General features: G+C 62.7%; 54 protein-coding genes (2 of these 54 cut by a window edge). 23 read left to right on the forward strand and 31 right to left on the reverse strand.

Features of this window, described 5'->3' with window-relative positions; translation table 11 throughout:
* The 4 genes from LB536_RS06925 to LB536_RS06940 form a co-directional block, all read right to left on the reverse strand.
* A protein-coding gene (locus tag LB536_RS06925; RefSeq protein ID WP_224590574.1) for a bifunctional [glutamine synthetase] adenylyltransferase/[glutamine synthetase]-adenylyl-L-tyrosine phosphorylase crosses the window boundary here: on the reverse strand, positions 1-557 show its start. Its footprint begins 2,404 nt before the window's first position; the window shows 557 of its 2,961 coding nt (coding positions 1-557); its start codon is at positions 555-557; its stop codon lies off the left edge, out of view.
* Positions 557-2,032 (reverse strand): ATP-binding protein, encoded by a 1,476-nt coding sequence (locus LB536_RS06930; protein ID WP_140810172.1) that lies wholly within the window; start codon positions 2,030-2,032, stop codon positions 557-559. Before LB536_RS06930 ends, LB536_RS06925 begins: the two co-directional genes overlap by 1 nt.
* An 8-nt stretch (positions 2,033-2,040) precedes the next feature.
* The gene (locus tag LB536_RS06935) at positions 2,041-2,715 is read right to left on the reverse strand and encodes a response regulator transcription factor (protein WP_023771592.1); all 675 of its coding nucleotides are present in this window, start codon (positions 2,713-2,715) and stop codon (positions 2,041-2,043) included.
* A gap of 355 nt (positions 2,716-3,070) precedes the next feature.
* Positions 3,071-4,624, reverse strand: coding sequence for a Do family serine endopeptidase (locus tag LB536_RS06940; RefSeq protein ID WP_140759185.1), 1,554 nt, complete (start codon positions 4,622-4,624; stop codon positions 3,071-3,073).
* 113 nt (positions 4,625-4,737) lie between these two features.
* Between LB536_RS06940 and LB536_RS06945 the strand changes: the two genes are divergently transcribed.
* Positions 4,738-5,022: a type II toxin-antitoxin system RelE/ParE family toxin gene (locus LB536_RS06945; protein WP_411966534.1), complete on the forward strand. Its 285-nt coding sequence runs from the start codon at positions 4,738-4,740 to the stop codon at positions 5,020-5,022.
* Here LB536_RS06945 and LB536_RS06950 read toward each other — a convergent pair.
* From LB536_RS06950 to LB536_RS06990, 9 genes are all read right to left on the reverse strand, one after another.
* On the reverse strand, positions 5,019-5,483 hold the full coding sequence (locus tag LB536_RS06950; protein ID WP_224590575.1) for a cytochrome c-type biogenesis protein CcmH: 465 nt from the start codon (positions 5,481-5,483) through the stop codon (positions 5,019-5,021). The genes LB536_RS06945 and LB536_RS06950 overlap by 4 nt on opposite strands.
* Positions 5,480-7,465, reverse strand: a complete 1,986-nt coding sequence (locus LB536_RS06955; protein ID WP_140810167.1) for a heme lyase CcmF/NrfE family subunit — start codon at positions 7,463-7,465, stop codon at positions 5,480-5,482. The genes LB536_RS06950 and LB536_RS06955 overlap by 4 nt, the downstream gene beginning before the upstream one ends.
* A 32-nt stretch (positions 7,466-7,497) precedes the next feature.
* Positions 7,498-7,941 carry a cytochrome c maturation protein CcmE gene (gene ccmE / locus LB536_RS06960; RefSeq protein ID WP_224590576.1) on the reverse strand — a complete coding sequence of 148 codons (444 nt, stop codon included), beginning with the start codon at positions 7,939-7,941 and terminating at the stop codon, positions 7,498-7,500.
* Between the two features lie 8 nt (positions 7,942-7,949).
* Positions 7,950-9,089, reverse strand: coding sequence for a c-type cytochrome biogenesis protein CcmI (gene ccmI / locus LB536_RS06965; RefSeq protein WP_224590577.1), 1,140 nt, complete (start codon positions 9,087-9,089; stop codon positions 7,950-7,952).
* A gap of 124 nt (positions 9,090-9,213) precedes the next feature.
* Entirely contained in the window at positions 9,214-9,654 is a 441-nt protein-coding gene (locus LB536_RS06970) for a hypothetical protein (protein WP_224590578.1), read from the reverse strand.
* Between the two features lie 179 nt (positions 9,655-9,833).
* Positions 9,834-11,222, reverse strand: a complete 1,389-nt coding sequence (locus LB536_RS06975) for an ATP-binding protein (protein ID WP_224590579.1) — start codon at positions 11,220-11,222, stop codon at positions 9,834-9,836.
* Between the two features lie 28 nt (positions 11,223-11,250).
* On the reverse strand, positions 11,251-11,916 hold the full coding sequence (locus LB536_RS06980; RefSeq protein ID WP_140810161.1) for a response regulator transcription factor: 666 nt from the start codon (positions 11,914-11,916) through the stop codon (positions 11,251-11,253).
* A 91-nt stretch (positions 11,917-12,007) separates the two neighbouring features.
* Entirely contained in the window at positions 12,008-12,307 is a 300-nt protein-coding gene (locus tag LB536_RS06985; protein ID WP_027143934.1) for a hypothetical protein, read from the reverse strand.
* Positions 12,308-12,477: 170 nt separating this feature from the next.
* Positions 12,478-12,885 (reverse strand): DUF3168 domain-containing protein, encoded by a 408-nt coding sequence (locus LB536_RS06990; RefSeq protein ID WP_140810159.1) that lies wholly within the window; start codon positions 12,883-12,885, stop codon positions 12,478-12,480.
* 234 nt (positions 12,886-13,119) lie between these two features.
* On the opposite strand from LB536_RS06990, the gene LB536_RS06995 reads away from it, so the two are divergent.
* Positions 13,120-14,178 (forward strand): flavin reductase family protein, encoded by a 1,059-nt coding sequence (locus LB536_RS06995; protein WP_224590580.1) that lies wholly within the window; start codon positions 13,120-13,122, stop codon positions 14,176-14,178.
* 19 nt (positions 14,179-14,197) lie between these two features.
* Here the strand turns inward: LB536_RS06995 and LB536_RS07000 are convergent, their stop codons facing one another.
* Entirely contained in the window at positions 14,198-15,043 is an 846-nt protein-coding gene (locus LB536_RS07000; RefSeq protein ID WP_140759165.1) for a LysR family transcriptional regulator, read from the reverse strand.
* A gap of 169 nt (positions 15,044-15,212) precedes the next feature.
* On the opposite strand from LB536_RS07000, the gene LB536_RS07005 reads away from it, so the two are divergent.
* From LB536_RS07005 to LB536_RS07020, 4 genes are all read left to right on the forward strand, one after another.
* Positions 15,213-16,298: an amidohydrolase family protein gene (locus LB536_RS07005; protein WP_224590581.1), complete on the forward strand. Its 1,086-nt coding sequence runs from the start codon at positions 15,213-15,215 to the stop codon at positions 16,296-16,298.
* Entirely contained in the window at positions 16,295-16,672 is a 378-nt protein-coding gene (locus LB536_RS07010; RefSeq protein WP_224590582.1) for a Rieske (2Fe-2S) protein, read from the forward strand. The genes LB536_RS07005 and LB536_RS07010 overlap by 4 nt, the downstream gene beginning before the upstream one ends.
* 64 nt (positions 16,673-16,736) lie before the next feature.
* Complete coding sequence (locus LB536_RS07015) at positions 16,737-17,360, forward strand: HD domain-containing protein (protein WP_224590583.1); 624 nt, start codon at positions 16,737-16,739, stop codon at positions 17,358-17,360.
* A gap of 154 nt (positions 17,361-17,514) precedes the next feature.
* Complete coding sequence (locus tag LB536_RS07020; protein ID WP_224590584.1) at positions 17,515-18,303, forward strand: 2-keto-4-pentenoate hydratase; 789 nt, start codon at positions 17,515-17,517, stop codon at positions 18,301-18,303.
* On the opposite strand, the gene LB536_RS07025 is transcribed toward LB536_RS07020, so the two are convergent.
* From LB536_RS07025 to LB536_RS07045, 5 genes are all read right to left on the reverse strand, one after another.
* Positions 18,300-19,115: an ABC transporter permease gene (locus LB536_RS07025; protein ID WP_224590585.1), complete on the reverse strand. Its 816-nt coding sequence runs from the start codon at positions 19,113-19,115 to the stop codon at positions 18,300-18,302. The genes LB536_RS07020 and LB536_RS07025 overlap by 4 nt on opposite strands.
* Positions 19,115-19,948: an ABC transporter permease gene (locus tag LB536_RS07030; RefSeq protein ID WP_140762949.1), complete on the reverse strand. Its 834-nt coding sequence runs from the start codon at positions 19,946-19,948 to the stop codon at positions 19,115-19,117. Before LB536_RS07030 ends, LB536_RS07025 begins: the two co-directional genes overlap by 1 nt.
* A 22-nt stretch (positions 19,949-19,970) precedes the next feature.
* Positions 19,971-21,083 (reverse strand): ABC transporter substrate-binding protein, encoded by a 1,113-nt coding sequence (locus tag LB536_RS07035; RefSeq protein ID WP_140810151.1) that lies wholly within the window; start codon positions 21,081-21,083, stop codon positions 19,971-19,973.
* A gap of 69 nt (positions 21,084-21,152) precedes the next feature.
* Positions 21,153-22,247, reverse strand: coding sequence for an ABC transporter ATP-binding protein (locus tag LB536_RS07040; RefSeq protein ID WP_224590586.1), 1,095 nt, complete (start codon positions 22,245-22,247; stop codon positions 21,153-21,155).
* Positions 22,248-22,410: 163 nt separating this feature from the next.
* Positions 22,411-23,307 (reverse strand): LysR substrate-binding domain-containing protein, encoded by an 897-nt coding sequence (locus LB536_RS07045; protein WP_140762940.1) that lies wholly within the window; start codon positions 23,305-23,307, stop codon positions 22,411-22,413.
* Between the two features lie 75 nt (positions 23,308-23,382).
* On the opposite strand from LB536_RS07045, the gene LB536_RS07050 reads away from it, so the two are divergent.
* From LB536_RS07050 to LB536_RS07075, 6 genes are all read left to right on the forward strand, one after another.
* Complete coding sequence (locus tag LB536_RS07050; protein ID WP_224590587.1) at positions 23,383-24,969, forward strand: amidohydrolase; 1,587 nt, start codon at positions 23,383-23,385, stop codon at positions 24,967-24,969.
* Between the two features lie 38 nt (positions 24,970-25,007).
* Positions 25,008-25,940 carry a dimethylarginine dimethylaminohydrolase family protein gene (locus LB536_RS07055; RefSeq protein WP_140762935.1) on the forward strand — a complete coding sequence of 311 codons (933 nt, stop codon included), beginning with the start codon at positions 25,008-25,010 and terminating at the stop codon, positions 25,938-25,940.
* Between the two features lie 222 nt (positions 25,941-26,162).
* Positions 26,163-28,316 carry a transglycosylase domain-containing protein gene (locus LB536_RS07060; protein ID WP_140762932.1) on the forward strand — a complete coding sequence of 718 codons (2,154 nt, stop codon included), beginning with the start codon at positions 26,163-26,165 and terminating at the stop codon, positions 28,314-28,316.
* A gap of 109 nt (positions 28,317-28,425) precedes the next feature.
* The gene (locus tag LB536_RS07065; RefSeq protein WP_140762929.1) at positions 28,426-29,010 is read left to right on the forward strand and encodes a DUF1214 domain-containing protein; all 585 of its coding nucleotides are present in this window, start codon (positions 28,426-28,428) and stop codon (positions 29,008-29,010) included.
* A complete protein-coding gene (locus tag LB536_RS07070; RefSeq protein WP_140762926.1) occupies positions 29,003-29,572 on the forward strand; it encodes a DUF1254 domain-containing protein in 570 nt (189 codons plus the stop codon). The genes LB536_RS07065 and LB536_RS07070 overlap by 8 nt, the downstream gene beginning before the upstream one ends.
* A gap of 446 nt (positions 29,573-30,018) precedes the next feature.
* On the forward strand, positions 30,019-31,041 hold the full coding sequence (locus LB536_RS07075; RefSeq protein WP_224590588.1) for a hypothetical protein: 1,023 nt from the start codon (positions 30,019-30,021) through the stop codon (positions 31,039-31,041).
* Here the strand turns inward: LB536_RS07075 and LB536_RS07080 are convergent.
* The 3 genes from LB536_RS07080 to LB536_RS07090 form a co-directional block, all read right to left on the reverse strand.
* The gene (locus LB536_RS07080; protein ID WP_224590589.1) at positions 31,019-31,366 is read right to left on the reverse strand and encodes a DUF1491 family protein; all 348 of its coding nucleotides are present in this window, start codon (positions 31,364-31,366) and stop codon (positions 31,019-31,021) included. The two genes, LB536_RS07075 and LB536_RS07080, sit on opposite strands and share 23 nt — an antisense overlap.
* A 70-nt stretch (positions 31,367-31,436) precedes the next feature.
* Complete coding sequence (locus LB536_RS07085; protein ID WP_224590590.1) at positions 31,437-32,219, reverse strand: peptidoglycan-binding protein; 783 nt, start codon at positions 32,217-32,219, stop codon at positions 31,437-31,439.
* Positions 32,194-33,945, reverse strand: coding sequence for a sensor histidine kinase (locus tag LB536_RS07090; protein WP_224590591.1), 1,752 nt, complete (start codon positions 33,943-33,945; stop codon positions 32,194-32,196). The genes LB536_RS07085 and LB536_RS07090 overlap by 26 nt, the downstream gene beginning before the upstream one ends.
* A gap of 534 nt (positions 33,946-34,479) precedes the next feature.
* On the opposite strand from LB536_RS07090, the gene LB536_RS07095 reads away from it, so the two are divergent.
* Together LB536_RS07095 and LB536_RS07100 are read left to right on the forward strand one after the other, a co-directional pair.
* Positions 34,480-34,830 (forward strand): DUF5330 domain-containing protein, encoded by a 351-nt coding sequence (locus LB536_RS07095; protein ID WP_224590592.1) that lies wholly within the window; start codon positions 34,480-34,482, stop codon positions 34,828-34,830.
* A gap of 100 nt (positions 34,831-34,930) precedes the next feature.
* Entirely contained in the window at positions 34,931-35,359 is a 429-nt protein-coding gene (locus tag LB536_RS07100; protein WP_224590593.1) for a SufE family protein, read from the forward strand.
* A gap of 273 nt (positions 35,360-35,632) precedes the next feature.
* Here LB536_RS07100 and LB536_RS07105 read toward each other — a convergent pair whose 3' ends face one another.
* Entirely contained in the window at positions 35,633-36,058 is a 426-nt protein-coding gene (locus tag LB536_RS07105) for a MucR family transcriptional regulator (protein WP_027143963.1), read from the reverse strand.
* Between the two features lie 609 nt (positions 36,059-36,667).
* Here LB536_RS07105 and LB536_RS07110 point away from each other — a divergent pair.
* The 3 genes from LB536_RS07110 to LB536_RS07120 all read left to right on the forward strand — a co-directional run bounded on the left by LB536_RS07110 (position 36,668) and on the right by LB536_RS07120 (position 39,966).
* A complete protein-coding gene (locus LB536_RS07110) occupies positions 36,668-38,767 on the forward strand; it encodes a S9 family peptidase (RefSeq protein WP_224590594.1) in 2,100 nt (699 codons plus the stop codon).
* A 19-nt stretch (positions 38,768-38,786) separates the two neighbouring features.
* Entirely contained in the window at positions 38,787-39,413 is a 627-nt protein-coding gene (locus LB536_RS07115) for a LysE family translocator (RefSeq protein ID WP_140810139.1), read from the forward strand.
* Positions 39,414-39,564: 151 nt separating this feature from the next.
* Positions 39,565-39,966, forward strand: a complete 402-nt coding sequence (locus LB536_RS07120) for an SET domain-containing protein (protein WP_224590595.1) — start codon at positions 39,565-39,567, stop codon at positions 39,964-39,966.
* Here the strand turns inward: LB536_RS07120 and LB536_RS07125 are convergent.
* From LB536_RS07125 to LB536_RS07140, 4 genes are all read right to left on the reverse strand, one after another.
* Positions 39,963-40,913 carry a cytochrome c gene (locus LB536_RS07125; protein WP_224590637.1) on the reverse strand — a complete coding sequence of 317 codons (951 nt, stop codon included), beginning with the start codon at positions 40,911-40,913 and terminating at the stop codon, positions 39,963-39,965. The two genes, LB536_RS07120 and LB536_RS07125, sit on opposite strands and share 4 nt — an antisense overlap.
* 33 nt (positions 40,914-40,946) lie before the next feature.
* A complete protein-coding gene (locus tag LB536_RS07130; protein WP_224590596.1) occupies positions 40,947-41,384 on the reverse strand; it encodes a c-type cytochrome in 438 nt (145 codons plus the stop codon).
* Positions 41,385-41,544: 160 nt separating this feature from the next.
* Positions 41,545-42,147, reverse strand: coding sequence for a superoxide dismutase (locus tag LB536_RS07135; RefSeq protein ID WP_015318654.1), 603 nt, complete (start codon positions 42,145-42,147; stop codon positions 41,545-41,547).
* 177 nt (positions 42,148-42,324) lie between these two features.
* Entirely contained in the window at positions 42,325-43,203 is an 879-nt protein-coding gene (locus LB536_RS07140; protein WP_224590597.1) for a branched-chain amino acid aminotransferase, read from the reverse strand.
* Positions 43,204-43,358: 155 nt separating this feature from the next.
* Between LB536_RS07140 and LB536_RS07145 the strand changes: the two genes are divergently transcribed.
* Together LB536_RS07145 and LB536_RS07150 are read left to right on the forward strand one after the other, a co-directional pair.
* Positions 43,359-44,021 carry a haloacid dehalogenase type II gene (locus tag LB536_RS07145; protein ID WP_224590598.1) on the forward strand — a complete coding sequence of 221 codons (663 nt, stop codon included), beginning with the start codon at positions 43,359-43,361 and terminating at the stop codon, positions 44,019-44,021.
* Between the two features lie 171 nt (positions 44,022-44,192).
* Positions 44,193-45,017, forward strand: coding sequence for a L,D-transpeptidase (locus LB536_RS07150; protein ID WP_224590599.1), 825 nt, complete (start codon positions 44,193-44,195; stop codon positions 45,015-45,017).
* A gap of 63 nt (positions 45,018-45,080) precedes the next feature.
* On the opposite strand, the gene LB536_RS07155 is transcribed toward LB536_RS07150, so the two are convergent.
* The gene (locus LB536_RS07155; RefSeq protein ID WP_224590600.1) at positions 45,081-47,594 is read right to left on the reverse strand and encodes a CoA transferase; all 2,514 of its coding nucleotides are present in this window, start codon (positions 47,592-47,594) and stop codon (positions 45,081-45,083) included.
* 16 nt (positions 47,595-47,610) lie between these two features.
* Positions 47,611-49,308 (reverse strand): GMC family oxidoreductase, encoded by a 1,698-nt coding sequence (locus LB536_RS07160; RefSeq protein WP_224590601.1) that lies wholly within the window; start codon positions 49,306-49,308, stop codon positions 47,611-47,613.
* Positions 49,309-49,499: 191 nt separating this feature from the next.
* On the opposite strand from LB536_RS07160, the gene LB536_RS07165 reads away from it, so the two are divergent.
* Complete coding sequence (locus LB536_RS07165) at positions 49,500-50,426, forward strand: LysR family transcriptional regulator (RefSeq protein ID WP_224590602.1); 927 nt, start codon at positions 49,500-49,502, stop codon at positions 50,424-50,426.
* Between the two features lie 90 nt (positions 50,427-50,516).
* Here LB536_RS07165 and LB536_RS07170 read toward each other — a convergent pair whose 3' ends face one another.
* A complete protein-coding gene (locus LB536_RS07170) occupies positions 50,517-52,064 on the reverse strand; it encodes a helicase HerA-like C-terminal domain-containing protein (protein WP_224590603.1) in 1,548 nt (515 codons plus the stop codon).
* A gap of 340 nt (positions 52,065-52,404) precedes the next feature.
* On the opposite strand from LB536_RS07170, the gene LB536_RS07175 reads away from it, so the two are divergent.
* The 3 genes from LB536_RS07175 to LB536_RS07185 all read left to right on the forward strand — a co-directional run bounded on the left by LB536_RS07175 (position 52,405) and on the right by LB536_RS07185 (position 56,252).
* Entirely contained in the window at positions 52,405-53,847 is a 1,443-nt protein-coding gene (locus LB536_RS07175) for a methylmalonyl-CoA mutase subunit beta (protein WP_224590604.1), read from the forward strand.
* On the forward strand, positions 53,844-55,964 hold the full coding sequence (scpA, locus tag LB536_RS07180; RefSeq protein ID WP_140762863.1) for a methylmalonyl-CoA mutase: 2,121 nt from the start codon (positions 53,844-53,846) through the stop codon (positions 55,962-55,964). Before LB536_RS07175 ends, scpA begins: the two co-directional genes overlap by 4 nt.
* A 63-nt stretch (positions 55,965-56,027) precedes the next feature.
* Complete coding sequence (locus tag LB536_RS07185) at positions 56,028-56,252, forward strand: AbrB/MazE/SpoVT family DNA-binding domain-containing protein (RefSeq protein WP_140762859.1); 225 nt, start codon at positions 56,028-56,030, stop codon at positions 56,250-56,252.
* A 16-nt stretch (positions 56,253-56,268) separates the two neighbouring features.
* Here the strand turns inward: LB536_RS07185 and greA are convergent, their stop codons facing one another.
* Positions 56,269-56,676 carry the 3' portion of a transcription elongation factor GreA gene (greA, locus tag LB536_RS07190; RefSeq protein ID WP_140762856.1) on the reverse strand. Its footprint extends 66 nt past the window's final position, so only the last 408 of its 474 coding nucleotides appear in the window; the start codon falls outside the window, past its right edge; the stop codon is at positions 56,269-56,271.

The following is a 56,676-nucleotide window of genomic DNA, read 5'->3' on the forward strand; positions in this document are numbered from 1 at the left end:
CCCGATTGATGCGACGGGCTGTCCAGGTCGGGCAGTTTGAGCTTGCCCTGGCTGTGCGCGTCACGCAGCAGGAAATCGACGGCCGCGCGGGCGCAGGCGTCGGCGAGATCGCTCAACCGCCTTACAGTCAGCGAGGTTTCGGCCTCGCCCGAGAGATCGGCGAGCGCGATCAGGAAATGCGCCTCGGCCTTGTGCTGGCGCAGTTCCATCATCAGGCCGGATTCCGAGACCGTTTCGGCCAGCGGCGCCTGGTCGATCGCGGCGGTGATCGCCTTCAGGCGGGCCTCGATCGGCAGGTCGAACAGGCCATCCAGGATTTGCGGCCGGCGGCGCGCGGTATCGCGCAGGAACGGCGAAAGGTCGAAGACGGCGGCCAGGAAATCCTGCGCCGTCCCCTTGCCGGCCAGGAATTTGGCCGCGCGTATCAACCCTTCTTCGCGCGCTGCATCCGCGATTTCGGACAGTTCCTGCCGTGCCCGGCCCTCGTCGAGCGGAGCAAGCGGGGTTTCCAGGCTCAGCAGCCAGCCTGTCTTGCTCCGCTTGGCAACGGCCGCCATCAGTGGTCCTCCCGCGCGGGGAAACTCATGACCACGGATAGTCCCGGATTGCCAGACAACAGGTCAAGCCGGCCGTAATGGAATGTCATGACCGCCTTGGCGAGACTGAGGCCAAGGCCCGAACCAGGCTGCGAACGGCTCTTCTCAAGCCGCACGAAGCGTTCCGTCGCTCGGGCGCGATCGGCATCGTCGGGAATGCCCTGGCCGTTGTCGGCGACGGAAAGCCTGATCTCTCCATGCGTGCGTTCGAGCGTCACACGGACCGCCGGTTTGGACGTCGAATCGGTCGAATACTTGATCGCATTGTCGACGATGTTGGAAAGCGCCTGACCGATCAGTTCGCGGTTGCCGTCGACGACAAAAGCACCGTTCACCTCGGCGTCCAGCGAAACGCCAGCCTCCTCGGCCACCGGCTCGTAAAGTTCGACCACATCACGCACGGCCTCCGCCAGATCGACGCGGCTGGTGTGCTCGGAGGAATACCCAGCCTCCAGCCGGGAGATCATCAGGATGGCGTTGAAGGTTTTTATCAGCTGGTCGGACTCGGCGATGGTGCCTTCCAGCGCCTGCCGATAATCCGATGTTTTCTGCTTGCCGGAAAGCGTCGCTTCGGCCCGGTTGCGCAGCCGGGTCAGCGGCGTCTTCAGGTCATGCGCGATGTTGTCGGATACCTGCTTCAGGCCTTCGTTGAGCGTGGAGATCCTGGCCAGCATGACATTGAGGTTTTCCGATAGCCGGTCGAACTCGTCACCGGCGCCGGTCACCGGCAACCGGCCACTGAGATCACCGCCCATAATGCGCCGGCTTGCCTCGGAAACCCCGTCGATACGCTTCAATGCCGCGCGGCCAACAAAGAACCAGATTAGGATGCCGCCCACCCCCATCATGCCGAGCGCCAGCACCAGCGAACGGCGGATGACGGCACGGAACCGCTCCGGTTCGCCGAGATCGCGGCCGACCAGCATGATCATCTGATTGGGCAGCCGCAGCACCAGGGCAATGGCGTTGTGGCCCTTCTCGCCCTGCGCCTGCGTGTCGCTCTGGTCGGGCTGTGCCGTCCCCTTGTCGGCAGGCAAATTGCGTAGACGATCGAGCTCTCCCTCGCCAAAGCGCTGATACGAAAAAGGGCTGGTGGTCCAGCCTTCGTTTTCGAGAACTCCCGGCTCCAGACTCTGCACGTTACCGGTCAGGATCTGGCCGTTGGCATCGGCAATCAGATAGAGGTTGGCGCCGGGTTGGCGCGAGCGGGCCTCGACCACGCGGACCAATACCGGCAGGCCACCCCGCTGATAGGCGCGCGCAAGGCCGAGCACCTCGTCGTTGATGGTCTCCTGCGTCTGCGCGGTTAACATGCGCGCCGAGAGCGAAGTCATGTAGAGGACGAGCAGCACCGCGCAGAGTGCGAAGAGCAGGAGATAAAGCGCCGAAAGCCGTGCGGCCGTCGTCTTCATGATGGCGGGCACGGAAAGCGCCATGCTGCCGCCTAGCCGCCCTTCAGCATGTATCCGGCGCCGCGAACCGTATGCAGGATCGGCTTGTCGAAGCCCTTTTCGATCTTGCCGCGCAGCCGCGAGACGTGGACATCTATGACATTGGTCTGTGGATCGAAATGATAGTCCCAGACATTTTCGAGAAGCATGGTGCGCGTCACAACCTGGCCGGCATGGCGCATGAGATATTCGAGCAAGCGGAATTCGCGCGGCTGCAGCGTGATCTCGCGCGCCGCCCGGCGGACAGAATGCGACAGCCTGTCGAGTTCAAGGTCGCCAACCCGGTAGACGGTCTCGGCCTCCTTGGCGCTGGCGCGTCGGTTCAGCACCTCGACACGCGCCAGAAGTTCGGAAAAGGCATAGGGCTTGGTCAGATAGTCGTCGCCGCCGGCGCGCAGCCCGGTGACACGGTCATCGACCTCGCCCAGCGCCGACAGGATGAGCACTGGCGTCGTGTTGCCCCTGGAACGGAGAGCGGCAATGACCGACAGGCCGTCGCGGCGCGGCATCATCCGATCGATGACCATCACGTCATAATCACCCGCATCGGCAAGCGCGAAGCCGGTCTCGCCGTCACCCGCGACATGCGCGGTATGACCCGCTTCCGTGAAGGCTTTCTGCAGATAATCCGCAGCCTCGCGATCGTCTTCTATGACGAGAATCTTCATAGGGCCGTTATACGCGATTTCGCTGGAAGGTTGAGTAGCCGGCATCTGCATTTTAGCCTTTGCCAAAACGTATCGCGATCAGGATGATCGAGAGCGTACGCGATAAAATCTTTGTTCCGTGGCGTCGTTACGCCGGACATGCCAGTTCCCGGTCATGTCGTCATCCCGCAACCACCGAACCGACCGGCTTCGGGCACGAGGGCGTGATGGGCAGCCATATGCGGGGCGCGGCAGCGGGCGATGGGAAGCCCGCTGCCGCTGAAGAAGAGCGCGATGACTGACTAACGGGCTCTCCTTCTTGCTTTCCCATGCGGCGACTCGGGGGTGTTGAAACCGCCGCATTGGAAAAGTCGTCTCAGCCCTTGGCCACCGGCACCGCGACGAAGCGGTTGTTGTCGTCACGGGTGATCTGCATCAGCACCGCCTTGCGTCCGGATTTGACCGCATCGGCCATGGCCTTGGTGACGTCTTCGGTGCCGTTGACTTCCGCCGAGTTGACCGCGGTGATGACGTCGCCCGGCTGGATGCCGCGGTCGGCGGCGGCGCTGTCGGGGTCGACGTCGGTCACCACCAGACCCTTACCGTTTTCGGACTTGGTGACGGTGAGGCCGAGATCAGCCAGCGTGTCCGGCTTTGCCGGAGCGGCGGGTTGCTGCTGCTGCTGATCGCCCGACGCCTGCTTGTCGCTGGCGGGCAGCTTGCCGAGATCGACCTTGACCGTCTGGCTCTTGCCGTCACGCCACACGGTGACGTCAACCGATTTGCCCGGCGAATAGGCGCCGATCAGACGGGCGAGTTCCTTCGGCGAGGCAACATCCTTGCCATCGACCTGGGTGATGACATCACCTGCCGTGATGCCGGCCTTCTTGCCGGGGCCATCGTCCTGGGCGCTCGAAACCAACGCGCCATTGTTGGACTTCAGACCGAGCGATTCGGCGATGTCGGAAGTGACCGGCTGGATTTCGACGCCGAGCCAGCCGCGCTGGACCGCGCCGTTCTTCATCAAGTCTGCGACGACCTGCTTGGCGGTCGTGGCGGGAATGTCGAAGGCGATGCCGACGCTGCCGCCCGAGGGCGAGAAGATGGCGGTGTTGATGCCGACCACCTGGCCGTTGAGATTGAAGGTCGGGCCACCCGAATTGCCGCGGTTGACCGAGGCGTCGATCTGGAGGAAATCGTCATAAGGGCCAGCGCCGATATCGCGGCCGCGCGCCGAGATGATGCCGGCGGTGACGGTGCCACCGAGGCCGAACGGGTTGCCGACAGCCACGACCCAGTCGCCGACGCGAACCTTGGAATCGTCGGCGAAGTCGACATAGGTGAACTTGCCGCCGCCATCGACCTTGAGCACGGCGAGGTCGGTGCGCGGATCGGTGCCGACCAGCTTGGCGTCGAGTTCCTTGCCGTCATTGGTCACAACGGTGAAAGCGGTGCCCTCGTCGACGACGTGGTTGTTGGTTACGAGATAACCGTCTTCGGAAATGAAGAAGCCCGAGCCCTGTGCCACCGGACGCGGCTGGTCGTTGTTGCGATCGCGGTGACCGAAGCGGCGGTGACCTTCGTCGTTCTGGCCACCCTGGTCACCAAAGCCGCGGAATTCCTTGAAGAAGCGGCGCAGCTGCGGATTGTTGGGAAGATTGTCGAAACCGCCCTGATCGCCGGAACCGTCATCGGCTGTCGGCTGCAGCTTGGCCTTGACCTTGACGCTGACCACGGCTGGCGAAACGCGCTCCACGACATCGGCGAAGCTCGGAACCTGCGGAGCCTCGACACGTACGGCGTCAGCCAGAACGGGGCTGGTTCCACTGGTCAGCGCGCCAACGCCGATCGCACCGGCGACAGCGACGGACGCGACGGCAGCCAGAAGACGCTTGCGGGTGCGGGAATATGAATTGGGGGCAATATTCATGGATCTCTTATCCTCTTTCAAGCGGACGCGCCTTGATCGGCATCCTCAGGAAACGAGAATTAGAACGGCGGACATTACAGCGCCATTTCCGACACATGAAACTTTGGTAATGTTTGTCGTGGCGGCGAGGTCACACGAATTCCTTGGCCGCAGCCGTGCGGGACAACCCGGCCGCGGCACGACGCCTGGCAGATCGCATTCGCAACACAGGCCGGGACCTTGGTGACATGGCGACGGCCCGTCCCGGCCGGGTAACCGGCACCTACGAGAAGCCAATCAGCGGCCTGCCCTACATCATTGTCTATGAGTTGAGGTCGATCTCTGGCCGTGACAGCGTTGTTATCGTGCATGTAATTCACACGTCACGGGACTGGCCACCGGAGGAATGGCCGGGTTAATCGCCCAACATCTTGTCCAGAGCTGCCTGCTCTTCGGCCGAAAGCGCTGCCGTTGCCGGAACCCGGCGCGAACGGGCGCTGAGCGTTATGAACACGCCACCGGCCAAAAGCAGGAGAACCGGCGTGCCCCACAGCAACGCGTTGCGCAGGTCGAAGCGCGGCTTCAGAAGCACGAACTCGCCGTAGCGGGAAACGACATAGTCCATCACCTGCTGGTCGGTATCGCCGGCGACGAGGCGCTGGCGCACCAGGATCCGCAGGTCGCGGGCAAGGTCGGCGTCGGATTCGTCGATCGACTGGTTCTGGCAGACCATGCAGCGCAAGCCTTCCGACAGCGCCCGGGCTCTCGCCTCGAGTGCCGGGTCCGCCAGCATCTCGTCAGGCTTCACCGCCATTGCCGTGCCGGCGAAGAGCAGTGCCAGCAGCAGGACAATCGACGTCAGTGAAAACCTTGCCTTCATGACAGGCCCGCCGGCACCACCGCCTGCTTGCGACGGCGCGATGGCGCGCCGACACGCAGGCGCCTGTCCATCAGCGACATGGCCGCACCCGCCATCATCACCAGGCCGCCGCCCCAGATCAGCGTCACCAGCGGCTTCCACCACAGACGCACCACGACCGAGCCGTCCTTGCCCTCGTCGCCGAGCGAAATGTAGAGCTGGGAGAGGCCGATCGTCTTGATGCCGGACTCCGTCGTCGTCATCTGCCGCACGGGATAGAAACGCTTGGCGGAACTGATTTCGCCGACAGGGCTGCCGCTGACCCCGATCAGCTCGAAACGGCCGCGATCCTCGCTGTAGTTCGGTCCCTGGGCAGGATAGAGGCCGACGAAACGAACCGTGCGGCCGGAGATTTCGACGATTTCACCAGCATGCATGGACAGGATCTTCTCCGTGCCGAAGCAGAGCGTGCCGACAATGCCGAGCACCGTCAGGCCGAGGCCAAGATGCGCGAAAGCGGTCCCGAAGACCGAGCGTGGCAGACCAACCAGACGCCTGACCATGACCGGCACGGCGACATTGCCGACCCCGGCTTTGACGGCGATGTCGGTTAGCGCACCAAGGATCAACCAGACGGCAAGGCCGACGCCAAGCGCGGCAAGCACCGAAGCGCCGTCGATGAACAAGGCGGTGACCAGCGTCGCCAGAAGGGCGGCCGCAAACGCGACCATCAGACGCTGCGCGACGCCAAACACATCGCCGCGCTTCCAGGCCAGCAGCGGCCCAAAGGGAACCATCACCAGCAGCGGCACCATCAGCGGTGCGAAGGTAAGGTTGAAGAACGGCGCTCCGACCGAAATCTTGTCGGCCGAAAAAGCCTCGACCGCCAGCGGATAGAGCGTGCCGACCAGCACGGTGGCGGTCGCCGTGGTCAGGAACAGATTGTTGAGGACGAGTGCGCCTTCGCGCGAAATCGGATGGAACAAGCCGCCTGCCGTCAACTTCGATGCGCGCAGCGCAAACAGTGACAGCGAGCCGCCGATGAACAGCGTCAGGATGCACAGGATGAAGACGCCGCGCGTCGGATCGGTGGCAAAGGCGTGGACGGAAGTCAGGACGCCCGAACGCACCAGGAAGGTGCCGAGCAGCGACAGCGAGAAGGTCAAAATGGCGAGCAGCAGCGTCCAGATCTTCAAAGCCGAGCGCTTTTCCATGACGATGGCCGAATGCAACAGCGCGGTGCCCGCCAGCCACGGCATGAAGGAAGCGTTTTCGACCGGGTCCCAGAACCAGAAGCCGCCCCAGCCGAGCTCGTAATAGGCCCAGTACGATCCCATGGCGATGCCGCCGGTCAGGAACATCCAGGCGACCAGTGTCCATGGCCGCACCCAGCGCGCCCAGGAGGCATCGATGCGCCCCTCGATGAGGGCCGCGACCGAGAAGGAAAAGCAGATCGAGAAGCCGACATAGCCGAGATAGAGCAGCGGCGGATGAATGGCGAGGCCAAGATCCTGCAGGATCGGGTTGAGATCGCGGCCTTCGATGGGCGCCGGGTTGAGGCGGATGAAAGGATTGGACGTCACCAGGATGAACAGGAAGAAGGCAGCGCCAATGGCGCCCTGCACCGCAAGCACGTTGGCGCGCAGCGTCGCCGGCAGGTTGGAGCCGAAAGCGGCGACAAGCGCGCCGAAGAAGGTCAGGATCAGCACCCAGAGCAGCATCGAGCCTTCGTGATTGCCCCAGGTCCCGGTGATCTTGTAGATCAGCGGCTGAAGCGAATGCGAGTTCTCCCAAACGTTCGCCAGCGAAAAATCGGAGCTTGCATAGGCGCTGGCAAGGGCTGCGAAGGACAGCGCCGTCAATGCAAAACCAGTCACCGCGACCGGACCGCCGACGGCCATCAGGCGCTGGTTGTTCAGCCGCGCGCCAAACAGCGGCACGATGGTCTGCACCAGTGAAAGCGCGAACGCCAGAACCAGGGCGAAATGTCCGGTCTCAACCATTCCCGCGACTCACGCTTGCTCTCCCGCCGGGGTTACTCACTCTTGCTCTCCTGCCAGACACCCTTGGCCTTCAGCCCGTCGGCAACTTCCTTGGGCATGTAACGCTCATCGTGCTTGGCCAGCACGCTGTCGGCGACAAAGACGCCGTCGGCGCCGAAGGTGCCCTCGGTGATGACGCCCTGCCCTTCGCGAAAAAGATCGGGCAGGATGCCGGTATAGGTCACCTTGACCGATTTGTGGGTGTCGGTGACGGAAAAGGCGACCGTCGCGCCCTGGCCGCGCTGGATGGTGCCTTTTTCGACCAAACCGCCGAGCCTGATGCGCTGGCCGGGCTGCACGCTGGCAGTGGTCAGATCGGTCGGCATGTAGAAATAGGACGCTTTCTGGCCAAGCGCGTAGAAGGTCAGGCCGGTGGCGGCGGCGAGGAAAGCCAAGCCGCCCACAATCACCGACAATCGTTTCTGCTTGCGCGTCATGTCAAGTTCTACTCCGTCGCCGTCAGGCCGAGCGAGGCGGCAAAGGCGGTGAATTTCCTGGCTTCGTCACTGTCGGCTCCAAAGACCGCAATGGCGCGGCCCAGCGCATCGCGTGCCTGATCGGTCTTGCCCAGCACGACATAGGAACGAACCAACCGCATCCATCCTTCCGGGTCGCGCGGATTTTGACGAAGTTTGTCGTCGAGGCCGGCGACCATGGTGTTGATCATGGCTTCCCTGTCCTGCGCCGACATGGAGGATGCCGCGTCGACATCGGCGGCATCGGGGCTTTTCGCGGCCACGCCGGAAGCGACTTCGGGGCCGCCGGATTTGGCCAATGCCTGTTCGACGGCGCCCCGCCACGGCGAATTCGGCGGCAGCCTGCCAAGCATCCCTTGCCACGCGGCGGCCGCTTCCTTGCCGCGGCCCTCCTGTGCCAACGCCATGGCCAGATAGAAGCTGGCTTTCGCGTTGGCCGGATCGAGCTTCAAGGCCGCCTCGAAGGCATCCTGGGCATCGGCCGAAACGATACCGCCCGCGGCACCGGCTATCGCCTCGCCGAGGCCGGCCTGGCGGGCGGCATTGTCGCCGTCCAGGCGTATGGCGTTGCGGTAGGCCGCCGCGGCGTCGGCAAAGCGCTGCATGCGCAGATAGACCGGCGCCAGAACGTCCCAGCCCCGCCCATCGGAAGGATTGGCGGCAAGATGGGCTTCGGCGCGCGCCACCAGTTCATCGACCGAACTATCGGCCGGGTTCCTGGCCAGCCGCTCGCTGAGCGGCTGCGACGGCAGGTCAGGCGAGCCGATCTGGCTGTAGAGCCCCCAGCTGACCAACGGTACCACCAGGACGGCGACAGTCGCGACGAGCCGTGCCGTGACCGATGCTGATCTGCCAGATGTCTTGTCCGCCATATCCGCGTTGCCCAGGCGAAGGATGCGGCGGGCGATCTCGGCGCGCGCCTCGGCCGCTTCAGCGGGCCCGATCAGGCCGCGTGCGGCGTCGCGGTCGAGTTCGGCCAATTGATCGCGATAGACTTCCAGATCGTGATCGCCGCTCGACGACGCGTCCTTGGAGGCCCCAGCCAGCGGCAAAAGCACCGCCAGGCTGGCGCCAAGCGTGAGGATTGCGGCTATGATCCAGAACAGCATGGTTCTTCCAATAAAGGCAGAGCCCTGCCCTGCCAACACAGGCATCCTGCGACGCTTTGACGGCAGGCGCGCCGAATGTCCTTGATCGACATCAACTGGCCGGATCGCAACCGGATCCGGCCGGCTAGGTCAGTGGCGTCCAACTGCCGTCGGCATTGCGGCAGGCCGTTCCGTGCGCCGTGACACTGGCGCTGCCGGTGAATACCGTCTGCGTGTACTGGCGGCAGTCCTGCGAACCGACGCGGTAAGGTTGGGCTGGAACGACCTCGCCATGGCGCGAGGCCTGATCGCCCTTCCACGTCACCTTCTGGCCGCTGGTGTTGTATTCGAGCGCCTTGTATTCGGCCTCGAGCGCGCTGCGCTTCTCCGTGTCGCTCAGGCCATTGCCGATCGCCCCGCCAATGAGGCCGCCACCCATGGCGGAAATGATCGACTTGGTGACGACCTTGCCGCCCGCCGGGGGCGTCGAGGCCGGTGTCGCCGCCACGGTCGGACCCTTGCCGCTCAAGGTGGTGCAGCCCGATACGGCCAGCAAGGCGGAAACAAGCGCGACGCGAATCTTCATGCCAACAACCGGTATTCCTGAGTTGGAGCCTGCCATGGATGCGCGAGGAGCATCATCTGAGAAGTGGGCGTGGCCATGATATTTGTCGGAAATTTGGCCGCCGCCGGCCAGTACGAGGTCAATCGATATGCCGCCAATAGCATGCGCCGCCCATCGGTGTCGATTGGCCGGGGGAAACGTCACTGAAGGCTCCGCAATCGTACCACTGCCTTCAACCCGCCCATGCCGGAGCGTTCCAGCACCAGGCCGCCGCCATATTCGTTGACGAGGTCGGCGACGATGGCGAGGCCGAGACCCGTTCCCGGTTTTGTCTCGTCCAGGCGCCGTCCGCGCTTCACGGCTTCGCGCGCCTTGTCCTCGGGAATGCCAGGGCCGTCGTCCTCGATGCTGATCTCAAACAGGTTGTCACCGCTGCCGGTCAACGGCGCAACCGCAACCGACACCACGCTCTTTGACCATTTCATCGCATTTTCGAGAAGGTTGCCAAGCAGTTCCTCGAGGTCTTCGCGTTCGCCGGCAAAGACGATCTCCGTGGCCGGCAGCGACAGCGACAGGCTGGTCTGCGGGTTGAGCTTCTGCAAAACGCGCACCATGCGCTGCACCAGCGGTGTCACAGGTGTGCGGTAGACAACGCTGTCGCGCTGCGCCGCGACGCGGGCGCGCTGCAAATAGTGATCGATCTGCTTTTGCATGGACGCGGCCTGCTCGGAGATCAATTGTCCCTTGGCTCCGCCAAGCGCCCGGCCCTCGTTGAGCAGGACGGCGAGCGGTGTCTTCAGCGAATGGGCGAGGTTGCCGACCTGCGTCCGCGAACGTTCGACAATGCGTTTGTTGTTTTCAATCAACGCGTTGGTTTCGTTGGCTAAAGGTTCGATCTCGGCCGGAAAGCGGCCGTCGAGCCTCTGCGCGGTGCCCTCGCGCACCATGGCAAGCGCGTTGCGGACCCTGCGCAGAGGCTGCAGCCCGAGCAGGATGGCGATGGCGTTGATGGCGATCATGCCGATGCCGAACAGGCCGAGATAGGTCAGCAAGCGGCGCTGGAAGGTCCCTATTTCCTGCTCCAGTTCGGTCTTGTTGCCCATGACGCGGAAGCGCGCGGCGCGGTTCTTCGTATCGAGAACGAATTCGCTCTCGAACACGACCAGTTCCTCGCCGTTGATGCCTTGCGCGGCATAGCTGCGCTGGAAATTGGCATTGAAGGGAACATCCGCCACGCCGGGCGACGGGACGGTCCGGGTCATGGACGAAGAATGAAGATCGCCATGCACCCCTTCCGAGGCGGGCTCGACGGACCAGTACCAGCCCGAATTCGGTTCCGAGAAACGGAGGTCGCCAAGATCCGGCGAGCCGGTCAGCGCGCCGCTGTCGGAAATGCCGACCGAGCCGATCAGGTTGAACAAATGCGCCGACAGCAGGCTGTCGAAGCCTCGCTCGCTGGCCTGGCGGTAAAGCGTGGTGATCAGGGTGAAGATGACGACCAGGGTGAGGATCGCCCACACCGTGGAGAAGGCGATGACGCGGAACGTCAGCGAGCGCGGCCATGCGCGCAGCGAAAGCCGTCTGCTCACGGTTGGGTTGGTAGGGAGCGGTTCCGCCTTACGCCTCCGGCTCACGCATGCGGTAGCCCATGCCGCGCACGGTTTCGATCATGTCGATGCCCATCTTCTTGCGCAGCCGCCCGACAAAGACCTCGATCGTGTTGGAATCGCGATCGAAATCCTGGTCGTAGAGATGTTCCACCAGTTCCGTGCGCGAAACGACCTCGCCCATGTGGTGCATCAGATAGGCAAGCAGCCGGAATTCATGCGAGGTCAATTTCAGCGGCACGCCGGCGACATCGGCCTTCGAAGCCTTGGTGTCGAGACGCAGCGGCCCGCAGGTCAGTTCCGACGAGGCGTGGCCGGCGGCGCGGCGGATCAAGGCCCTGACCCGCGCCAGCACCTCCTCGATGTGGAACGGCTTGGTGACGTAATCGTCGGCACCGGCGTCGATGCCGGACACCTTGTCGCTCCAGCGGTCACGCGCCGTCAGGATCAGCACCGGCATCTTGCGGCTGCCGCGACGCCAGCGCTCGACCACGCTGATGCCGTCCATCTGCGGCAGGCCGATGTCGAGCACGACGGCATCGTAAGGCTCGGTGTCGCCGAGGAAATGCCCCTCCTCGCCATCGAAGGCACGGTCGACGACATAGCCGGCATCGACCAGCGCATCCGAAATCTGCCGGTTGAGATCCTTGTCATCCTCGACGACGAGTACGCGCATGCGGGGACCAATGCCTGTTGGACTGAAGTTGCAGATATAGGCCGATTCCGCCGGCCTGGGAAACGGAGCCCTGTAGGAAGGGAAGACTGCGTCAGTTCTGTGGAACGACGATTTCGGAGCGGCGCGGACGCTGCCCGTCCTTGCCGGGCACGAGCACGACGATGACGCAGACCGGCTGGCCCCCACGCGTCGACGCCGAGGCCTTGGCGAGCGTCCCGCCATTCTGCTGGGCCACCTGTTGACCGATCGCATAGCAGTCGGATGCGGCCAAGACGATCGGGCTGGGCTGGTCGGGCGCGATCACCGGTATCGCCATTGCCTGCGACGCAAACAGCCCGGCAGCACCAAGCGCCAGGGTCGCGGTTCGGAAATGGGAGCGAAGCGTTTTCATGACCGGCGTTGTAACGCATCGGTGCTGAACGTGAAATGAACGGTGAACGGCCCTGAAATCATGCTCGCCATACCCCTGCAACGCGAGACAGACAATCCGGATTTCACCGCCCCACCAGTGAAACCCGCGAAAGCGCAGTTAGACTCCGTTTCGATGATATTGAAAGCGCGTCAGGCGTTTTCCTGCGTCAGCGCACGGAATCGCAGCAGACCGTGATGGACAAGCAGTTCCTCATCATAACGCGCCTCGCTGAATTCCAGCGACAGCCGCGTCTGGCCACGCGGGCCGATCACCAGCACCGCGTCAGCAAGGCGTGCTTCGATGGCGGCCATGATGGCAACCGTTTCGGCTTCGCCATGGGCCTTCGACCAGACATGCAGCGTGATCAGCTGGTCGTCATTGTTCTCGGCGCCGGTATCCCAGTCGAAGGCAGAGGTCTGGCCTGAAGTCACATAGGGAAAGGCGGCGTTATCGGTTGGCCGCTCGAGCAGTCCGGCGCCGCCCAGCAGCGCCGATAGCGACGCATCGCTTTTCAACCTGAGGAACAGGGCCTGCTGCAAATCACCGGGCGCGGTCATATGTCATTTCCCTCGCCTGTCGCGGCTGCACCTATCGCAACCTAGTCGCCATGAACGGATTCCGCCAGAGTTGGAGTAACGGCAAGCTCTGGATCAGCTGATCCTATCGACAACGCCAGCCATGGCATGAGTCCCGGTGTAAAATGTGAACGCTTTTTCCGATTAACGAGATGCGGCATGGGCACGCTCCGATCTGCTATCGCAAGCCAGATCACCTGTCTTTGGAGACGGCCCATGAATGTCGTACCCACTAGCGCCTGCAATGGCGCCCTCCTCGATACGTCGCGCCTGTGTGTCTGCACGGACCGCATCCAGGAGACGAGCGACGTCGTCACGCTGGTCTTCGAGCGCGTCGACGGCAGGGGTTTCGACTTCCGTGCCGGCCAGTCCACCACCATCCGCTTCGGCTGGAACGGTGAACACTTTTCCCGCGTCTTCACCATAGCCTCGCCACCAAGCCGCCCGCAGCGTATCGCTTTGACGATCAAGGCCGCCAAGGACGGCAAGGCGACTCGTATCCTCCACGATCATTTCGGCGCAGGCGCGACGGCCGAGATCGATGAAGCCGGCGGCATGTTCACGCTTGAGGGCCGTGCCTTCCAAAAGGCACTTTTCCTTTGCGCGGGCAGCGGCGTCACCCCGTTCATGTCAATGCTGCGGTCGCTCAGCGATGCCGGCAGCGATCTCGACATCTGCCTCATCCAATGCGCGCGAACGCCAGGCGATCTTCTTTTCGAGGACGAACTGCGAAGCTTTGCCCAACTGCCTGGGCTGCGTGTGGAGACCGTTTGCAGCCAGCCATCCGGCGCCCTTGGCGCCGGCGGCCGGCTTGACATGACCAAGCTGGCCGAACTCGTGCCGGACGCGGCAGAACGTAGCGCCTTTCTATGCGGGCCTACGGCGTTCATGGAAGCGATGCGCCGCGACCTTCTTGAGCTTGGGGTACCGGCACGCGAGATTTTCGAAGAAGCCTTCGGCCCAACGCCGTCGGGCGCCATCAAATCTGCAGCTGACAGGGGACAAGGCGGCGAGGCAAGGAGCATTCTTTTCCAGCGTTGCAGCATCAATCGCGTGGCCGGCGCCGGTGAGACCATTTTGGATATTGCCGAGGCCGCCGGCATCCATGTCGAGACGTCCTGCCGAATGGGCCTGTGCGGAACATGCAAGGTCATGCTGGCAAGCGGCGCGGTGGACATGAACGAGATGGGGGGCCTTTCGGATGCAGAGCGCGAGGCGGGCTTTGTCCTTGCCTGCTGCAGCACACCGACCAGCGACATCGCAGTCGACCTGTAACCACCTGCGTCTGCGGCGCTTATACCGTCATCAGCTTGAGCGCCTTCAGCAAGCGGGCATGGGTGTGTGAATGATGATGCCGCACGTGCACGGCGGAATAGATCGGATGGGAGATTCTTGGCGCGTCGGCGACGAGCTCCGCCACCTTCTCCTGAAGCAATTTCGTCGCGACCGCCGCGGTGACGAAGGCCGTACCGCCCTGGCTTCTCAGCAGATGGGCGACAGCGCCGCCGTTTCCGGTCGAAACCGGGCTGCTTTCCAGTTCGGGCAGCATCTGTTTGTGCGCGCGATCGAAGGATGCGGAGTAGTTGGCGCGAATGTAGTCCGCCGGCGTGATGTCACTGAACGCCACGCCGCGCGTGGAGACCATCACGAAGCTCTCCTCGGCGATCTGCTCATAGTGAATGTCGGGAAGATGCTGCGGCGAATAAAGGACGGCGAGATCGAGGCTGCCGGTCGTGAGGTCCAGGATCATCTGGTTTGAGTAGTCGATCTCGACATAGATTGCCAACTTGGGCATCGTCGCCCTCACCCAGACCAGCCATTCCTGCAGGACGCGCTCGTAAAGCTCGAACTGAATGCCGATGCGGATGAGACGGTCGAACTTGCCGACCGACTGGATTTCGCGGCGCGCATCCAGCCATCTGAGCTTTACCGCGCGCGCATGCTGCTCGAAGCGTACACCGGCGGCGGTGGGCTCCGTCCCGCTCTTGTTGCGAATGAAGAGCTGTTTTTCCAGCAGCGTCTCGAGCGTGCGAATGCGGCTCGAGACGGTGGACTGGGTGATGCCAAGCCGCTCCGCGGTCCTGTTGAAATTCCGGGTCTCGATGAGATCGAGGAATGTATCGAGCAATTCTATCTGCATTCCGGCCATCAGCGAACGAGGCGATCCCAATCGGCTAGCGCCTTTCTGCCCTGGCAGGCAATGGGTAATCGGATTCTTCGATTAAACTGCGGCCGGCGACTGCGTTGCGGCCGACTGCGCCGAAGTCCACTGTTCGTGCATCCAACCCTCCTCGGCAGGTGATGCATCAATGTTTATCGTCGACACGGACGTGCACAACTACTGGTCCAATGCTGAAGTCCTTCTGCCCTATCTCGAGCCCTACTGGCGCGATTTCATGGTCCGCGGCGAAAAGCCCGGCCCGGCGGGCAGCTTCCCGCATGGACATCGCCCGTGGCTCCATCCCGAAGGATTTTCCCGGCATGACATCAAGCCGCAGACCGAGGACGACAACTACCTGATCATGAAGGAGAAGCACCTCGATCTGTACGACATCGACGTTGCTATCCTCACGGCCGACGAACCGCTGGAAGCCTCGACACTGGCCAACTACCACTACGCCAATGCGCTGGTCAGCGCCTATAACGACTACATGATCGATTGGTGGCTGCCCAAGGACAGACGCTTCAAAGGATCGATCATCATCTCTCCGACCGATCCACATGGGGCGGCGGCCGAGATAAGGCGCCTGGGCGGACACAAGGACATCGTCCAGGTCCTTGCAAGCCACGGCTCGCAGCGCCCCTACGGCGATCCGTTCTACCATCCTATCTTCGAGGCTTGCGCGGAGGTCGGCCTGCCCTTCGCCATTCATTTTGGCGGCCAGGGAGGCGTCAATCACAATGCCGTCGCCAGCGGCCCGACCGCTTACTACTGGGAGACGCATGCGCTGCTCAGCCAGCCGGCGATGACCCATGTGGTCAGCATGATCTCCAACGGCGTGTTCGAGAAATATCCCGACCTCTACTTCGTCGTCATCGAATGCGGCGTCTCTTGGGTGCCTTCGTTGATGTGGCGGCTCGATGCCAACTTCAAGGCCTTACGCAAGGAGACGCCATGGCTGAGGATGCTGCCGTCGGAATATTGCCGCCGCAACATCCGCTTCAGCACTCAGCCGCTGGAGCAGCCGCAGAATGTGAAGCACCTCTGGGAGACGCTCGAGCATATGGACGGTCAGAACACGCTGCTCTTCGCGTCCGACTATCCCCACTGGGACTTCGACGCACCGACCAATCTCCACATCCCGCCGGCATGGCGCGACAAGGTGATGGGGCTAAACGCGCTTGAAGTCTACAAGCGTATCGAGGCACCGGCGGCAACCGCGAGGGTCGCATGATGGAGGCAGCTGTAGCCCCCTCCCGGACTTTTGCCTGCAAGGTCGCCGAGGTAACGACCGAGCGGCCGAAGATCGTCACCTTCGGCCGTATAAGCGTCGGCATCTTCGAACTCCACGACGGCTATGCCGCCCTGCTGAACATATGCCCGCATCGCGCTGGACAGTTGTGCGAAGGACCGGTCTGCGGAACCACCAAACAAACCGACAAGACCGAGTTCGTCTATGAGCGCGCCGGCGAACTCGTTCGCTGTGCCTGGCATGGATGGGAGTTCGAGATCCGGTCCGGAAAGTGCCTCGTCGACGATCGGCTCAAGGCACGAACCTTCCCCGTCCACCGTGACGGCGAAGATCTTTCCGTCGAACTCGGTCGATAAGCCGGACGAGATGTACGGCGGATCGAAAACGATGCAACGCGGCGACTGATTAGAGGCAGCGACCATGGAAACCGTAAAATTCACGCAGATGAAGGATGGGGACCGCGAGGACTACGCGTTTCTCACCGAACACGAGATCGAATATGCCGATGGCACCGCCGATCGGCTGCTCGCCGCCCTGGTCGAACTCGACAAATCCCTGTCGGGCTACAAGGTAACGCGGCTCGGCCACTCCCTACAGGCAGCAACCAGGGCCTGGAATGCCGGAGCGGACACCGACTGGGTGGTATCGGCGCTGCTCCACGACGTCGGTGACATCTATGCCCCCTACAATCATGACGAATATGCCGCGGCCATCATCCGGCCATTCGTGCGCGAACAGTGCGCCTGGGTGGTGGAGAAGCACGGCGATTTCCAGCTGCTGTATTATGGCGAACATGTCGGGGCCAATCCGAACAAGCGGGAAACTTTCCGGGGCAGCCCATACTTCGACGACTGCGCCGAATTCTGCGAGAAATGGGACCAGTCGAGCTTCGATCCGGATTATCCGACCCTGCCGCTGGCGTTCTTTGCCCCGCTAGTGAAAGAGGTGTTCGCGCGCAAGAGCTACGACCCGACGGTGACAAGGGCCGCGGTCCGCGCGCCCCTGTCGGATGAGCGCGCCGCTGCCGCCCGGTCCGGTAGGTGATTTCTGCTCACGACACTCGACAAGCAAAGCATGGACGTGGACTCGTGCTTGTCCGGTCATGTAGGCTAACCACCATGGCATGGCCAACATAACGGAATGTTCCCTGCCGGCTTTGATCGGCAGCGAGCTATTTCTTCGATTCCCGGAGCTGACCATGCTCGATCCAGAAAAGGCCAGGACCGCGTCGCATCTGCTGGTGAGCCATTGGGACAACGGCACCCATCTCGCGGCCATACCTGAGGAATTGCGGCCGAAGACGCGGACCGAAGGCTATGCCATCCAGGCCCATGTCATGGATCGTTCGGCGGCCCCGCTTTTCGGCTGGAAGATCGCGGCAACCAGCCTGGCCGGTCAAAGGCATATCAATGTCGACGGCCCGATGGTCGGTCGCCTGCTGGCAGAGAAAGCGGTCGAGGTTGGCGGGACCGTTTCGCTCGCGACGAGCAAGATGCGTGTCGCCGAGATCGAATTCGCCTTCCGTTTCGGCCGCCAGCTCCCACCTCGCCCGGCACCTTATGAAATCGCAGAAGTGATGGGCGCCGTGGCGAGCTTGCATCCGGCGATCGAAATACCGGACTCGCGCTACGACGATTTCTGCGCCGTCGGAGCGCCACAGCTCATCGCGGACAATGCCTGCGCCAATCTGTTTGTCATCGGCCAGCCCACGCAAGACGAATGGCGCGATGTGAATCTCGCGGAGCACCCGGCGACCGGTCTTGTTTCGGGCAAGTCGCGGCATGACGGAACCGGCGCGGCTGTCCTCGGCGACCCTCGTATTGCGCTCACATGGCTGGTCAATGAGCTGTCGGGCCTGGGCATAGCGCTTCAGCCGGGACAGATTGTGATAACCGGGACCTGTGTGACACCGATCGTGGTCGAGGCCGGAGACGAGGTGATCGGCGATTTGGGCAGGTTTGGCAAAGTCTCGGTGCGGTTCGTCTAGACCGGCTTGCTCCCCCGGTTCAGCCGGACCACGAGGCTCCTCACCGTCAGAACCAGCACCGTGATGACGATCAATATCACGGAAAGCGCCGCGATCGCCGGGTCGATGTTGTCGCGCAGGCCCATCCACATCAGACGCGGCAGCGTGATGGCGTTGACCGAGGTGATGAACAGGGTGACGCCGATCTCTTCCCAGGAGAGCACGAAGGAGAGCAGTGCCGCGGTGACGATGCCGAACTTGATGTTGGGCATGATGACGCGGGTGGCGCGCTCCCAGACACTTGCGCCAAGACCCCGCGCTGCGAGGTCGATGCGGCGGTCAAGCTGGCTGAGCGAGACCAGGATCAGCACGGTCGCGAACGGCACCGTCATCACCGAATGCGCCATGGCGACGCCGAGCCAGGTGTCGTAGCCGAAGAAGGAGCTGACGCCCGAGATCGAAGTGAGCAGGAAGTAGAGCGTCACCGCCGAAACCACCGGCGGCACAACCATCGGCAACAGCACGAAGCCGACAAGGGTCGCGGTGAAGCGCGGCTGGAACATCCAGACGCCGAGACTGAAACAAAGCGCCAGCACGGTTGAAATGGCACTGCTGACAATGCCGATGCGGATCGAAAGCAGGATCGACTGGAGCCAGCGCGGATCCTCGATCAGCGAGCGGTAGTGGCGCAGCGACAATTCGCCCGTCGGCATCGCCAGCATGCGGCTGGGCGTCAGCGATACCGGAATGACTGCGAGCAGCGGCATGAGCAGGAACAGCGCCACCAGCACGGCGAGGATCAGCGAGACGGGTCCAGGGCGATAGGTCGGCATCAGATGAGCTGCTTCGGTCTGACATAACGGAACAGGAGCGCCATCAGCGCGCCGACGAACAGTACCAGCACGACGCTGATCGCAGCCCCCAGCCCCCAGTCCGGGCTCTGGAATATCCTGAGATAGATCAGCTCGGCGATCATCACGCTGCGGCCGCCACCGAGGATCGCCGGTGTGACGAAGAAGCCAAGCGAGAAGACGAAGACGATCATCGCGGAGCCGATGATGCCGGAGCGCGTCATCGGCACGAACACCGTCCAGAAGGTGCGCATGCGGCTGGAGCCGAGGCCGCGTGCGGCGAGCAGCACGCGCTCGTCCAGGCTGCGCATGGCCGAGGCCAGCGGAAAGACCGCGAACGGAATGAGGAAATGGGTCATGCCGACAATGACGCCGAACTCGTTGCGCACCAAAGTCAGCGGCTCGGAGATGAAACCGATCGACTGCAGCCAGGTGTTGATCAGGCCGCGATTGGACAGAAGCGCCACCCAGCCGAAGGCTCGCGTCAGCACCGAGATCCAGAACGGCACCAGGATGCAGAATTCGGCGACGAGGCGCTGCGCCGGGCTGCCGCGGACCCAGACGACCGTGATGGCATAGGCGGCGGCGACCGACACAATGGTGACGATGGCGGCGATGCGCAGCGTGCGGATGAACACCGACTGCACCAGATCGTCGGTGAGCAACGCCCCGTACTGGCCAAGCCCAGGCGTCGGCAAGGTGAAGCTCCACTTCACCACGCCGAGAAACGGCCAGGCATAGGCAAGGCCGAGAAACAGGAGCAGCGGCGCCATCAACAGCGCCGCGCCCATCCTGTCGGAGAGAACGCCTCTCATGTCAGTTCAGCATCCCCGAGGGTCAGGCGGAGATGATCTTGGTGTATTCGTCGAGTGCGGCACCGTAGTTCTTGGCGTACCAATCCATGTCGAGCGGGATCTGCTTCTTCATGTTCTCGGGATCGACGGGGTTGATGCGCTTCTTGTCGGCGGGGATCAGCGCGTCGGCGGCCGGATTGGCCGGACCCTGGCCGAGCTTGTCGAACATGACGAGCTGCTTTTGGGGATCCTGGGCGCTGGCGATGAACTTCATCGCGGCGTCCTTGCCGCCAGGGTTGTTCTTGAGCACGGCAAGCGCGCCGGGCGAGATCAGGCCCTGGTCCCAAATGAACTTGATCTTGCCGCCGGAATCCTGCTCGATCAGCGAGGCGCGCGTCGACCAGACGATCGCCATCGAGGCTTCGCCATTGAGCAGCACGCTCTGGCTCTCGGCGCCGCCGCCCCAATAAGCGACGACGTTTTCCTTGAAGGCGGCGATTTTGTCATGCGCCCGCTTCAAGTCGAGCGGGTAGAGCGACGCCGGCGCGATGCCATCGGCCAAAAGGGCAGCTTCCCAGCTCGACACGCCCCATTTGTAGAGGGAACGCTTGCCCGGGAATTTCTTCACATCGAAGAAATCGGCCATGCCGGTCGGTGCATCCTTGCCGTATTTCTCGGAATCGTAGGCGATGACATAGGAGAAGAAATAGGTCGAGGCGGCATAGTCCCAGCCGAAGCCCGGCCGCATCTTTTTCTTGTCGACGATGTTGTAGTCGATCGGCTCGAGCATGCCTTGCGCGCCGAGCGTGATGGCCGAGAACGGGTCGACATCGACCAGGTCCCAGGTCGGGGCGCCGCTTTTGAACTGCGCGGCGATCGCGCCTTCGGTCGGGCCCGAGCCGTCCATCTTGACGGTGATGCCGGTGTCCTTGGTGAAAGCCTGGCCATAGGCCGCGTCATAGGCCGTGATGGCGTCGCCACCCCAGTTGACCAGAACCAGTTCCTTCGCAGCGGCGAATGCGCCGCTCGAACGCAGCAGCAACGGCGTGCCGGCGAGCACGAGCGCCGCCAACTGCGTGAACTGCCGGCGCGAGATCTCACCACGTATCGTCCTTTCGGACAGCGTTTCGATGGCCTGTTTCTTGGTGTCGTTCATGTCAGTTCCCCTTTGTTTTCGTTGATTTTAATCCGGAAGCCGGTGCGGCGGATCAGGCCGCGCCGGCGGTCATTGTCCTCCGTCCGGAAGGAGGAAACCCTTTTCAGCCGGCCATGTCAGCCAGACGGAATTGCCCTTGCTGAGAGCAGCCGCCGCGACCTCGTTGGGCACCGAGACGGTCACTTTTGCACCCTGGCGCGTTGTGAGGTCGAGCTTGGTTGCCGCCCCCAGATAGGTCGATGCGATCGCCGTCGCGGCGATACCGTTCTCTCCGGCGGCGGCCTCGCGCGCTATCGACATGTGTTCGGGGCGGATCGCCAGTATGGCGTTAGCACCGACAGTGGCCGGATTGCCACGCAGGCTGACGGCGCGGTCCTCGCACAGGCCGGTGGCGCCATCATCGGCGCTGCGCACGCCTTTCAGCGGCAGCATGTTGATCTCGCCCAGGAATTCGGCGACGAAGCGATTGTCCGGCCGGTCGTAGACCTCGTCCGGCGCCCCGACCTGCAGCAATTTGCCATGGTTGAAGATGGCGACGCGAGAGGACAGCGCCAGCGCCTCGCTCTGGTCGTGGGTGACGAAGACGAAAGTGGTCCCGGTCTCCTGGTGCAGGCGCTTCATCTCTGCCTGCATCTGGCCGCGCAAGCTCTTGTCCAACGCCGAAAACGGCTCGTCGAGCAGGAGCACGCCCGGCTCGAACACCAGCGCGCGGGCAAGCGCCACGCGCTGCTGCTGGCCGCCGGAAAGCTGCGACGGCAACTTCTTCTCGTGGCCGATCAAACCGACACGCTCGATCATCTCGCCGACGCGTTTCTTGATCTCCGCGGCCGGTTTCTTGCGGACCTTGAGCGGGAAAGCGATGTTTGCCTCGACGCTCATATGCGGGAACAGCGCATAACCCTGGAACACCATGCCGGCGGCACGCTGCTCGGCCGGGCGGTCGGTGATGTCGGCGCCGTCGCTGAAAAGCCTGCCCTCGCTCGGCTGCACGAAGCCGGCCAGGATCATCAGGAAGGTGGTTTTGCCGGAGCCGGAGGGGCCGAGCAGTGTCAGGAACTCGCCGCGGCCTATATCGAGCGTCAGATTGTCCAGCGCACGGAACGAGCCAAAGCTCTTGCCGATCCCAATTGCCTTGATCTCTGCGGCCCGGCCGGGTTGCTGCATCCTGCCTCTATCCTTCCGTTGAGCCAAATCGTAGGCAGGGCCGAAGCTCACCGCAACCGAATAGTTTTCGCCTGATCGGCAAATTTGATTCACGTCTGGTGGGTTTTACGAGATAGCGGGACGGCGGAGCCGTCAATTTCCCTCGTGGCGGGATCGGCCGACCTCAATACGTCGCCAGCCTGTTTTCCAACAGCTTCGCTCTCAACCAACCGCTGAAGGCATTGAGCACCGGATGCCCCGCCTTTGCATGCTCGAAAACCAGGAAATACGAGCGTGGCGAGGGGACCGACGCCTCGAACGGCTTGACGAGACGGCCTTCGCTCAGCGCCCGGCGGCCGGTCAGTTCGTCGCCCATCGCAATCCCCTGCCCGGCGACCGCCGCCGAAAAGACGAGGTTCATGTCGGAAAAGAAGATACCGCCCTCGGTGTCAGGATTTTCCACCTTGGACAGCGCCAGCCAGCGTGCCCAGTCCTCGGTGTCGCCAAGATGGAGCAGATTGGCGCGCAGAACGTCGGCGGGTTTGGAAAATCCACCGACCTTGTTAAGCAGCGTCGGGCTGCAAAGCGGCGTGAACGAGACCTCACAGAGCAACTCCACCGCGCGGTTAGGCCAGTTGCCGACGCCAAAGGCGATAAAGGCGTCGGCCTCCGGATTGCTGACATCGTCGAGCCGCCGCGGCGTAAGCACCGAGAGCGCCACATCCGGATACATCTGCTGGAACTCGCCGATATGGGTGCACAGGAACATCGAGGCGAAGCCCGGCGGGCAGGAGACGGCGAAGGAGCCGCCAACCCCGGCACCACTGTTGTGCGTTCCCGCGTCGCCGAGCACCGTCAGCGCTTTCCTGACATTGGCCGCGTAGCGCTGGCCGCGCGGCGTCAACGCCACGCCCTTGCCGATGCGTTGCAGGAGATCGAAGCCGAGGTCGCGCTCCAGCAAGCGCAACTGATGGCTCACCGCGCTGCGGGTCAGGTGCAGTTCGTCGGCGGCGCGCCAGACGCTGCCATGCCTGGCGAAACTGTCAAGGGCGCGCAGCGCCTGTGTCGAAGGAATTCTCAAGAGGTGAACCGAATTTGCACGAACCGGGAAAACATATCACTTTTTGGCGAACCGCTTCACTGCTTTCTTTGATGCATGGACAAACCGGTGACGACATCGGCGCAAGAGACCGCGCTTGCCTGCCTCGACGGCATCCAGCCCCTGCTGTCGGCCTGGACACGCACCATCTTCGAGTTCGGCGAGACCGCGTGGCGCGAGTACCAATCGGCCGCCTGGTATGTCGATCGGCTCAAACGCGAGGGATTTACGGTCGAGGAAGGCTCGGGCGGCATGCCGACCGCCTTCTGCGCCCACTGGACGAATGGCGCCGGACCGACCGTCGGCATGTATGCCGAATATGATGCCGTGCCCGGCAATTGCCAGGAGGCCGTGACGGTGAGACAGCCGCGCCTTGGCCTTGGCGCCGAGGCCGGCGGCCATACCGATCCGCATTCGGGGCTCGGCATAGCGAGCCTCGGTGGCCTGCTCGCGACCAAGGCCGCCATGCAGCGCGACGGCGTTCAAGGCACGCTGCGCTTCACCGGTGAGCCGGCCGAAAAGGTGCGCGGTTCGAAGCCGATCCATGCGGCAAAAGGCTATTATGACGGTCTTGCCGGCATGATCTCGTTCCATCCCTTCTACATGCTGCCGCTCTGCAATACGGCGCGCTGGGATACGCATTGCGGCGCGGCCTACGCGATGATCTATCGCTTCATCTGCGACGAACCCGAAAATTGGGTTCGCGCAGGCGACGGCGCACCGATCCCGCAGGCGCATTCGGCGGTCAGGGCACCGGGCGCCAACGATGCGCTGATGACCATGTACATGGCCTCCAAGGCGCTGCGCGATTCCATGCTGCCGCATCAGGGCGGCTGGTCGATCAGCGAGGCGATCCTGACGGCGGGCCAGGCCACGGCCGACAATCTGCCGGCGGGCCTGGCCGAGATCCAGTACATGATCCGCGTGCCGACCATTGGTATGGCCAAGCAGGTGACAGCGGTGCTCGACCGCAACGCCGCGGCCGCGGCCGCGATCAGCGGCTGCCGCTACGAGCGGCACTGGGTGTCGAAGTCGCGGCCGGGGCTGGCCAACCACGCCATGGCCGGGATTGCCTACGAAGCCCTGTCGACGGTCGGGCCGCCGCACTGGGACGAGGCCGCCAGGACGGTCGCGCGCGAAATCCAGGTCAATGCCGGCGGCACCGCGACCGACAACCCCTTTATTGACGAGCTGGAGCGGCTGATTGCCCCACAAGAGGCCGAGGCGATCCTGCGCCGCGACCTGCCGCCCTCCCAGGTCAATTCGACTTCCGACGACTACACCGACATGAGCTGGCACGCGCCGACCGCGCGCTTCTATGTCGCCCGCCCGGCGCTCCGTTCGGCGAATGGCAGTGCCTATCCCTCCTGGGTGATGAATGCGCTGGGCGGCATTCCCGCGACGATCGACCCGATGGTCATCTGCGCCGCCAAGACGGTAGCGCTGGCGGCGCTGCGCCTGCTCGAGGACAAAACCGCCCGTGAGGAGGCGATGAACGAGTTCATCGCCCGTACCGGCGGCGGCATCGGCGGCTCCACCTGGATCGCGCCGCTCTGCGACTACGAGCCGCCGATCAATTTCCGCTGGCCGGAATATGTCACCACCGCGCGCGGGCGCGACTGGTGGATCCCAAGCAACGCATGACCGACCAACCCTTGAGAACAAGCTACGAGGAGAACCGCATGACCGTTCATGACCGCATCATCGCCGAGCCGTTTTCGCTGCAGCGCCGCAACCCGGCCGGCGGCACCAAGCCGCTGACCGTCTGGGGCTTCGCCAACGAGACCGACGTCTTGACGGACGTGCTGCTCGGATCGCCGAACTTCCTGCGTCACCTCTCGACCAGCTCGCTCTCGCGAAAACATCTGCGCGAGGCACCCTGCAACGTCCAGATCGCGCAGGCGCAGCACAAGGATCTTGTCGCGGCCTACGAGCATTTCGGCGTCAACATCCATTGGCACGAGCCGACGCCGGAACTGCCGATGCAGGTCTATTCCCGTGATTCCAGCGTCATGACGCCTTATGGCGCTGTTATCACCGCCATGGCCAACTGGTGGCGGCGCGGCGAGAATTACGCGGCCATTCGCACCTATGAAAAGCTCGGCATCCCGATCTACGACATGGTCACGGCAGGCACCTTCGAGGGCGGTGACTTCAATGTCATCGAGGACGGCGTGGTGCTGATCGGCTGCGGCGGCGCCCGTACGCAGGAGGAAGGCGCCCGCCAGGTGCAGGCATGGTTCGAGAAAGAAGGCTGGGAAACACGTATCGCCTTCATCGACGAATATTACGTCCATATCGACCTGATGGTGGTGCCGATCGCCGAAAAGCTCACCGCCGTCTGCCTCGCCTGCACCGAGCCCGGCATCGTCGACTGGCTGAAGGGCAAGGGTCACGAAATCATCGACGTTCCCTTCCAGGACACGATGGCGCTCGGCTGCAACTTCATGTCGCTGGGCAAGGACCGGGTGATCGCGCCGACTTCCAGCAAGACGCTGATCGAAAAGCTCAAGGCGCGCGGCTTCGAGGTCGCGGCCGTCGACATGAGCGAAATCTCCAAGACCGGCGGCGGTATCCATTGCATGGCGCAGGCGCTGAAGCGCGAAGCGGCCTGATAGTTCGGGGAGGCAAATCCCCCTCGCCCGCCGGACGCAGAATCCGGCGGGCGAGGAACCGGCCCGCCGGCTACCTGGCTCTTCCATCGACAAACCTTGCGGCTGTGTCCTCGCCGCCCTTGTGGGTGTCGGCAAAATGGACGAATAGTCGGAACAGGGCGCCGCCCTGAAATTGCCCGCTTGCGGTTTTCAGGTCGCGCCAGAGCCGAGCCGGGTTTTTGAATGGTCAGCCCTGAACCGCGCAAGAGAAGAGGTCCGATCGCCTCCCGCCTTCTGGCGCTGGACGCGTGGCTCGATTCCTCGCTCTATGAGATCGGCTTCAAGGCGCGTCAGTTCTGGGAAGCGGCGACGATCTTCTCGCGGCGCTTCCGCCTCAAGGGCTGGCGCCGTGGCGTCATCGAACTATTGAGCGAAGGGTTTACACTCGGCGCCGGCGGCATTGTGGTGATGCTGGCGCTGGCGATACCCGCTTTCCAGGACACTACGGGCGACTGGCGCGCCCAAGGCGACTTCGCCGTCACCTTCCTCGACCGTTACGGCAACGAGATCGGCCAGCGCGGCATCATCCAGCGCGATTCCGTGCCGGTCGACGAGATGCCGGACCACGTCATCAAGGCGGTGCTTGCCACCGAGGATCGGCGTTTCTTCGAGCATTACGGCATCGACGTGCTCGGCCTGTCGCGCGCGATCTTCGAGAATGTGCGGGCAAACTCGGTCGTCCAAGGCGGTTCCAGCATCACCCAGCAGCTGGCCAAGAACCTGTTCCTGACCAACGAGCGCACGTTCGAGCGTAAGATCAAGGAAGCCTTCCTGTCGCTGTGGCTGGAGGCCAATCTGTCGAAGAAGGAAATCCTGCAGCTCTATCTCGACCGCGCCTATATGGGCGGCGGCACGTTCGGCATCGAGGCGGCGGCGGACTTCTATTTCGGCAAGAGCGTCAAGGACCTGAACCTTGCCGAGGCGGCGATGCTGGCCGGCCTGTTCAAGGCGCCGACGAAGTACGCGCCGCACATCAACCTGCCGGCGGCGCGCGCACGTGCCAACGTAGTGCTGTCCAACCTCGTCGATTCCGGCTTCATGACCGAAGGCCAGGTGCTGCAGGCAAGGCTGCATCCGGCCGACGTCGTCGATCGCGGCGAGCAGAAAAGCCCGGATTATTTCCTCGACTGGGCCTTCGACGAGGTCAAGAAGATCGCCAAGCCCGGCCAGCACTCCCTGGTTGCCCACACCACATTCGACGCCAACATCCAGAAGGCTGCGGAGGAGTCCCTCGAGTTCCATCTGCGTCAGTTCGGCAAGGAGTACAACGTCGCCGAAGGTGCCGTGGTGGTCATCGAGACCAATGGCGCGGTGCGGGCGATCGTCGGCGGCCGCGACTATGGCGCCAGCCAGTTCAATCGCGCCACCAAGGCGCTGCGCCAGACCGGCTCGTCGTTCAAGCCCTATGTCTATGCCACGGCGATGGAACACGGCTTCACGCCGAATTCGATCATATCAGGCGGGCCGATCAGTTGGGGCAACTGGTCGCCACACAATTACAGCGGCGAGTCGGCGGGCAATGTCACGCTGATCATGGCGATGGCCAAGTCGATCAACACCGTGCCGGTGCGGCTGGCCAAGGATCATCTCGGAATCGCGCCGATCAAGGCATTGGCGGAATCGTTTGGCGTGGAATCGCCGCTCGAAGGGCACAAGACGATGGTGCTCGGCACCTCGGGCATGACCGTGATGGACCAGGCGACGGGCTACAGCGTCTTTGCCCAAAACGGCTTCGTCGGGTCCCGGCACGGCATCACCCAGCTCGTCACACGCACCGGCGACGTGGTGTATGACTGGACCAAGGACGCGCCGCCGCCGCATCGCGTGCTGTCCGAGCAGGCGCTGAAGTCGATGAACACCATGCTGACGGCAGTACCGGTGATGGGCACGGCGCGGCGGGCGCAAATTCCCAACATCGTCGTCGCCGGCAAGACCGGCACGACACAATCCTACCGCGATGCCTGGTTCGTCGGCTTCACCGGCAACTACACGGCTGCCGTTTGGATGGGCAATGACGATTTCTCGCCGACCAAGAACATGACGGGCGGCTCGCTGCCGGCGATGGTGTGGCAGCGGCTGATGGTCTACGCGCACCAGAACATCGATCTCAAGCCGATCCCCGGCATCGACAAGCCCTTCGTCGACGAGGAGATCGCGGCCAAGGCCGCGGAGGCGCAGAAGAAGACCGAGGAGCAGGCCGCAGCCGACGCCGCTGCCGAACGGCCGCCGGTGCTGTCCAGCCGAACCACGCAGACGCTGCGGGACATGAGCCAACTGTTCCAGACGGCGCCCAAACTCGACGCCCCCACTCCACCCGAGACGCTTTCGGCCCTGTGACATCCGCCGGGTAAGACAAGACCGACAGGCAAAACCATCACACCGGCTTGCCACAAGGCCCCGCGCCGCGATATCCCCGAACGGCAATCCTTCGCGCACCCGGCCCTTCATGCTCAAGAACGCCTTCCTGATGCTGATTTCGCTTGCCATAGCCGTTGGCGGGGGCGGCGCCAGCGTCTGGTACGCGCTGAAGATCCAGGACGGCGTCGGCGCGATCAGGATCGGCCAGTGGACCGCCTTCCCCGATATCGGCACACCGGCGGCAGATCCCTATTCCAAGGCGCGAGTGGCGCGTGAGGGCGTGCTGGCGCTCGGCCGCGCCGAAGGCCTGTCCTTCGTGGCGGAAAACGATGCCGCCGGCGACCAACTCAAGCGGGAATGCACCTACAGGATCGAGGGTGGATTTCCCACAGCCCGGTTCTGGACGCTTTATGCCGCCGATCAATCGCTCGGCGTCGTCGAGACCGGCAAATCGCGGCTTGCAGCACTTCAGTCCTACGCCGTGCTGCGCCAACCGGACAATTCCGTGATCATCTCCGTCGGCCATCACCCGATGCCGGGCAACTGGCTTCTGACCGACGGTTCCGGGAGAATGTATTTCGTCCTGACTTTCTACGACACGCCAATCGCCAGCAGCACCGGCCTGTCGGACGTTTCGCTGCCCAGGATCGTGAGGGCGGGCTGCGATGCGTAGTTTGCGAGCCGCCTTGCGCAGGCTTCTGCATGCCATCCTGCTCGGCCTCGTCGGCGCCGGCATCGTCCACATTATCGTCCTGCTTCTGGTGCCGGAATTTTCGGAACGTGACGCCTGGTCGCGTCTCTCCATGGCCTCGGATCTCTACAGGATGAACCGGCTGGATGCCGAAGCCGGCGGCGCGCCGGTGGTGAAATCGGTCGACCCGCTGTTCTATGCCACGGCCTGCCGCTTCGACCTCGAGGAAGGAATGGTCCGGATCAGGGCGCCGGGAGACGTCCCCTTCTGGTCGGTGTCGGTTTATGACCGCAGCGGTCACAACATCTATTCCTTTAACGACCACACGGCGACGGGCGGCAAGCTGGATGCGGTCGTGCTGACGCCGGCGCAGATGATCGATGTGCGCAAGGACCTGCCCGAAGACCTGCAGGGAGCGATTTTCGTCGAGGCGCCCATCGACGAGGGCATCTTCGTCATCCGCAGCTTCGTGCCGGACGAGAGCTGGAAGCCGATCGTGTCGCGCTTTCTCGATCAGAGTTCCTGCGAACTGCAGGATTTCTAACCCGCTGACCGGAGGTCCGGAGTCGAAGGCCGGACGGACAAGGCCAAGGCTCAGTGGTGAGGCACGGGCGTCCGTGGCGATCCCGGCTTGTCTGGCCCCGCAGGCCGCACTTCGCCGGTGTTGGACCGCTCATAGCGGATGCCGGGAAATATGATCACGGCCGCCGGTATTTCGGTGGTTTGCTTGGCTCGATTGGTCGGTGCCGCACGCGGCACGAAAGACAGTACCATGCCCATGGTTCGCGCATTCCTCTCGGTTTCCCCGGAGCACAACGCAACGCCTCCAAATATCATTAAGGCCGGCAGAGGGTTAACGGACCGCTAACGGATCGTCGCTAACTTGATCTTTGTTCCCAGGTCAGAACGTTCTGACCGAGGCAATCGCGAAACCGACACGGTCCCGGTGGCGCGAGGCCAAGTGTGTATCTGTTGTCAGGCGTATCCTTCGTGTCATCCTCGGATTTCAGGCAAATCGCGATAAGGACGGAATCGGGAAAAGCCGAAAGGTTGTTCCGCGCCGCCGTATCGGCATTCTGCTCGCTGGCCCGCCCGTCGCGCCGCGAGATCGGGCAGCTCGAAGACCTGACGCTGCCGCTGTTCGACGATGTGCCCGTCGAATCGCGGCGCTACGTGGCAGCCGCCCTTTCCGAATGCGAATATGCGCCCGCGGCCCTGGTGCGGCGCCTCTGCGAGGAACCGGTCGACATTGCCGCTCCGCTGCTCATCCGCTCACGCGCGGTCAGCGATATCGACCTGATCGCGCTGATTGGCCGGCACGGGCTGCCGCATGCACGCGCCATATCGCGGCGCAAGGACCTGAACCCGACCATCGCCGATCTGATCAGGGCGCTCGAACGACCGACCCTGGTGCGGGTGCGGGATCCGGAAGCGGCCCCGGCGCAAAGCCTTGTGAAGACGCAAGTGACGGCGAACAGCGCGGAAACTCAGCAGACGCCCGGCGTTGCCGCCGAGAACGCACGGCGCAGGCTGCGCTCCATGATGCACACCGGCGACGAAGCCTTGGCGGCGAAGGTCGATGCGTTCCCAGGTGCGGATACTTATATCAAACTGCGCGAGACGGCACTGACGGGAAACGCCGCGTTCTTCCAGACCGCGCTAGCGGACGCCCTCGACATTGATTTCTCGATCGCGCAATCGCTGACGGCCAACCAGAATTATGCGCCGCTGCTTGCGGCGCTGCGTTCGCTCGACTTCAGCGAGGATCGGGCATTCCTGATCACGGTTGCCGTCTATCCCGGCCTGTTCCCGCATCCGCAGGCCATCCGCACCTATCTCGACCGCTACCGTCTGCTGCACCGAGATGCGGCCCTGGACAAAGTGCGGGGATGGAAAACCGAAACCCTGTCGATGGCGGCTCGCAACGCTTCGCCGACAAACGGCGACAGCCGCAAGGCGTCCAACAGCGACGAAGCCGACGCCTCCGGCCTCAGGGCGTCTTCACGGAAATAAGCTCCTCGACGGGAACACTCCCGGCCTCGATCTCGACCACCCAGATGTCGGGATCGAATTTTTTCTCGCGCTCAAGTCTCGCATCCAGCACGGCGGCATCATCGCCGGCGGCGAGAAGGCTGAAAAAACGGTCCTCTGGCTTGGCCGAATCGTAGCTTGTCTGCGGTGCCGGCCCGTAGAGAGCCATTTCACCCATCCTGCCCCGCGCCAGGATGAACACAGCCCCGGCCTCGGTCGCACCGCGATTGACCACGGCGGCAAATCCGCCGGCGCCGAAAACCCGGCGCAACAGGGCCGAAACCCACAGATCAGCGGTTACGCGCATGGAAGACTCCCGACGACATGCGGGCTCTCTATCGAAATTTCGTAAGCAGAGCGAGCCGTCGTTTCGGCGGTCAGTTGGTCAAGCCGATCTCGCGCATCTTGACATAGACGATCTCGTCGGGCTCGCCGGTCTGCGGCAACCCGAACAGCGACTGGAATTCCTTGATCGCCGCCTTGGTGCGCGCACCGACGACACCATCCAGTTGCATGTCGTCATTGCCGAAGGCCTTGAGCCCGGCCTGGATCTTGACGATGCGGGGATCAGGCCCCTGCGAAGCGGCATTCGTCTGTGCCTCATTCGCCTGCAAGGAGACGGGAACGGCGGCCGGCGCCACATCGGGACGAGGCCGCGGCTTGGGCACGGCGGCGGTCTTCGGCGTTGCCCCCAGTTGGTCCAGCAGCAGCGCGTCGATCTCGCCCGAAGCGTTCAGCCCGACCTTCTGCTGGTAGGCCTGTATGGCCTTGCGCGTGTTGGGGCCGGAAATGCCGTCGACGGTGCCTGAATAGAAATCGAGATCCTTCAATATGCCCTGCACCTGCTCGACCACCGGATCGCCCTTGATCGGGGCGGGCGCGGCATTGGATCGCACGATGTTGATCGTCGTCTCCGGCTCGTCGGCTGCGGCGTGCGGAAAGCCCTGGAAATTACGAGTGGCGAAAAACGCCCCGGCGTGCGGGAAAGGCTGATACCACAGCGCGTTCGCCGAGACGTAGAACAGCGTCACCAGGAATGCGGTCGATCCTCCCACCAGGACGGGATTGCGCGAAATCATGCCGCCGACGGCGATGGCGCCGTCCTGAAAGGCGTTGCTGCGGCGTTTGACCGCCTTAGCCTGTTTTGCGGAGCGAGCCATTTGCGTCCCCTTTCGCCCTCGTCACCGGCATCGTCAGCACTCCGGTCGGGTTGGCGGGGCGTCCCTTCGGCCCGCTGACCGGCAGGCTGATGGTCACCGTGGTACCCTCGCCCGGCATGCTTTCGATCGACATGGTCCCTTCGTGCAAGGCCACCAGCCCCTTCACCAGGGAAAGGCCAAGACCCGTCCCCTCGAAACGGCGGGTATAGTCGTTCTGGATCTGCATAAAGGGTTTGCCGAGATTGGCGAAATCCTCCTCGGCAATGCCGATGCCGGTGTCCCTGACCCAGAAATGCAGACGTGAGCCGATCCGCTTGGCGCCGACGACGACATCGCCGCCGTCGGGCGTGAACTTGATCGCGTTGGAAACGAGGTTGATGAGCATCTGCTGTACTGCGCGGCGATCCGCATTGATATCGCCTGCGTCAGGGGCGATCTGAGTCTGCAGGTCGATGTTCTTGGCCTGCGCCTGCAGCCGCATCATCGACTGGCACATGTCGACGGCTTCCATGAACCGGAACGGCTCCGGTTCGGTGGCATAGGCGCCCGATTCGATCCTCGATACGTCGAGTATGGATGTCACGACCGCCAGCAAATGCTGGCCCGAATCCCGCACGAGGCCGACATATTCCTTCTGGCGCGGATCCTTGAAGGCGCCGAACATCTCGTGCAGCAGCATGTCGGAGAAGCCGATGATGGCATTCAACGGCGTGCGCAGTTCATGGCTCACCACGGCAAGGAAGCGGCCCTTGGCCACTTCGGCGGCGGCCGCCGCCTCATTGGCTTGCGCCAGTTCTTCACGCAGGCGCGCTGTTTCGTCATTCTCGCGCAGGACAAGCGTGAAGACGTCGCTTTGTTCCTCGCCGCGCAGCAGTTCGAGCGCGAATGGCTGATAGTTGTCGGCCACAAAACCATTTCCGGCGTGAGCGCCGTTGCCAGTCTGGGGCAGCCTGATGCGCAATTCGAGGCGGCGCGACAGTGCGCCGTCACGCATGTCGGCCAGGGCGCTGAGATAGGAGACACGGTCCGACAGGTGGACGCGATCGAAGAGGCCCGTTCCGGACAACAGCTCAGGCGGCAATTTCAGAAGCGTGCGCGCTTTGGCGGACACATCCATGACTTCGCCGTGGCGGGCAACCCGCAAGACCACCGCGTCGATGATGTCTTCCAGTCGGTCACCGGCATCGACCGTATCGGCCGCGCCGGCGGCGCCGCGAAACGCCGATATGCGCGGGATGAGGGTCAGCGCCCAGGCCAACGGCACCAGCCAGTGCCAGGCGGCGATGTGCGCGTCCGCGAATGGAAGGAAGGCGGCCGACAGGGACTGAAGGGCGATGGCGATGACGGCCGAGGCGCCTCCCCACAATGCCGCACGCCGCGAGGCGCCGATCCACCAGGCTTCGAATGGCAGCGCAAGCGCAAGCATGGCGACAGGTGAACTCAATCCGCCGGCGGCACCGATGAGACCGCCAAGGGCAATCGCCGCCATCGCCAGGGCGATGGGTCCCGCGGCGGCCATCTTGCCGGTCGCTGCTACCAGCAGCGCGACGAACCAGCACAGTCCGAAGGCCGCGAAAATGGCGGCCATGGTCACGGCCGCCCCCATGCCCGACGTAACCAGCGTGACCGCGGCACCCGCTGCAAAGAACGGCGCGGCCAGCATGACCCCGATGAAACGGCGCTGGCGCTCGCGGTCGCTCCGCCCGAGAACGCTGGGATGAACCATGCGTTCACAACCGGCCGCCATTGCGCCAGGCAATTCAGCGTATCTGGCCTCGATCGGCATCAACTCAACGCACTCGCACTCGTCGTGAACAGCTCTGCTTTCGCAGATTGTCTTGGTTGGCTTTGAAACTCGCATTCAGCGTTTAAGGAATGGATAAGGCAGGGCCGACCAAGGCCGGCCCTGCGGCAAATATCGGGATGACGGCGGCCAAAAACCCGCGCAAATGCAGCCATAGTAAACGGAGGGTTATTCGCGAACGCCCGCCATCAGCGGCCCAGAAGCAGGAACGGGATCGCCTTCGTTTGCGAAAAATATCGTATAAACAATTACATAGATGGTTATCGGATGGTAACGAGAATCGTTCCGATACGAAACAAATCGACAGCAAAAACGCTTCGTTTCGAGTTTGCCTAAAATTTGAGGAAAATTCTCGGCGATCGTGCAAGCCGTCCTTCGTGCCTGCGTGCCAACATCCTGCCCATAAAAGAGGTCATGCCATGTGATGCATGATCCGGTCACGACGAGAGGCGAGGCATGTTCTTCCTGATAAGAATGGCTTTCTGGTTTTCACTGGTGCTGCTGGCGCTGCCACTGGGTGTCGGGTCCGATGAAACGGGCCAGGAAAGCGTCGGGCCCATCCAGGCCCTGTTCGCGGCGCGCGACGCTGTCGGCGACATCGCCGGGATATGCGAACGCAAGCCCGATGTCTGCGAGACGGGCAAATCGGCGATGCACACCATCACCGCACGCGCCAAGGAGACCGCCAAGATCGCGGCCGCCATGCTGGACGACAAGTCCGCCGGCCCCGACCCATCGACAATGACGGGCAGCGTGCCGGAAGAAATCGTCCTGCCCGAAACGGTCAATCTGCCGATAAAGAATTAAGCCGTCTCGACGGCGCACCGCGGACCGTCTGCCCTCTCGACGCCTGCGGTGTCCTTGTTTTTTCCGTGACGCGGCGCTGCCGCGTCACTATATCCGGGTCATGACGACCACGATCCAGACGATCCGAGACGACTTCTCATTCATCGAGGAATGGGAGGACCGCTATCGTTACGTCATCGAGCTTGGCGAAGCGCTGCCTCCCTTCCCCGATGCGGAGCGCAACGCCGTCAACAAGGTGCCGGGTTGCGTCAGCCAGGTCTGGCTTACCACCGAACGGGGTCCGGGCGCCGATCCCGTCATCACCTTCACAGGTGATTCGGACGCCCATATCGTGCGCGGACTGGTCGCGATCATGCTGGCGCTGTTTTCCGGAAAGACGGCCAGCGAAATCCAGAAAACCGATGCAGAGGCGACGCTGAAGGCACTCGGCCTCGACGAACACCTGTCACCCCAGCGCGCCAACGGCCTTCGCTCGATGGTCAAGCGCATCAAACGCGACGCCGAGATGGCGCTCGCGCAGACTGCCTGACAGGCTTTCTGCCTGCGATCTTCTTTGTTTTGACGCAATTCCAAAAGCGCGTCGCGTCGAAACGGATTCAGGCGACGCGCTTTAGGTCCTTGTTTTTATGCATGTCGTCTTCCCAAAACCGAGGTCACTTTTGGGCGACATGCATTAGGGAAAGCACAACGCGCTTTTCCCGGGAAAACCGGTTCACACTTTTCCTGGAATTGCTCTCGCCCGCAAAATCAAACGGCGCCCGAAGGCGCCGTTTGATTTCAGTTCTTATCCGGCAAGCCGCGACTACCGCGCCTTGCGCTTGCGGCCAAGGCCCATCTTCTTGGCAAGCTGGGAGCGGGCCGCCGCGTAATTCGGGGCAACCATCGGATAGCTTGGGTCCAGGTTCCACTTTTCGCGATACTGATCGGGCGTCAGATCGTAGTGGGTCATCAGGTGACGCTTGAGCGACTTGAACTTCTTGCCGTCCTCAAGACAGACAATGTAGTCGTCATGAACCGAGCGCTTCGGGTTGACAGCCGGCTTCTGCTTATCGGCAGGCGGCTGCTCGACGGTTCCGCCCACACGCCCGAGAGCGGCATGGACATCGGATATCAGGTTCGGCAGTTCGCCGACCGGCACGGGATTGTTGCTGACATAGGCAGCCACCACATCGGCGGTTAGCTCGATCAGCGCATCATTGTTTCGGGAAGGTGTTTCGACAATATCCATGGTCTTCAGGCCCCAACAAGAGTTACGTCGGTCTGTGCCCTTTTTTACAATCAGGGCATTGCACGAATTTTACGCAGATAGAGCTACGACGATTCGTGTCACGGGGACATCAATGCGACCACACGTCAAGTAAGTCAATTCGCTCCGCGCATTATATTTAGGAATGATGATCAACTATTCCGGGATCAGCTTCAATCTTTCGTGCGCCATGTAATTTTTCGATATTTCGGTCGCCAAACCGACAAAGGCTGACGTTGGGTCAGCTAACCGTTACATTCGCGATAACTCACAAAGCAAGTTTCAATGCTCCGGTTTTCTTGGCGGCCAAACCGACAAGCTTGGTTGTTCATATCTGTTCACAAAACCACAGGTTGCCAACCCATTGCGCACTGGCCACTTGCCAAGCCGCGAATACGGTCGCATGAGACTGGCCGGCAAAGACCAGAGTTAGCGGAGCAACGGCGAAGGCCTCGCCAATATGAGACCGAATGGTCATCTTCTCTCCTCCCGGCCATCTCATGGGCCGTCACCACCTCTACGCCACGGCTCTTGAACCGCCCTGATCGGCGTGTTCATTCGTCGTTCAAGATATTTCCAGAGCGAGACGCCATGACCAGGACTTCCCGATTTCCAATCGTCAACCCGCCTGCCCCCGAAAAAAGGCCGGTCTCCGACACACATCACGGCATCACGCGAACTGACGAATATGTCTGGCTCAGGGCGGATAATTGGCAGGAGATGTTCAGGGATCCATCGTTGCTCGATCCTGGGATCCGCGCCGAACTCGAAGCCGAGAATGCCTACCAATCGACGCTGATGGCCGACACATCGGATCTGCAAAAGCAGCTTTTCAAGGAAATGAAGGGCCGCATCAAGGAAGACGATTCTTCCGTTCCCATGAAGGACGGGCCTTACGCCTACGGGTCTTCCTTCAAGCTCGGCGGCGAGCAACCGCGCTATTTCCGCATGCCGCGCGACGGCGGACCCGAGCAGATTCTGCTCGACGGCGACGCCGAGGCCGAAGGCAAGGCCTATTTCCGGCTCGGCGGCGTCGATCATTCGGCCGATCATCGCAAGCTCCTGTGGGCATTCGACGACAAGGGTTCCGAATTCTACACGCTGCGTGTGCGCGACCTTGCCGACGGCAAGGAACTGGCGGATCAGATTCCCGCCACCGGCGGTTCGGGCGTGTGGGACGCGGGCAATGACGGGTTCTTCTATACGCGTCTCGATCCAAACCACCGGCCGTCGAAGGTGCTGTTCCACGCACTGGGGCGGGCCCCTGAAAACGACCGCCTGATCTACGAGGAAACCGACCCCGGCTTCTTCATGAACGTCGACGGGACCCGCAACAATCAATGGATCATGATCGGCATCAATGACCATGAGACTTCGGAATACCGCCTGCTGAGCGCCAGCGATCCGTTTGCCGAGCCTAAGCTGGTTTCGGCGCGCGAGACCGGCCTTCAATATGAGCTGGAGGAAGGCGGCGACATCTTCTTCGTCCTGACCAATGCGGACGGTGCCAAGGACTTCAAGATCATGACGGCGCCGGCGAGCGATCCGGTCCGCGCCAACTGGCAGGAACTGGTGCCACATGAACCGGGCCGGCTGATCCTGTCGGTGATCGGCTTCAAGGACCACATGGTCCGGCTCGAGCGCAAGGAAGGCCTGCCGCGTATCGTCGTGCGTGACCGTGCCAGCGGCGAAGAGCATCTGATTTTCTTCGATGAGGAAGCCTTCTCGCTCGGCCTTTCAGGGTCCCTGGAATACGACACCGAGATGATGCGCTTCTCCTACTCGTCGATGACGACGCCGTCGCAGATGTTCGACTACAACATGCGTACCCGTGAGCGCGTTCTGCTCAAGACCCAGGAAGTGCCGTCCGGCCACGACCCCCATCACTACGTCACGAGGCGGCTGATGGCGCCCGCGGCCGATGGCGAACTGGTGCCGATCTCGCTTTTGCATCACCGCGACACGCCGCTGGACGGCTCCGCGCCTTGCCTGCTCTACGGCTACGGCTCCTACGGCATTGCCGTGCCGGCCGCCTTCAATACCAACTGGTTCTCGCTGGTCGACCGCGGCGTGGTCTTTGCCATCGCCCATGTCCGCGGCGGCAAGGACAAGGGTTATGGCTGGTACGATGACGGCAAGCGGGCGCACAAGATGAACACCTTCACCGATTTCATCGCCTGCGCCCGCCACCTCGTTGCCGAACGCTATACCACGCATGACCGCATCGTCGCGCAAGGCGGCTCGGCCGGCGGCATGCTGATGGGCGCCGTCGCCAATATGGCGCCGGATTGCTTCGGGGGCATCGTGGCCGAGGTTCCGTTCGTCGATGTGCTTACCACCATGCTCGACGCGACGCTTCCGCTGACCCCGCCGGAATGGCCGGAATGGGGCAATCCGATCGCGTCGGCCGATGATTACCGGACGATCGCCGCCTATTCGCCCTACGACAATGTCGCCGCGCTCGACTACCCGCCGATCCTGGCGCTCGCCGGTTTGACCGATCCACGCGTCACCTATTGGGAGCCGGCCAAGTGGGTGGCGCGGCTGCGTGACCGCAAGAGCGGCGACAATCCGGTGTTGTTCAAGATCAACATGGATTCCGGCCATGCCGGTGCGTCCGGCCGGTTTTCGCGCCTGGAGGAGATCGCCTATACTTATGCCTTCACGCTGAAGGTGACGGACAAAGCATAGCTTACGGAGGAACGCCGCGGTGATCGATCTGTCCACATTGATAGCCTACATCGCGGTTGTGTTCGGCTTTGTCTTCATTCCGGGTCCTGCCACGCTGTTGACGATCGCGCGCGCGACAAGTTCGGGAACGAGGGTCGGGATCGCCACCGGCGCCGGGATCGCGGCCGGCGACGTGTTTCATACCGTCATGGCGATGGTCGGCATCTCGGCGATCATCGCCACATCAGCGACGCTGTTCAGCATCGTAAAGTATATCGGCGCGGCCTACCTCGTTTACCTTGGCATTCGCGCCATCGTCGAGAAAGCGCCGACCGATCCGACCGCCGGCGCGGTTGCAATCTCCGCCGGCAAGGCGTTTCGACAGGCCGTCCTGACCGAGGTGCTCAACCCCAAGACCGCGCTTTTCTTCCTAGCGTTCCTGCCTCAGTTCGTGCGGCCCGAAAACGGATCGGCGATGGTTCAGTTGGCCGCATTGGGGATCATCTTCGTCGTGCTGGGTCTATTCAGCACAGTGGTGTTTGCCGTGAGCGCAGGGCGGCTCGGCAGTTTCCTGCGCCGAAATCCGACGATGCTGAAATGGCAGGGCAAGGTTGTCGGCGGCATCTATTGCGCCTTGGGTGTCCGCCTGGCCTTGCAACAGCGCTGAGGCCAGGCGGCCCAGGTTTGCCGGCAGCCATGATGATAATGATTTTTTGAGTTCCGCCCGGCTGATTTTCGCTCGCAATTGCGACGGTCGCGCGCTACCCAAAGCACGATTTTCCCGGGCAACGAAGCCCGAACTCGCACAAGGGTCCATTATGCTGCTCGTCGACGTCTATCTCGACAAATCGCCGATCCAGGGCATCGGCGTGTTTGCCAAGAACCACATTGCCAAGGGCACGCTGATCTGGAGGCTCGACCCCCGGTTCGACCGGATCATCGACGTCGAGACCTATGAGAGCGAGACCGGGCCGGTGAAGAACTATCTCGACCGCTATTCCTACCCCGACCGGCGCGATCCGGCCTATATCGTCTTCGAAGCCGACGACGCCCGCTACATGAACCATGACGACGAGCCGAATTGCGATGTCTCGTCGCCCGAGGAAACCTACGCCTTGCGCGACATCACCCCGGGTGAGGAATTGACCTGCAACTACCACCATTTCTTCGAAACGGGCTTCGATTTCCTCGGCGATCGCCACCTGGAATCCGAAGATTAGTTCGTGCTTTTCTTGCGGGCCGGATAGCCGTTGGGGTGCGGCGGCACCGCTTTGAGATAGGCGGCAATCGCCGCACGGTCGTCCGCCGTCAGCTCGGCCATGTTGCGCTGCACGTCGACCATGGCGCCGCCGACGGAATCGAAATCTGGCGTGAACCCGGTTTCGAGGTAGTTTGCGATGTCGGACGCGGACCAGCTGCCGATACCCCCCTCGCCCGAAGTGACGTTCGCCACGACGCCCGAGCCCTCGGCGGCCACGGCACCGGCCAGCCATTGGCCCTTCCTGATGCCGCCAGCCAAGTCGCGCGGCGTATGGCATTCGCCGCAATGACCCGGCCCTTCGACCAGGTAGCGGCCTGCCATCACGGGTTCCGGCGTGCCATCAGGCAGGGGAATGACAGGCTGGTCGCTGAGATAGAGGCGCTTCCACAGGCCGATGCCTCGCCGGATGTTGAACGGGAACGCCAACGAATTGCCCGGCGCCTTGCCGGCGACGGCGGGAAGCGTCTTCAGGAAAGCGTAGAGGTCGGCGACATCAGATGGTTTCATGCGCGCGTAAGAGGCATAGGGGAATGCCGGATAGAAATGCTCACCCGTGGGCGAAACACCCTTCAGCATGGCATTGGCGAGATCCTCGACCGACCATGCGCCGATGCCATCCTTGGGATCTTGCGAAATGTTGGGCGGAACAAAGGTGCCGAACGGCGTCTTGAGTTCAAGCCCGCCCACGAGTTGAAGCCGTGCATCGCCCTGCGACCCGGGTTTCGCGTGGCAGGAGGTGCAGCCGCCAGCATAGAAGATGCGCTTGCCGCGGGCAACATCGCCGGGGCCGAGTTGGGCCAGGGCCGTTGCTTCCAGCCTGACCGGCGCCGACAGCAGCCACCCGGCGGCCGCGCCGGCGATGCCAAGAACGAGGGCTGCGCCGACGAGCTTCCTCGGCCATGCCATGGCTGGCGATTTAAGCCATGCCATGTCAGGCGATCAGCCCTTCTTGACCCTGTAGCCCTGGTGGCAGGTGCCACAGTCCGAGCCGATGGTGCCGATCTGCTTCTTCAGCGCGTCGACGTCGGCCGGAGCAGTTGCGACCGTGGCCTTGACGTTGGCGAGATACTTGTCCTCGGTCGCCTTGAAGCCGGCCATGTCTTCCCAGATCTTTGGCGCCGCCGTGGTGTCGCCGGTATCGCTGCCCTTCGGGAACAAGGCCTCTACGTCGAATTTCTCGGCATTCGCCTGCAACGCCTGCAACTGCGTCAGCACCGCGGCGGCATCAAAGGGCTCTTCGCCCTTGACCACTTTCGACAGGCCGCCGACGATCTTTCCGCGTTCCTTCATCAGAGCCTGCCGGTCGAGGATCGGATCGGCAAAGGCGGCCGACGCGGCGAATGCGAGCATGGAGATGGCAATGACAAGCTTTCTCATTCATTTGGCTCCGTGATGAAGGTATTTCAGGACAGGACGTTAACGGATGCGGGAAGAGGAATATTCCCTTCTCTCCGCATGGATTTGGACGCCCTGGCTGCGGTGAGGCTTCGACATAAAAAGAAAAGGCCCGGGGGTGCCGGGCCTTTCGGAAGATCGATCAGGCATTTGCCTTTTCGTAGAGTTCGAGCACGTGATCCCAGTTGATCAGGCTGTCTACGAAGGCCTCGAGATATTTCGGGCGAGCGTTGCGGTAGTCGATGTAATAGGAGTGCTCCCAGACGTCGACGCCGAGGATCGGCGAGGCGCCGTGAACGAGCGGGTTTTCGCCGTTCGGCGTCTTCGAGATCGCCAGCTTGCCGTCCTTGACCGAAACCCAGGCCCAGCCCGAACCGAACTGCGTCGTGCCGGCGGCGATGAAATCAGCCTTGAACTTGTCGTAGCCGCCGAGATCGCTGTCGAAAGCCTTCTGCAGCGCGCCAGGCAGCTTGTTGCCGCCGCCGCCCTTCTTCATCCACTTCCAGAAATGGATGTGGTTGTAGTGCTGCGCGGCATTGTTGAAGAGACCGGCATTCTTGCCGAACGACTGCTTGACCACTTCTTCGACGGAAAGATCGCCAAGGCCGGCTTCGGCGGCGAGCTTGTTGCCGTTGTCGACATAGGCCTTGTGATGCTTGTCGTGGTGATACTCCAGCGTCTCTTTCGACATATAGGGCTGCAGGGCCTCATAGTCGTAGGGCAGAGCGGGCAATTCGAAAGCCATGGGTAGTACTCCCTCGTGGAAAATCCGGTGTGGATACCGGAGTAAGATAGGTCGGGGTTGAGCTGGAACAACTCCGGAAGTGGAGCGTCGGTTCCCTTTCTAAGCGGGTTCCCGAGAACTGTCACACGCTTTTCCCGCGGCCAACGGCGCAGCGACAAAAAGGCCGGACTGGGCGCCTCAGCCAGCCGAGGTCGAATGCGCCCAATCCCAATAGAGTTCGCGTGCCTTCTTGGCCACTGGGCCAGGTTGCAGGTCGCGGTCCTCGATGCGGGTGATCGGCACCACCTTGGAGTGATTGCCGGTCGAGAAGATTTCGTCCGCTTCGAGGAAATCCCGCACCGACAGCGTCTTTTCGGTGGTCCTGAACCCATAATCGCCGAGCAGCGCCATCGTGCGCGAACGGGTGATGCCGGACAGGAAGGTTCCGTTGGGCGCCGGCGTCAGCACATGGCCGTCCTTGACCAGGAAGATGTTCGAACTTCCGGTCTCCGCGACATTGCCCAGCATGTCGAGCACAAGCGCGTTGTCGAAGCCGCGCGCCTTGGCCTCGAGGATGGCGCGGCCGTTGTTGGGATAGAGGCAGCCGGCTTTGGCGTTGGTCGGCATGGTTTCGATGGTCGGGCGCCGAAACGGCGACACGGTCACGGAAAAGCCTGTCGGCGAAATCATCGGCGATTCATAGAGGCACAGGCAGAAACGGGTCGAGGCGGGATCGGCCGGCACGCCCATGTAGCCGCCATGCTCGGCCCAGTACATCGGCCTGATGTAGACCGCCGTCTTGCCGTCGAACTTCTTCAATCCGTCCCAGGTCAGCCCGACGATCCGCTCGGGCGTCATGTTCGGCGCCAGGCCGAGCGCGATCGCCGAGGCATTGACGCGTGCGGCATGAAGTTCGAGATCGGGCGCGACGCCCTCGAACCAGCGAGCTCCGTCGAACACGCTGGTGCCGAGCCACATGGCGTGGCTGCGCGGTCCCAGAATGGCGACATTGCCTTCATACCAATCGCCATCGACGAAAGTCCATGTCGCGGATTGCGCCGCCGCAGCCAGTGTCATCGTGTTTTCCTGTTCCGGTCAATCTTGTGTGACAACATTGGATGATGCTTTGGTCGCTGCCGTCAACCAGCATCGGGGAGTTTTGTTGAGGCCAGCGACGGGGGCGAAGCAATCAAGGCTTGCACCTTGTCCCGCCTCGCCTCAAAACTGTTGCCATGCAATACGCCGCCTATGTTTTCGACGCCTATGGCACGCTGTTCGACGTTCACGCGGCCGTGCGCCGTCATGCAGACGCGATCGGACCGGACGGCCAGCTCCTGTCCGAAGTCTGGCGCGCCAAGCAGCTCGAATACTCCTGGGTGCGCACGCTGATGGGCGCCTATGCCGATTTCTGGCAGTTGACGGAACAGGCGCTGGACTTCGCCTTGCGAAAGGTCCCTTCGGCCGATCCGAGCCTCAAGGCGAAACTGCTGGAAGCCTATTGGAGGCTGGACTGTTACCCCGAAGTGCCTGCCGTGCTGAAAGCGCTCAAGGCTTCGGGCGCCAGGCTGGCAATCCTCTCCAATGGCTCGCCCGAAATGCTGGAGGCGGCGGTCAAGTCCGCAGCACTCGACCAGGTCCTGGACGACATCTATTCGGTCGATGCGGTGCGTCGTTTCAAGACCGATCCAGCGGTCTACGACATGGTCGCCACCGGCTGGCGGCTTTATCCCGGCGCGATCTCCTTCCAGTCCTCCAATCGCTGGGACATCGCGGGCGCCACCAAATTCGGCTTCCGCACGGTTTGGATCAACCGCTCCAACCAGCCGGAGGAATACCAGGACTTGCCGCCGGCCCTGATCCTGCCGTCGCTGGAGGCACTCGTATCCGGCGGCTGACAGACCTGTGGCCCCAACGCCACAGTGGCGGCGCAGTCACAGCTTCGCCTTTGTTTGTCCACGTTCGGGCCAGAATCGGAACCGCCTATCGCCTCAGGTGTTGTCAGGCACCCGCAGCGGACGTCGGCGTTTTGACGCTTTGTTGCTATTTGAGTCCTAAAGAAGGCAGCCATGTCCATAACCGAAATCGAATCTTATCGCCTGAGCCGTCGTGGCTTTCTCAACGCCGCAGCCCTGGGCGCCGCCTCGATCGCGGTTTCGGCATGCGCCACCACGGGACCGGGGCCAGCCGAGCCGCCGCCGCCAACCTATGTCGAACCTGCGCTCGCCGACTATGCGTCGATGTACGCGGCTGTCAGCGATGGCGGCTTCGATCTGCCGGCCATCCCCATCGACAGGATCGATCCGCAGTTCCTGCGCCAGATCGTGCCCGATCCGACCGGACAGAAGCCGGGGACTATCGTCGTCGATACGACAGGCCATTTCCTCTATCTGGTTCGCCCGGGCGGCCAGGCCATCCGATATGGCGTCGGTCTCGGCCGCGCTGGCTTCGAATGGTCGGGCGACGCGGTCGTCCAGTGGAAGCAGAAATGGCCGAAATGGACGCCGCCGGACGAGATGGTCGCTCGCCAGCCGGAATTGAAGCAGTACAGTGCCGACAATGGCGGCATGCCCGGAGGCTTGAAGAACCCGCTCGGGGCGCGCGCGCTCTATCTCTTCCAGGGCAATGTGGACACGCTCTATCGCCTGCACGGCTCGCCGGAATGGCGTTCGATCGGCAAATCGGTGTCGTCGGGCTGCGTGCGCCTGATGAACCAGGACATCATCGACCTTTATGATCGCGTGCCGTCGAAAACGCCCGTCATCGTCACCAGCGACGCCCGCCAACCGATGGTGGCGACGGCCAATCACAAGGCCATCCCGATCGACGCCGGCGTGCCGGACGGATCGGTCCTGCTCGGACCGGTCAAAGCGGTGACGGACGCGATTTTCTGAGTTGATCGATATCCAAGGCGGCGAACCATGCCGCCTTGGAGTTTGAGCCATTGGTGTCTGTTCTCAGCCTGGCAAATAGGCGCTGCTCCAGGAAACACTGGCGGCACCCGACTTCAGCATTCTGTCGATTTCAGCATCGTCATAGCGGACGGCGGCGAGAACGGTGCGTGTCGAGGCGCCGTATTTCTCTGCCGACGCAAGAGCATAGACCTTTCCCTCGCTGGGCCGGACGGCGAAAGGATCAAGTTGGGTCACCGCGTGGCCGCTCGGGTGATCCGGGAAGACGGAGAATGAGTAACTGCCATATTCGGTACCAGGCCTGCCGTCCGCCATCCTTGCGTTCCGGCCCCGGATCGTCTCGATGTTCTCGCAAGGCGATGCACCGATATCAGCCTCGACAAGGCGCTGTTGCCAAATCTCGGCCGGTTCGGTCATGAATATCTTGGCCAGATGGGTCTCCCGGTCGGGCTCCGGTATCGAAGCCAGCCCTGTCAATCCCTCTACTGTCTCGAAGCGTGGTAAGTCGGCGTCCGACGCACATAGCAGGATCGAACCACCGGACGCCGTTTCATAAAGCCGGGACAATGGGTCGAACCCTTTTGTCTCGCGGCCCGCCGGTTCGTCGAATGGTCGGCGGCCCTCATAGTCGTAGCAGAAGGGGATCTGCGCCAGCCCTGTCAGCGCCGACAGCGACGTGCGTGGCCGGCCGACAAGGCCGGTTGTGGATTTCTGGAAAAGCGCGGCAGCCACGCCGACAGCGGCGCCAAAGCCGCACATGACGTCGATGGTGCCGACATGGGCATGTTCTTCCGGCGTCTGCATCGATCCCCCAAACCGAAGCATGATGCCGGTCGCCGCCTGAACCAGATCGTCATAGCCAAGATAGTTGGTGCGCGGTCCGACGCGGACGCCACTGAAGCAATCGAGCTGACAGAAAATTGCGTCGGGGTTGAGGGCTCTCATCCCTTCGAGGTCGAGTCCCATGACTTCGACCTGACGGTCGGTGGCGTTCCAGACGACGACATCCACGGACTTGACCAATCTCTCGAATGCCTCGCGCCCGTCAACGGTTGCGATATCCAGCAGCGCGGATTTTTTGCCGCGCATGTGGGACATGCCAAAAATCACCGTGTTCCAGCAGTCGTAGAACGGTTTTGCCGGATCGATCTTGATCACCTCCGCGCCGAAGCGGGCGAGGTACGCGACCGAGTGCGGGCCCGCGATGACGTTGCAGAGGTCGAGTATCTTGATGCCGTCGAGCCAGCCGACCGAGGCATTGGCGGTTGGAACAGGCGGGAGCTGCCGTTTCACTTCAGCCAGCCTTGCCTGGGCCTCGGCCACGGTTACCCAGCTGCGCGGCACCGGGTTCAGCATGGCTTGCGCACTTTCCTGCAGCCATACCATCGGCCCCGGCTGGATCATGCGGCCCAGTATGGGATCGTCGACCTCGATCATCAGGCCAGTTGCCCTGGCATGATCGTCGGCGATCCATTCCTGCAGCCAACGCTGCGGTGCTCCCGGAAACAGCCCCTCGCCGAAAATGCGCTCCCATTGCGCCGCAGTGCGGGTCAGGAAAACCGCTTTCATCCTTGCGGCAATCTTGTCGGCCCAGAATTTCGGCAAGGGATAGACGCCGAGCGACGCGTCCGACGACCATTCCGAGACGGGAAGATAGGTGTCGTCTTCCTCGCGGAGCCCTTCACTTACGAGTTCATCGTAAAGGCCGAGGGTCTGCAAGCAGCGTTTGGCGTGGTTCTTGTGGCTTGGGCAGACGACGTAGAACATCCGACCGTCGCCGCACATGTAGCTGCGATAGAAAGGATCGAGGAATTCCTGCAAGTCGCCGTAGGACATGTCCATCGGCAGGCCTTCCTTGCGGCGCCGTTCGATCTCCCGTTCGCGCTGCGTCTGATAGCGAAGCGGATAGTCTTCGATCCTGATGGAGTTGTAGGACAAGCCCTCCATAACCGCGCTGGCGAGCGGCACTTCGATATGGTCGCCGTGTCCGGTCCGCTGGCGGCTTTGAAGAGCCAGAACGGTTGCGGAAGCAGCGAGCATGGTGCCATAGGCGGAGGCCAAGGGCAGCGGCGAAAAGGACGGATTGATCCCCATCAGCACCCGGTTGAGCCCCATGTCCGTGAAGACGCCGGACGAGGCCGCGATAACGGTCTCGAAGGCGCGCCAGTCGCTGCGCAGTTGATCGTTCGAGGCGAAGCCGGGGATCGATACCGTGATCAACTGGGGACGGACTTTTCGCAGCGCTTCGAAGTCGATGCCGAGCCGGGCCAGGACTTTGGGCCTGAAATTCTCGATGACGATGTCGGCTTGGGCAACCAGCGCGTTCGCCTCGTTCAGGCCTGCTGCGGTTTTCAGGTCGATCGTGACGCTCAACTTGTTGCGGTTGAGAATTGCATTGGCCGGATTGTCCCAGAGCGGACCCGAGGGGGGATCGACGTGAACGACGCTCGCGCCGAGATCGCCGAGGATCATCGCCACCGCGGGACCGGCGATGTACTGCCCGAAGTCGATGATCTTGATGCCGGACAGCGGCAGTGCCGAACGCGAAATCGATGTCATGGCGGTGATCTCTTGCTCAGTGTCCGTGTCGCTGCGCGTCGTCGATGATCCAGCGCGCCGCTTTTTCGGCGATCATCATCGTGGGAGCACTGGTGTTGCCGCTGGTGATCGTCGGCATCACGCTGGCGTCGACGACCCGCAAGCCCTCGATGCCGCGGACACGCAGCCTGCTGTCGAGCACGGCCATCCCGTCGTCGTTGCGCCCCATTCTGGCGGTTCCCACGGGATGGAAGATGGTGTTTGCGATGTCGCCCGCGAGTTTCGCGAGATCTGCATCGCTCTGGAATTCCACGCCGGGCTTCCATTCGACGGGATTATATCTTGCAAGCGCCGGCTGGCCGACGATCGACCTGATCTGCCTGATGCTGTCGGCGGCAATCTTGCGATCTTCCTCGGTGCTCAAATAATTGGGGGCTATGGCGGGCGCTTCCCCGCGCCGAGCGGAGCGGACCCGCACGCTGCCGCGACTGGTCGGATTGAGGTTGCAGACACTGGCGGTGAAGGCCGGGATGGTGTGCAGGGGTTCGCCGAACGCGTCGAGACTAAGCGGCTGCACATGATATTCGAGATTGGCATGCGCCTGGCCTGGATCAGAGCGTGTGAACGCGCCGAGCTGCGATGGCGACATGCTCATCGGCCCGGAGCGCTTCAAAGCGTATTCCAGCCCGATCATTGCCTTGCCGACAAGACTGTTGGCAAGCGTGTTGAGTGTCCTGGCATTGGTGACCTTGAAGACGGCGCGGATCTGCAAATGATCCTGCAAATTTTCTCCAACGCCCGGGAGATCAAGCTCGACGTCGATGCCGACCCCCTTGAGAAGCGCCGCCGGGCCGATGCCCGAGAGCTGCAGTACGTGCGGAGAGCCAATCGCCCCGGCCGACAGGATGACCTCACATTTCGCCTCGGCCGACACCTGCTGGTTGCGCCTGTGCAGGAACAGCCCCGTGCACCGCTTGCGCCCATCCGGCGCGGTTTCGATGCACAGCCTGTCGACTTCGGCCTCGGTCCAGATCACCAGGTTGCGGCGATGGCGAACCGGCCGCAGAAAGGCTTTCGACGTGTTCCACCGCCAGCCGGATTTCTGGTTGACCTCGAAGTAACCGACACCTTCGTTGTCGCCGCCGTTGAAATCGGAAGATCGGGGGATGCCCGCCTGAACAGCGGCGTCGGTGAAGGATTCGAGAATGTCCCATTTGAGACGCTGCTTTTCGATGCGCCACTCGCCGCCGTGGCCATGCATGTCCGAGAACCGGCTGTTGTCGCCTGTGGCGGGGTCGGCGCCGTTGTCGAGGCGATAGTGATCCTCATGCGCCATGAAGTCCGGCAGCGATTTTTCCCATGACCACTCGCCGTCGCCGGTGGCTGCCGCCCACTGATCGTAGTCGCGAGACTGGCCGCGCATGTAGATCATGCCATTGATCGAGGAGCAGCCCCCCAGGACCTTGCCCCGGGGATAACGCAGGGAGCGGCCGTTTAGACCCGCCTCGGGCTCGGTGTTGTAAAGCCAGTCGGTACGCGCATTGCCGATGCAGTAAAGATAACCCACCGGAATGTGAATCCAGGGGTAGCTGTCGTTCCGGCCAGCCTCGATCAACAGGACCCGCCTGGCGGGATCGCTGCTGAGACGGCTGGCAAGCAGGCAACCCGCCGACCCGGCGCCGACCACTATGTAGTCGAAAACGTCAATATCCGAGCGAACGCCCCGCGCCTTCATTCCCGTCAATCCTCCGCTAAATGCGATGAACAGCAGCGCCGCGCCGCGTTCACAAGGGCACTGCAAGCCGGGTTTTTCTTATAATTCCCATCGCCCGCGACCATCATCGACATGCCTCCCATGCCACAATTCGGCTATCTGTCAGCTGAATCCAATGATAAATTGGAGAAACAGTTATAACGGAAATTTATATGGATCATCTGGATTTCAGGTTGGTGAAGGCGTTCGTTACCGTGGCGCAGGAAGGCAACGTTACCAAGGCGGCCGAATTGCTGAATCTCACCCAGCCTGCCGTCAGCCTTCAGCTCAAACGGCTATCCCAGGACGTCGGAGTGACATTGTTCCATCGGACCGCCGGCGGACTTGAATTGACGCGCGACGGCGCGCTGCTTGCGGCTAAAGGCCAGCAGGTTCTGGCTCAGGCGGCCGAGTTCAGGCAGACCGCCAGGCATCTCAGCACGAAGCTGCGCGGCAAACTCAGGATCGGTACGATCATCGACCCTGAATTCACCCGCCTGGGCGCGTTTCTGCAGGCTCTCGCCGAAAGCGGCCCGGGCATGGAGACAGAACTTCGGCAAGGCATGAGTGGCGAGGTCGCCATCCGGCTGAAGCGCAACGAACTGGATGTCGGCTTTTTTCTCGGCGATCTCGATGATTTCGGCACCAGCACCGATGCCGCCGACACGCAATCCGAGGCCCAGTTCTTCATCAAGCCATTGTCACGCATGACGTATCGCGTCGTGGCGCCGCCTGGCTTTGCCGGCATGGTGGCAGGGCGGGACTGGAAGGAGCTTGCCGAGCTTCCCTGGATCGGCACTCCATCGGAATCGGTCCATAACAGGCTGCTTGCGAGGCAATTTGGCGGCCTCAAGCAGAACATCGTCGCCCTGGTCGACCAGGAAACCTCGATGCTGGCGATGGTTCGTACCGGCCTCGGGCTGAGCCTCTGCCGGGAATCGATCGCGCTCAACGAACGACAGGCAAACGGCCTGGTTATCGCAGACGGGGTCAAGCTGGAGACCAGCCTGGGTTTTGCCTGCTTGTTCGCGCGGCGATCCGATCCAAATGTCTCTCTGGCCTTCGACGTCATCGAGCGAATCTGGCGCGGTGAACATTAGACACGCCTTCAGCTCGGCGCCGAAGCTGCCGAGGGCCTTGAAGCCGTCGGTCCGGGTCGCCTGCGAAGGCATCCACCGGTCCGGAGCGGCTTAACGTCCCCGCGAAAGGCCGCCCAATATTCCGCGCACGATCGCCCGTCCGACCGACGAGCCAACCGAGCGCACCACCGACTTGATCGCCGCTTCCACCACCGTCTGGCGGTTGGAGGGGCGCGGCGCAGGCGCGCGCCTGCCGCCGGACTGCGGCGCTGGATCGTCATTGCCGAAGCCTGGAATGGTCCAGCGCGAGCCGCCGCTGCCTGCCTGCTGCGCCTGCGCCTCGGCGTCCTGCGCCTCCTTGGCCTTCTTCTGCAGCAGCTCGAAGGCCGATTCGCGGTCGATGACCTGGTCATACTGGCCGGTGACCGGGCTTTCCCCGATCAGCTTCTGCCGCTCGGCGGGGGTGATGGGTCCAAGCCGCGACGACGGCGGACGGACCAGCGTGCGCTGGACCATCGACGGAATGCCCTTGGCCTCCAGCGTCGAGACCAGCGCTTCGCCGGTGGCAAGCTGGGTGATGGCGGTGGCGCAGTCGAAGTCCGGATTGGGCCGGAAGGTTTCGGCCGCCGTCCTCACCGCCTGCTGCTCGCGCGGCGTGTAGGCGCGCAGCGCGTGCTGCACGCGGTTGCCGAGTTGGGCCAGGACCTTTTCGGGAATATCCAGAGGGTTCTGCGTGACGAAATAGACGCCGACGCCCTTGGAGCGGATCAGGCGGACCACTTGCTCGACCCGGTCGATCAGCACCTTCGGCGCCTCGTCGAACAAGAGGTGCGCCTCGTCGAAGAAGAAGACCAGCTTCGGCTTGTCGGGGTCGCCGACTTCGGGCAGTTCCTCGAACAGCTCCGACATCAGCCAGAGCAGGAACGTCGCGTAGAGGCGCGGATTCATCATCAGCTTGTCGGCGGCCAGCACGCTGATGGCGCCGCGACCGTCACGGGTCGTGCGCATGATGTCGGAAATCCGCAAGGCCGGCTCACCGAAGAAGTTCGCCGCGCCCTGCTGCTCCAGCACCAGCAGCGTGCGCTGAATGGCGCCGACAGAGGGTTTCGTTACATTGCCATAGCGGGCGCTGATCTCTTCGGCGCGCTCCGCAATGTTGGCGAGAAGCGCCTGCAGGTCCTTGAGGTCGAGGAGAAGCAGGCCCTCTTCATCGGCAATGCGGAAGGCAATGTTCATGATCCCTTCCTGTGCGTCCGTCAGGTTCATCAGCCGCGACAGGAGCAGCGGTCCCATTTCCGAAATGGTCGCGCGGATGGGATGGCCCTGCTCACCGAACAGGTCCCAGAAGATGACCGGGAATTCCTGGAAATCATAAGGGTCGAGCTTGACCTGTTGTGCCCGCTTGACCAGGAAATCCTGGGCGGCGCCCATCATGGCGATGCCGGAAAGGTCGCCCTTGATGTCGGCGCAGAAGACCGGCACGCCGGCGTTGGAAAAACCTTCAGCCAGGATCTGCAAGCTGACGGTCTTGCCGGTACCGGTGGCGCCGGTCACCAGGCCGTGGCGGTTGCCGTATTGCAGCAGCAGATTTTCGGCGCGCTGATAGCTGTCGTCGGGCTTGCGGCTGGCGCCGATGAAAATACTGGTGTCGTCAGCCATATGTCCGGGTCTCCGCAAACTGATGTGTCTAAAGCCAGCCTTTGCCCGAAAGGTATAGTTAGGCCGTTGCACAGCGACAATGACAATTGTCCAACGCGGGCCAATCATCCAATCGGGTAATCGTCCAATGGGGTAATCGCCAGGAGCGGATTTTGGAACTTGCGAATTTCGATGGTGTTTGGCAATCGTTCATGGTCCGCCTACGCAAGCCGCCCTATATCAGGTGGATCGAATATCAGGTGAGTGGGATAAGGGCCTTGGACGCGCATTGCGATAACCGACCGGGGACCGTAGACTGGGCTGTCCGGTCTGGTGCGGCCACATAGAACGAGGACGATGAATGGGCGCCGGAGCCTTGACCAGGGATGTTGAGCCAACGGATGCGCAGCGTCAGCGATGGCTGGCCTTGGCGGAAAAGGCGTTGGCCGGCGCATCCTTCGAGGCAAAGCTGGTCTCGCATACCGACGACAACATCCGCGTCGAGCCGCTCTATGACCGCGCGACCGGAGCCGAACCGATCGTGCGCGCCAATCCTCAATCGCCCTGGATCGTCAGCCAGCGTGTCGACGACCCCAATGTCGATCGCGCCAAGGGCCAGGCCCTGGAAGACATCGCGCAGGGCGCGACGGGACTGTCGCTTGTCTTCGAGGGTGCCCCGAACGCGTTCGGCTACGGCCTGCCGAGGACGGCGCAGGCACTGGAAACGGTGCTGGAGGGCGTGCCCCTCAACAGGATCCAGATCCGCATCGACACCCACCCCTGGAGCCGCCCCATGGCTGACTGGCTGGTGGCGTTCCTGAGCAAGCGCCGCTCCGATCCGGCAAAGCTCAATCTTTCCTTCGGCATCGATCCGGCTGCTATCCTCGCCGGCACCGGCCGGCTGCGCATGTCGATCGAGGCGCTGCAGGAATCGATGCCGCAATCGCTGGCGCATTTCTTCTCGATGGGCGTCCCCGGTGTGCTTCTGGAGGCGGACGGTCGCGTCTTTCACAATGCCGGCGCCACGGAAGCGCAGGAACTCGGCATCATGCTGGCTTCGGCGGTCTCGTATCTGAGAATGTTCGAGAAGGCGCGGCAGCCGCTCGTCTATGCCGCGCCTCATATCGGTTTCGCGCTCAGCGTCGACCAGGACCAGTTCCTGTCAATGGCCAAGGTTAGGGCCTTGCGCAGGCTGTGGGCACGAGCCCAGGAGGCCTGCTCGATCCCCAATTCCACGGCCAACATCCATGCCGAGACATCATTTCGCATGATGACGGCATTGGACCCCGAAAACAACATCCTGCGCACGACGATCGGCTGCTTCGCCGCGGCGGCGGGAGGCGCCGATTCGATCTCCATCCTGCCGCATACGATCGCGCATGGCCTGCCGGCGGCTTTTGCCCGCCGCGTCGCGCGCAACGCGCAGCTGATCATGGCCAATGAAAGCCATGTCGATCATGTCGCCGATCCCGCCTATGGCTCCGGCGCCGTCGAAGCGCTGACGTCAGACCTTTGCGAAGCAGCGTGGGCGGAATTGCAGACGATCGAGGCAGAGGGGGGCGTGCTGTCCAGCCTTCGGGACGGACATATCCAGCAGCGCGTCCGCACTGCCGCCGCCCAGCGCGGCATTGCCTTCAAGTCAGGCGAGCGGGCCATCATCGGCGCCACGCTTCACCCCTTGAAGAGCGAGCGTCCGATCGAGACGCTGAACGCAGAGCGGCGACCTGCCTTCACCGAGGGTGTCGTCCTGTGCGAAGCGCTGTCGCCGGTCCGCATCGATCAATCCATCGGGGCCGCTTCTTGATTCCGGATTTCAGTCAGATCGGCTGGGTGCCACCCCGCCGCGCACCGGTCGAGGTCAAGGGACAGCGGACGACGCCGGAAGGTCTTGTCGTCAAGCAGTTGTACAGCCAGGGCGACCTCAAGGGGTTGCCGCATCTCGACACCTATCCGGGCCTGGCGCCCTTCGTGCGCGGCCCCTACCCGACCATGTATGTCCAGCAGCCCTGGACGATCCGGCAATATGCAGGTTTTTCGACCGCCGAGGAGTCCAACGCCTTTTACCGGCGCAACCTTGCCGCCGGCCAGAAAGGTCTTTCGGTTGCCTTCGATCTCGCCACGCATCGCGGCTATGATTCAGACCATCCGCGTGTCGCCGGCGATGTCGGCATGGCGGGCGTGGCCATCGATTCCATCCTCGACATGCGGCAGTTGTTCGACGGCATTCCGCTCGGCGACATGACCGTGTCGATGACTATGAACGGCGCGGTTCTGCCGATCATGGCGCTCTACATCGTGGCGGCCGAAGAACAAGGCGTCGCGCAGAAGGATTTGGCGGGGACCATTCAGAACGACATTCTGAAGGAGTTCATGGTCCGCAACACCTACATCTATCCGCCGAAGCCCTCGATGCGGATCGTCTCCGACATCTTCTCCTACACCTCGAAGAACATGCCGAAGTTCAATTCGATATCGATCTCCGGCTATCACATGCAGGAGGCAGGCGCGACCGCCGACCTGGAACTCGCCTATACGATCGCCGACGGCATCGAATATGCCCGCGCCGGCGTCGCGGCAGGGCTCGATATCGACCGCTTCGCGCCGCGCCTGTCCTTCTTCTGGGCGATCGGCATGAACTTCTTCATGGAAGTGGCAAAGCTCAGGGCCGCACGCCTGTTGTGGGCGACGCTGATGAAAAAGAACTTCGCGCCGAAGGACGAGCGGTCGCTGTCCCTGCGTACCCATTGCCAGACCTCCGGCTGGTCGCTGACGGCGCAGGATCCCTACAACAACATCATCCGCACCATGATCGAGGCGATGGCCGCGACCCAGGGGCATACACAGTCGCTGCACACCAATTCCTTCGACGAAGCAATGGCGCTGCCGACCGACCATTCGGCGCGCATCGCCCGCAACACGCAACTCATCCTGCAGAAGGAATCCGGTACCACGCGCATCATCGATCCGTGGGGCGGTTCGGCCTATCTCGAGCGGCTGACGCACGATCTGGCGGCGCGTGCGCTTGCCCATATCGAGGAGGTCGAGGCTCTCGGCGGCATGGCGGCGGCGATCGAAAAGGGCATACCCAAGCTGCGCATCGAGGAAGCCGCGGCCCGCACGCAGGCGCGCATCGATTCCGGCGAGCAGATGCTGGTCGGCGTCAATGCGCATCGCCCCGGAACCGATATCGAAGTCGACGTTCTGAAGATCGACAATGCCGAGGTCAGGGCCAGGCAACTCTCGAAGCTGCAACGGCTGAAAGGCACGCGCGACGTCGCCTCCGTCGAAAGCGCGCTGGATGCGCTGACCCGTGCCGCACAAGGCCAGGACAACCTCCTGGAGTTCGCCATCCGCGCCGCGCGCGCCAATGCCACTGTCGGCGAAATCTCGTTCGCCTTGGAAAGAGCCTATGGGCGCCATGTGGCCACGGTGCAGACCATTTCCGGTGTCTACCGCAAGGCGCTTGGCGACAATCCTGTGGTCGATCGGCTGCAGGACAAGCTTGATGCCTTCGAAAAGAAAAACGGCGGCAAGCCGCGCATTCTCGTCGCCAAGATGGGACAGGACGGCCACGACCGCGGGCAGAAGGTGATCGCCACCGCCTTCGCCGATCTCGGCTTCGACGTCACCGTCGGCGCCATGTTCCAGACGCCGGAAGAGATCGCCAGGCTGGCTGTCCAGCATGACGTCCACATCATCGGCGCCTCATCACTGGCAGCCGGCCACCTGACGCTGATCCCCGAATTGCGCGACACGCTGAAGAAGCTCGGCCGAGGCGACATGCTGATCGTGGCCGGCGGCGTTATCCCGCCGCAGGACTACGATGCGGTGCTACGAGCGGGTGCTGCGGAAATCTTCCCGCCGGGCACGGTCATTCCGGAAGCGGCGGATCGGCTGCTGGATCGGCTGCTGGCGCGTTGAGCGAAACATTGTAGCGCTGGAAAGGTTGTGTCACAATGACGAATGCAACCAAGGGTAACAGCCGTGAAGACTATTGTCCGCAAGCTCGACGACGGATCAGGTGTCGTGATCTTGCCGCAGGAAATGCTGGACAACCTGAACATGCGAGTAGGCGATCAATTCCAGATCATCGAAACCGATGACTGCGGCATTCTAAGACCGGTGAGAAGTGACGTCGAACGGCAGATGCGCGCTGCTCGTGATGTCATGGACCAGTATGAGGCCGCATTGCAAAGTATGGCCAAGTAGACGGACCTAGCTTGCGTCAACTCTCCGAGAGCTTGACGATCTCCCACTCCTTGCCGTTGACGCTGGCGACGTCGCCGAGCTTCTTGCCAAACAGCGCGACCGCCATCGGCGAGACATGCGAAATGCTGCCCTTGGCTGGATTGGCTTCGTCCTCGCCGACGATCTTCCAGTGCACCTTCTTGCCGTCATCACTTTCCAGCGTGACTCCCATGCCGAAGCGGACGACATCGCTGCCGGGCTCAGGCACGGAAAGCTCGGCACTCTCGCGCCGCGCGGTCCAATAGCGAAGATCGCGCGACACGACCGCGATGCGCTCGCGGTCGGCTTTCCGCTCCGCTTTCGCCATGATATCGCGCAGATCGGCCAGATTGTCCTCGATCTGCGCCAGGCCGCGCTCCGTCACAAGGTTACGGTGCGTGCTGAT

The sequence above is a fragment of the Mesorhizobium sp. ES1-3 genome, assembly GCF_020164795.1.
GTDB lineage: Bacteria > Pseudomonadota > Alphaproteobacteria > Rhizobiales > Rhizobiaceae > Mesorhizobium.

What these genes read in the sequence shown, in the direction of transcription:
- LB536_RS07020 (WP_224590584.1), top strand. Translation starts at nt 17,515, where the DNA reads ATGCTCGATCCAGAAAAGGCCAGGACCGCGTCGCATCTGCTGGTGAGC.
- LB536_RS06970 (WP_224590578.1), bottom strand. Translation starts at nt 9,654, where the DNA reads ATGAAGATTCGCGTCGCGCTTGTTTCCGCCTTGCTGGCCGTATCGGGC.
- LB536_RS06950 (WP_224590575.1), bottom strand. Translation starts at nt 5,483, where the DNA reads ATGAAGGCAAGGTTTTCACTGACGTCGATTGTCCTGCTGCTGGCACTG.
- LB536_RS07085 (WP_224590590.1), bottom strand. Translation starts at nt 32,219, where the DNA reads ATGGCTCGCTCCGCAAAACAGGCTAAGGCGGTCAAACGCCGCAGCAAC.
- LB536_RS07070 (WP_140762926.1), top strand. Translation starts at nt 29,003, where the DNA reads ATGCGTAGTTTGCGAGCCGCCTTGCGCAGGCTTCTGCATGCCATCCTG.
- LB536_RS06955 (WP_140810167.1), bottom strand. Translation starts at nt 7,465, where the DNA reads ATGGTTGAGACCGGACATTTCGCCCTGGTTCTGGCGTTCGCGCTTTCA.
- LB536_RS07010 (WP_224590582.1), top strand. Translation starts at nt 16,295, where the DNA reads ATGATGGAGGCAGCTGTAGCCCCCTCCCGGACTTTTGCCTGCAAGGTC.
- LB536_RS07050 (WP_224590587.1), top strand. Translation starts at nt 23,383, where the DNA reads ATGGACAAACCGGTGACGACATCGGCGCAAGAGACCGCGCTTGCCTGC.
- LB536_RS07015 (WP_224590583.1), top strand. Translation starts at nt 16,737, where the DNA reads ATGGAAACCGTAAAATTCACGCAGATGAAGGATGGGGACCGCGAGGAC.
- LB536_RS06985 (WP_027143934.1), bottom strand. Translation starts at nt 12,307, where the DNA reads ATGAAAACGCTTCGCTCCCATTTCCGAACCGCGACCCTGGCGCTTGGT.
- LB536_RS07140 (WP_224590597.1), bottom strand. Translation starts at nt 43,203, where the DNA reads ATGACACTGGCTGCGGCGGCGCAATCCGCGACATGGACTTTCGTCGAT.
- LB536_RS07170 (WP_224590603.1), bottom strand. Translation starts at nt 52,064, where the DNA reads ATGGCTGACGACACCAGTATTTTCATCGGCGCCAGCCGCAAGCCCGAC.
- LB536_RS07035 (WP_140810151.1), bottom strand. Translation starts at nt 21,083, where the DNA reads ATGAACGACACCAAGAAACAGGCCATCGAAACGCTGTCCGAAAGGACG.
- LB536_RS06980 (WP_140810161.1), bottom strand. Translation starts at nt 11,916, where the DNA reads ATGCGCGTACTCGTCGTCGAGGATGACAAGGATCTCAACCGGCAGATT.
- LB536_RS07100 (WP_224590593.1), top strand. Translation starts at nt 34,931, where the DNA reads ATGACGACCACGATCCAGACGATCCGAGACGACTTCTCATTCATCGAG.
- LB536_RS07145 (WP_224590598.1), top strand. Translation starts at nt 43,359, where the DNA reads ATGCAATACGCCGCCTATGTTTTCGACGCCTATGGCACGCTGTTCGAC.
- LB536_RS07160 (WP_224590601.1), bottom strand. Translation starts at nt 49,308, where the DNA reads ATGAAGGCGCGGGGCGTTCGCTCGGATATTGACGTTTTCGACTACATA.
- ccmI (WP_224590577.1), bottom strand. Translation starts at nt 9,089, where the DNA reads ATGCTGTTCTGGATCATAGCCGCAATCCTCACGCTTGGCGCCAGCCTG.
- LB536_RS07110 (WP_224590594.1), top strand. Translation starts at nt 36,668, where the DNA reads ATGACCAGGACTTCCCGATTTCCAATCGTCAACCCGCCTGCCCCCGAA.
- LB536_RS07000 (WP_140759165.1), bottom strand. Translation starts at nt 15,043, where the DNA reads ATGCAGATAGAATTGCTCGATACATTCCTCGATCTCATCGAGACCCGG.
- LB536_RS06935 (WP_023771592.1), bottom strand. Translation starts at nt 2,715, where the DNA reads ATGAAGATTCTCGTCATAGAAGACGATCGCGAGGCTGCGGATTATCTG.
- LB536_RS07090 (WP_224590591.1), bottom strand. Translation starts at nt 33,945, where the DNA reads ATGGTTCATCCCAGCGTTCTCGGGCGGAGCGACCGCGAGCGCCAGCGC.
- LB536_RS07005 (WP_224590581.1), top strand. Translation starts at nt 15,213, where the DNA reads ATGTTTATCGTCGACACGGACGTGCACAACTACTGGTCCAATGCTGAA.
- LB536_RS06940 (WP_140759185.1), bottom strand. Translation starts at nt 4,624, where the DNA reads ATGAATATTGCCCCCAATTCATATTCCCGCACCCGCAAGCGTCTTCTG.
- LB536_RS07155 (WP_224590600.1), bottom strand. Translation starts at nt 47,594, where the DNA reads ATGACATCGATTTCGCGTTCGGCACTGCCGCTGTCCGGCATCAAGATC.
- LB536_RS07150 (WP_224590599.1), top strand. Translation starts at nt 44,193, where the DNA reads ATGTCCATAACCGAAATCGAATCTTATCGCCTGAGCCGTCGTGGCTTT.
- LB536_RS07135 (WP_015318654.1), bottom strand. Translation starts at nt 42,147, where the DNA reads ATGGCTTTCGAATTGCCCGCTCTGCCCTACGACTATGAGGCCCTGCAG.
- LB536_RS07040 (WP_224590586.1), bottom strand. Translation starts at nt 22,247, where the DNA reads ATGCAGCAACCCGGCCGGGCCGCAGAGATCAAGGCAATTGGGATCGGC.
- LB536_RS07055 (WP_140762935.1), top strand. Translation starts at nt 25,008, where the DNA reads ATGACCGTTCATGACCGCATCATCGCCGAGCCGTTTTCGCTGCAGCGC.
- ccmE (WP_224590576.1), bottom strand. Translation starts at nt 7,941, where the DNA reads ATGACGCGCAAGCAGAAACGATTGTCGGTGATTGTGGGCGGCTTGGCT.
- LB536_RS06930 (WP_140810172.1), bottom strand. Translation starts at nt 2,032, where the DNA reads ATGGCGCTTTCCGTGCCCGCCATCATGAAGACGACGGCCGCACGGCTT.
- LB536_RS07080 (WP_224590589.1), bottom strand. Translation starts at nt 31,366, where the DNA reads ATGCGCGTAACCGCTGATCTGTGGGTTTCGGCCCTGTTGCGCCGGGTT.
- LB536_RS07130 (WP_224590596.1), bottom strand. Translation starts at nt 41,384, where the DNA reads ATGAGAAAGCTTGTCATTGCCATCTCCATGCTCGCATTCGCCGCGTCG.
- LB536_RS07120 (WP_224590595.1), top strand. Translation starts at nt 39,565, where the DNA reads ATGCTGCTCGTCGACGTCTATCTCGACAAATCGCCGATCCAGGGCATC.
- LB536_RS07165 (WP_224590602.1), top strand. Translation starts at nt 49,500, where the DNA reads ATGGATCATCTGGATTTCAGGTTGGTGAAGGCGTTCGTTACCGTGGCG.
- LB536_RS07030 (WP_140762949.1), bottom strand. Translation starts at nt 19,948, where the DNA reads ATGAGAGGCGTTCTCTCCGACAGGATGGGCGCGGCGCTGTTGATGGCG.
- LB536_RS07060 (WP_140762932.1), top strand. Translation starts at nt 26,163, where the DNA reads ATGGTCAGCCCTGAACCGCGCAAGAGAAGAGGTCCGATCGCCTCCCGC.
- LB536_RS07175 (WP_224590604.1), top strand. Translation starts at nt 52,405, where the DNA reads ATGGGCGCCGGAGCCTTGACCAGGGATGTTGAGCCAACGGATGCGCAG.
- LB536_RS07025 (WP_224590585.1), bottom strand. Translation starts at nt 19,115, where the DNA reads ATGCCGACCTATCGCCCTGGACCCGTCTCGCTGATCCTCGCCGTGCTG.
- LB536_RS06995 (WP_224590580.1), top strand. Translation starts at nt 13,120, where the DNA reads ATGAATGTCGTACCCACTAGCGCCTGCAATGGCGCCCTCCTCGATACG.
- LB536_RS07095 (WP_224590592.1), top strand. Translation starts at nt 34,480, where the DNA reads ATGTTCTTCCTGATAAGAATGGCTTTCTGGTTTTCACTGGTGCTGCTG.
- LB536_RS07125 (WP_224590637.1), bottom strand. Translation starts at nt 40,913, where the DNA reads ATGGCATGGCCGAGGAAGCTCGTCGGCGCAGCCCTCGTTCTTGGCATC.
- LB536_RS06990 (WP_140810159.1), bottom strand. Translation starts at nt 12,885, where the DNA reads ATGACCGCGCCCGGTGATTTGCAGCAGGCCCTGTTCCTCAGGTTGAAA.
- LB536_RS07065 (WP_140762929.1), top strand. Translation starts at nt 28,426, where the DNA reads ATGCTCAAGAACGCCTTCCTGATGCTGATTTCGCTTGCCATAGCCGTT.
- LB536_RS07105 (WP_027143963.1), bottom strand. Translation starts at nt 36,058, where the DNA reads ATGGATATTGTCGAAACACCTTCCCGAAACAATGATGCGCTGATCGAG.